Origin of the sequence: Marinobacter sp. bablab_jr008 (genome assembly GCF_016464145.1) — a bacterium.
Taxonomy (GTDB): domain Bacteria; phylum Pseudomonadota; class Gammaproteobacteria; order Pseudomonadales; family Oleiphilaceae; genus Marinobacter; species Marinobacter nauticus.
In genome coordinates this window covers 1-46,445 of sequence record NZ_JACDWW010000088.1, presented here as the reverse complement: position 1 = coordinate 46,445, position 46,445 = coordinate 1, and the positions used below count along the sequence as shown (strand labels likewise).

Sequence of the window (46,445 nt, the reverse complement as noted above, 5' to 3'; positions counted from 1 at the left end):
TACCACCAAACCCTTGATTACCAAACGCCCGATGAGGTGTACTACGGGCAACCCATATCTCTGGCAGCCTGAGCCAGGGAAACAACCGGATCATAGCTTAGGGACACCATCAGGTTGTCCAACTGAATGGGTCCATCTCAAAGTGCCATGTCTTTGCCAAACATTTCATACTGTTCCAGCGAGAGCAGGCTCTGTTTGGTCTGACGATAGTGTTTGTCGTTGCGGATGCCTTGCAGGATTTCCAGAAATATGAGGTCGCCGATAGCGACGGATCCTTGGACTATTGAGGCATCCAACAGGTCAGTCTGCGGGTTCTTGACTCCGTTGAAATAGTCGATCCAGACGCTGGTATCCACCAGTATCATCCGGCGCTCCGCATTTCATCCAGGTCGCCTTCCCACTTAATTTTGCCACGCAGCTTTCGAATTTCCTGCTGCTTGCTAAGCTGGACCAGAAGTTTCAGGCCTTGCTCAACGGCTTCTTTTTTGGTTTTGTAGCCGGAGGCTTTGAGGGCTTCGGCCATCAACTGATCGTCAATGACAATGTTCGTTCTCATGGTGCACCTATGTGTATGGTTTTCAATTTATATACACAATCTAGCACTTCAGGGAATACATAACAATCGGCTGCACAGCGACCGATTTTCCGCCGCTACACGGCTCCAAACCGGCGCGTGAGCCGGGCGTTACCCCTAGTCTGAATATTCGCTTCGCGAACGTCCGCATCCCCGGCAAGCCTCAACAAAAGCGAACACTCCCCCCGCTGCAATACCTGAGCCAATTTCCCACTGCTCTGAAAAACCTACGTCCAGTCTGTCTCGATATCAATGATTTGAGCCACACCCCAGATGTCGGCCATGAAATCGCAGATGCTGCTCGATAAAGCTCGAGATAAAGAAGTAGCTGTGGTCGTAGCCCTCCCGGAAATTGAGCTCCAGCGGGTAATTGCTGGTGCTGGCTGCGGCCTCAAGCGCCTCTGGCCGAAGTTGATCAGTCAGAAAGTTGTCCGCGTCCCCCTGGTCGACCAGTGCCGGTACGAACTGTGTTGCATCCCGCATCAGCAGGCTGGCGTCGTATTCGGCCCAACGCGAGCTGTCTTTGCCCAGGTAGGCAGTAAAGGCCTTTTTGCCCCATGGGCAGTTTACCGGGTTGCTGATCGGGCTGAAGGCCGACACGGACTGGTACCGCGCCGGGTTGCGCAGAGCCAGAACCAGGGCGCCATGACCACCCATTGAATGGCCCGCAATCGAGCGTTGATTCGTTACCGGGAAAACAGATTCGATCAGTGCAGGCAGCTCATTCAGAACATAGTCGTACATGCGGTAGTGGGGATGCCATGGGCTTTCGGTCGCGTTTACATAGAAGCCCGCCCCCTGGCCAAGATCGTAGCTTTCATCATCGGCAATGTCATCGCCGCGGGGGCTGGTGTCCGGTGCCACGATGGCCATGCCCAATTCCGCGGCCACACGATGGGCGCCGGCTTTCTGCATGAAGTTTTCGTCTGTGCAGGTGAGGCCGGAAAGCCAGTAAAGCACCGGCACTTTCTGTCCATTGGCAACCTGCGGTGGCAGGTAGACCGCAAAGCGCATGGTGCAGCCAAGGCTTTCAGACGGATGGCTGTACTGTTTGTGCCAGCCACCAAAACTTTTGTTACTGCTCAGGTTTTCAAGGGTCATTGGACACTCCGTTGCGGGGCGGCCCGCCGAAGTGGCGGGCCGCCCTCACCATCACTTATCGAAATGAATAACGCTGCGGATGCTCTTGCCTTCATGCATAAGCTCGAAGGCCTTGTTGATGTCATCAAGCCCCATGGTGTGGGTGATGAAATCATTAAGCTTGAATTCACCCTGCAGGTAACGCTCGACAATACCAGGCAGCTCGGAACGGCCTTTGACCCCTCCGAAGGCGGAGCCTTTCCAGACCCGACCGGTAACGAGCTGGAACGGACGGGTGGAAATTTCCTGGCCTGCCCCGGCAACGCCAATAATGACAGACTCGCCCCAGCCCTTGTGGCAGCATTCCAGTGCGGACCGCATGACATCGACGTTGCCGATGCATTCGAAGGAATAGTCCACGCCACCGTCGGTCAGTTCGACGATCACTTCCTGAATCGGCTTGTCGTAGTCCTTGGGATTGATGCAGTCGGTTGCGCCAAGCTGTCGTGCCAGGTCGAACTTGCTGTCATTGATATCGATGCCGATGATTCGACTCGCCTTGGCCATGGTTGCACCAATAATCGCGGAGAGGCCGATGCCGCCGAGACCGAAAATAGCCACCGTAGCGCCTTCTTCTACCTTGGCGGTGTTCATGACCGCGCCCATGCCGGTGGTTACGCCGCAGCCCAGCAGGCACACCTCTTCCAGCGGGGCTTCCTTATTGACCTTCGCCAGCGAAATCTCCGGCAGAACGGTGTACTCGGAGAAGGTCGAGCAGCCCATGTAGTGATAGATGGGCTGGCCGTCCTTGTAGAAGCGGCTGGTGCCATCGGGCATCAGCCCCTTGCCCTGGGTTTCGCGGATTTTCCCGCACAGGTTGGTTTTGCCGGACAGGCAGAATTTGCACTCGCCACATTCGGGGGTATACAGGGGAATAACGTGATCGCCGACGGCAACACTGGTAACGCCTTCACCAATCGCCTCTACAATGCCGCCGCCTTCATGGCCAAGGATGGCTGGAAAGTTGCCCTCGGGATCCTCACCCGAGAGGGTAAACGCATCGGTGTGGCATACACCGGTTGCGATCACTTTTATCCTTACTTCCCCTGCTTTCGGGGGCATCACGTCCACCTCTTCAACCGACAGTGGCTGACCGGGGCCCCAGGCAATTGCTGCTTTTGATTTGATCATCTCAGCCATAATGTTCTCCATTGGTCATTCAGGAAGGGCGGCGCGCCCAAACGAAGGCCATATTGTATTTATGGCTCTCTGAGTGATAATCGCTGTTTTTATCAAATCACCTTTACGTATGTGTAATAATCGGCTGACGCAAAGCAAAAAGGGATAATCATGTATCGCTGGGAAGGGGTAAACGAGTTTGTGGCGGTTGCCGAAACCGAGAGTTTCACGCGTGCCGCGAAGCGACTGGACGTGTCGACAGCACAGGTCAGCCGTCAGGTCAGTGCCCTGGAGGCCCGCTTATCGACGCGGTTGTTCTACCGCACCACACGCCGGGTGTCGGTAACCGAGGCCGGACAGATCTTTTACCAGCACTGCCGGCAGGTACTTGATGCCCTGGAGCAGGCGGAACGCTCTATTACCAACATGCAGCTGGTCCCGCGAGGCAGGCTGAGGCTGACTGCGCCGGTGACCTATGGAGAGAAATCCATTGCGCCGCTGGTCAATGACTTCGTTTTGCGATACCCCGAACTCGATGTGGACATGAAGCTTACCAACCAGACACTGGATCTGGTCGCTGAGGGGTACGATCTTGCCGTGCGCATGGGAAAGCTGCAGGATTCGACCTTGATGGCCCGGCGTCTCGCATCCCGAACCCTATACGTGTGTGCCTCGCCCGATTATCTCGCCACGCACGGCACGCCTCACTCGTTGTCCGAACTGGCGAACCACAACTGCCTGCTGGGAAACCTGGATTACTGGCGCTTCCAGGAATTGGGCCAGCCGCGCAACGTGCGGGTAACGGGGAACATCCGCTGCGACAGTGGCAGGGCCCTGCTTGATGCCGCCCTCAAGGGCATTGGCATTGTTCAGCTTCCGGATTACTACGTTCAGAGCGCACTGGATTCCAGGCTGTTGATTCCGGTGCTGACCCGTTATCAGGAAGACGATGACGGTATCTGGGCGGTGTATCCCCATAACCGTCATCTGTCGCCGAAGATAAGGCTGCTGCTGGATTTTCTTTCGGAATCCCTGAAACCTGGCGGTTCTCCGCCGGACGCAGCAAACGCGGATTATTAAGCAATGAACCGATGGGATTGTGTATTCAAAGAACGGCGCTTTGCGACCGTAGCTCCCGTCTGTACCTCCTCAAGCCAGCCTGAATTGCCAAGGGTGTCAGCAGCACCGACCAAGCTGTCGGCCACACCTCAGCGCCAACGGCCGGCCAAACTGTGGGTTCAAGAACACTTTTGTTATACTCGCCGGATTCGACAATAAACCGGGTCATGGAATGGGCCGAACACGATGATGACCAAAAAGGATCTTCCCCTCCGTCAGTTGCTGAAGCTGCGCAATTCCTGGATCGCCTGGGTGGTATTCCTGGTGTCTGTGGTTGCGACGGTATTGCTTTGGCAGGTCTCCATCCGGCTGGTTGACGATCGCACCGAGGCCCGATTCCGCACTCAGTCCCTGCAGCTTAAGACCGCGATTGAAGAACGCCTGCTCAATTACGAACAGGTTCTTGCCGGCAGTGCCGGTCTGTTTGCTGTCACCGGTAAAGTCACACGCGATCAGTGGAAAGAGTACGTCGACAACGTCGATATCAATCGTTATTACCCCGGTATTGAGGGTATCGGCTACGTTGAGCGTATTGGTGTCCGCGAAATGGCCGATCACATTGCCTCGGTTCGGGCGGAGGGGCTATACAATTATCTGGTCAAGCCGCTGGGTACCGGGCCCTACTACTATCCTATGGTTTATCTGGAGCCGGGCACCGAGCGTAATCGCAAGGCGCTGGGTTATGACGCTTTCAGTGACCCCATCCACCGTACTGCCATGGAACAGGCCAGGGATGACGCTATCCCGACGGTCACCGGCAAGGTTGTGCTGGTGCAGGAGTCTGTCGCCGAGGATCAGGCCGGTTTTCTGATGTACTACCCGGTGTTCCAGGGCGGCGAGATTCCGGAGATCCGGGCCGAGCGCCGCATGATGCTGGCCGGGTACGTGTTCAGCGCCTTCCGGATGAACAACCTGATCGACGGTATTGTTGGCCTGATATCGCCGTTTCTGGATGTGCGCATCTACGATAGCGGGTTGGTGGCACGAGATACGCTGATGTATGGCTCCAATCTCGGATCGCTGGACAACGAATTTAGCTTTGAAATGAGCCAGACCATCAGACACGGTGGCCGGGAATGGTTGCTGCAGACCCGTTCTACACCAGCCTTTGATTATCTCGCCGCCGACCCACGCCCCCCCATTGTTCTCGGCTCTGGCCTGGCCATCAGTTTGCTGCTCTGGCTGTTCGTGCTGGCCCTGATTCGCTCCCGTCTGATTGCCCAGGTCAGCGCCGGCCGTTATCGCGCCATCACTGAGGGCGCAGCGAACGTCACCCTGGTCATGGATCGTCGTGGGCGCCCGCTCTATGCCAGCCCTTCCAGTCGTGACATCCTGGGGTTCGATCCGGACAAGGTGGAAGCCCTGGAATTCGAGAAGCTGGTGCACATGGATGACTGGTCGCACCTGCAAAGAGGTTTTGAGGAGTCCATGGCCTCACCGGGCAAACAGATGCCGGTGGTGCGTGCCCGGGTGCGCGATGCCGATGGCCAGTGGCGGGATATGGAAGGCACCTTCACCGCGATGCTCTCGGTGCCTGGCGTCAACGGTGTGGTTCTGAGCCTTCGCGATCTTACCCAGCTCAAGGCAGCTCAGTCCGAACTGCACCGGCTGGCGTTCTACGATCCGCTGACCGGGCTCGCCAACCGGCAGCTGTTCCGGGATCGGTTGAATCACGTGGTTCGTCGCAGTCGCCGAAGTGGCGAGGCGGCAGCCCTGATGTTCCTTGATCTGGACGGTTTCAAGCGGATCAACGATACCCTGGGGCATGATGCCGGTGACGAACTTCTGCGTCAGGTCGCGCAATGGCTGGAAGGCTGTGTCCGTGAGGAAGATTCCGTGGCCCGGCTCGGTGGCGACGAATTTGTGGTGTTGTTGTCCCGGATCAGCGGCTCTGAAGCCGCCGGCAAAGTGGCGGAAAACATTTTGCGGCGCCTGTGCCAGCGTATTCGACTGAACGACCATGAGGTAGGTGTGACCGTCAGCATCGGGATCACCATGATCCCTCACGACAGTGAGGATGCAGGCGCGCTGATGAAATATGCCGACCTGGCTATGTATCGCGCCAAGGAATTGGGGCGCAATACCTATCAATTCTTCACGCCGGCCATGAACATTCAGGCCGCCCGTCGCTTGCTGCAGCAGGAAGAGCTGGCCACGGCACTCGATGGCGACCGGTTTGTTCTGCACTACCAGCCAAAAGTGGATCTGGCCACTCAGCGGGTGATCGGTGTGGAGGCTTTCCTGCGCTGGCATCATCCGGAAAAAGGCCTGGTCTCGGCCCAGCAGTTCATCACTCTGGCGGAAGAAACCGGGTTGATTATCCGCCTGGGCGAGCTGGCGCTGCGGCAAGCCTGTATCCAGGTCCAGGCACTTGAACGGGCCGGGTTCGAGTCGCTGAAGATGGCGGTGAACTTCTCGGTGCGGCAGCTGACGGACTCCGGCTTCCTGGACATGATCCGGCGGGTAATTACCGAGACGGGAGTATCTCCCGAGCGGCTGGAGCTGGAAATGCCGGCGGAGTTGCTCAATGAAGATCCGAGAATGCTGCGGGAACTGCTGGTGTCGCTGAACGACCTGGGCGTGTGCCTGATTCTGGATGATTTCGGTACTGGCTCCTGCTCACTGGTGGCGCTGCAGCAGTTGCCGCTGGATGTGATCAAGATTGATCATCGCTTCATTCGCGACATTCCCTACAACGTCAGTGCCACCGATGTGGCGTCGGCGGTGATCGCCCTGGCTCACAAACTGCACCTGACGGTGGTGGCGGAAGGGGTGGAAACGCTGCAGCAGCTGACGTTCCTGAAATCCGCCGGTTGCGCCCAGTGCCAGGGCAATCTGTTCAGCTATCCGCTGGACGAAGATGCCCTGATCGGATTCCTGATCCGGCAGTACGAGAAGCCGCTTATTTCCTGAACATGGCAATGGCGGCCTGTAACCGGTAAAATCACGCCGTTCCCGGATCCCGGTAGCGGCCCCTCCGGGCTCAATCCTACGTCTTATATGAGTAATCATTGTCTGTGACTGAACTGAGCCGAATCCGTAACTTTTCCATTATTGCCCACATCGACCACGGTAAATCCACGCTGGCGGATCGTTTTATCCAGATCTGCGGTGGCCTGACAGACCGTGAAATGGCCGAACAGGTCCTGGACTCCATGGATCTGGAGCGGGAACGCGGGATCACCATCAAGGCCCAGAGCGTCACGCTCAACTACAAGGCAAAGGATGGGGAAACCTACAAACTGAATTTCATCGATACCCCGGGCCACGTGGATTTCTCCTACGAGGTGTCCCGCTCACTGTACGCCTGTGAAGGGGCGCTGCTGGTGGTGGATGCCGGTCAGGGTGTGGAAGCCCAGTCGGTGGCCAACTGCTACACCGCTATCGAACAGGGCCTTGAGGTGGTGCCGGTCCTGAACAAGATGGATTTGCCCCAGGCCGAGCCCGAGCGGGTTGCGGCGGAGATTGAAGACATTATCGGCATTGACGCTTCCGATGCCGTGCGCTGCAGTGCCAAAAGCGGACTGGGTGTTGAGGATGTACTCGAGGATCTGATCAAAAAGATTCCGCCCCCCAAGGGTGATCGCAGCGCGCCGTTGCAGGCACTGATTATTGATTCCTGGTTTGATAACTACCTGGGCGTGGTGTCACTGGTTCGGGTGACCGAAGGTGTATTGCGTAAAGGCGACAAGATCGTTATCAAGTCCACCAAGAAAGCCTGGAACGCCGACAAGGTTGGTGTCTTCAATCCCAAGCCGACCGACACCGATGTGCTTGAAGCCGGTGACGTCGGTTTTGTTGTTGCGGGGATCAAAGACATCCACGGTGCGCCGGTGGGTGACACCATCGTGCACCAGAAGTTTGCGGAAGAAACCCCGATGCTGCCGGGGTTCAAGAAGGTGAAACCCCAGGTATACGCCGGTCTGTTCCCGGTCAGCGCCGACGATTATGACGATTTCCGGGACGCCCTGGAAAAGCTCACCCTCAACGACGCCTCGCTGTTCTTTGAGCCCGAGAACTCGGATGCTCTGGGCTTCGGTTTCCGCTGTGGTTTCCTGGGCATGCTGCACATGGAGATCATCCAGGAACGGCTGGAGAGAGAGTACGACCTGGATCTGATTACTACGGCGCCGACGGTAATCTATGAAGTGGTCACCAAGCAGGGTGAGACCCTGTCGGTGGACAACCCGTCAAGGCTTCCGGATATTGGTTCCATCGAAGAAATGCGTGAGCCCATTGTCGAGGCCAACATCCTGGTACCCCAGGAACACCTCGGTAATGTCATTGCCCTGTGTGAAGAAAAGCGCGGTGTGCAGAAGAACATGCACTTCATGTCCACACAGGTACAGCTCACCTACGAGCTGCCGATGGCGGAAGTGGTGATGGACTTCTTTGACCGGATCAAATCGGCCAGCCGTGGCTTTGCATCACTGGATTACCACTTTGTCCGTTTCCAGAGTGCCAACCTGGTTCGCCTGGATGTGCTGATCAACGGGGATCGTGTCGACGCCCTGGCGCTGATTGTGCACCGGGATCTGTCCCACCGCAAAGGGCGCCAGTTGATCGAGAAGATGAAAGAGCTGATCCCGCGTCAGATGTTTGATATTGCCATTCAGGCTGCCATTGGTACCCAGGTGGTCTCCCGGGTAACGGTCAAGGCCCTGCGCAAGAACGTAACGGCGAAGTGTTACGGTGGCGACGTCAGCCGTAAAAAGAAACTGCTTCAGAAGCAGAAGGAAGGTAAAAAACGCATGAAGCAGCTGGGTAATGTCGAGGTGCCTCAGGAAGCGTTTCTTGCTGTATTGAAAGTGGATAACTAAAAAGGCACCTGGATGGACATTGATTTTCCACTGGTACTGGTGGTTCTGACTTTCGTGACCGGAGCGGTCTGGCTGGCGGACATCGCGTTCCTGAGAAAGCGTCGGCTTGCCGGCGCAGAGCAGGGTGGCCAGGTAGACGAATCAGCCGATGAGTTCGAGGACCGGGAACCCTGGCTGGTGGATATCAGCCGCTCATTTTTCCCCGTGCTGGCGGTAGTCCTGGTGCTTCGGTCGTTCCTGATCGAGCCGTTCCAGATCCCCTCAGGCTCCATGTTGCCGACCCTCGAAGTGGGGGATTTTATCCTGGTCAACAAGTACGCCTATGGCCTGCGCCTGCCGGTGGCCGGTACCAAGATTGTTGAGATCGGCGATCCGGAGCGGGGTGATGTCATGGTCTTCCGCTATCCTGAGGATGGCACCACCAATTACATCAAGCGGGTTGTCGGCCTGCCGGGCGATCATATTCGTTACCGCAACAAGCAACTGTTCATCAATGATGAGCCGGTTCCCCGGGATTTCGTTGCGCGCTTGCCCCCCATGGAACGCTGGCGGGAACAGTTGGGTGAGGTTGAACATGATCTGTACCTGACCATGGGGCGGGTGAGCGGTTCCGGTGAGGGAGAATGGGTTGTTCCTGAAGGCCATTACTTTGTCATGGGCGATAACCGCGACAACAGTAACGACAGCCGTTTCTGGGGCACGGTGCCGGATGAGATGGTGGTGGGCAAGGCCTTTGCCATCTGGATGCACTGGAAATCACTGACAAGTCTGCCATCTTTTGATCGGGTGGGTGGCATCCAATAATTCTGATGGTTCCGGAGTAAAAAACGATGAGAAGACACTATCCCGCAGGCCTGAACACGCAGCAGGGCGGCGCTTTGACGATGATGATCATGGCCCTGTTCTTTGGTGGCCTGCTGACTCTGGCGATCAAGATCGGGCCGGCCTACCTGGATGACTTCACCATCCAGGAAGCGCTGGAAAGCCTGGATGGTACCGAAGGCCTGTCACAGATGGGCCCGGCGCAGGTGCGCAGCCTGATCAACAAGCGCCTGAGCGTGAACAATGTCGACGGTTTTGATCCCAAGAATATTTCCGTCGAAAAAAATGGCGAACTGGTGGTAATCAAGGTGGATTACGAGGTTCGCAACAACATCTTCCGGAACGTGGACACCGTTGTGCACTTCCAGCATGAGTATGAGTTTAAGGGCCAGTGAGTTCACAACCAGACCTAGACCAACTTCAGCGCCGCATTGGCTACCAGTTCAAGGAACCGGAGCGGCTTCTGCTGGCGCTGACCCATCGCAGTTTTGGCAACCAGAATAACGAACGTCTTGAATTTCTGGGCGATTCTATCGTGAACATGGTGATCGCCGAGTATCTGTATCTTCATTTCGAGAAGGCCCGGGAAGGGCAGTTGAGCCGGCTTCGAGCCCGTATGGTCAAGGGGGTTACCCTCGCGGAGATCGGTCGTGAATTTCAGTTGGGCCAGTATCTGAGGCTCGGTTCGGGAGAGCTGAAAAGTGGTGGCTTCCGCCGTGAGTCCATTCTCGCCGATGCCGTGGAATCCATTATCGGGGCCATTTATCTGGACAGCGACTTTCATACCTGTCGGGCTCAGGTGTTGCGCTGGTTTGAACAGCGCTTGGCAAACCTGGATATTCAGGACACCCAGAAAGATCCGAAAACCCGGTTGCAGGAGTACCTGCAGTCCAGGCAATTTCCGTTGCCGCGCTATGAAGTGATTTCCGTTGACGGCGAGGCCCACAACCAGACTTTCCATGTCTCCTGCGCCTTGCCCTCGCTGGACCGTCAAACCACCGGCACTGGCAGTAGTCGACGTGTTGCTGAACAGCAGGCCGCCCGAAATGCACTCAAGCAACTGGGTGTGGAGAATTCCTGATGACTGATATTACCCGCCCGGAAAACCCGGAAAGCCGCTGTGGTTTCGTCGCCATTGTCGGCCGGCCGAATGTGGGCAAGTCTACACTGCTCAATCACATTCTTGGCCAGAAGCTGAGCATCACCTCACGGAAGCCACAGACCACCAGGCATCAGGTGCTCGGTATCAAGACAGAGGGCCCGGTACAGGCCATTTATGTCGATACACCGGGCATGCATGAGGATGAGCCCCGTGCCCTGAACCGCTATATGAACAAGGCGGCCGCGTCCGCCCTTATCGACGTGGATGTGGTGGTCTTCGTGGTGGATCAGCTGGCGTGGACCAGCGCCGATGAGATGGTGCTGGAGAAGCTCAAGCGGGTGAAGTGCCCGGTTATTCTGGCGGTCAACAAAGTCGACAAGCTGGAGAAGCGGGAGCTGTTGTTGCCCCATCTGGAGGCTCTGTCCAAAAAGCGGGACTTTGCCGAGATCATTCCTCTTTCGGCACTGAAAGAGACCAACCTGGAACCGCTGGAATCGGCTGTTGGCCGCTTTCTGCCCCAGAGTGTCCACTTTTACCCGGATGATCAGATTACCGATCGCAGTGAACGCTTTATGGCGGCCGAAATGGTGCGAGAGAAAATCACTCGCCAACTGGGCGCTGAATTGCCGTATTCCGTGGCGGTGGAGATTGAAGAGTTCAAGCACCAGGGCAAAACCCTGCATGTTTCGGCACTGATTCTGGTCGAACGGGAAGGCCAGAAGAAAATCATCATTGGCGATAAGGGTGACCGCCTGCGCAGTATCGGTCAGGAAGCCCGGGTCGATATGGAGCGGATGTTCGGATCCAAGGTGATGCTCCGGCTCTGGGTCAAGGTCAAGCGAGGCTGGGCTGACAGCGACAGAGCTCTGAAGAGCCTGGGCATGAGCGATTTCTGAGGCCGCCATGAAGGGCGCGGTGCAGCAAGAGCCCGCTTATGTGGTCCATCGGCGACCCTGGCGCGAAACCGCCTTGCTGGTGGATCTGTTTACTCTGAATCACGGCCGCATGAGTGTGGTTGCCCGCGGTGCCAACAGCACCAGGAGCCCGCTCAAGGCCCAGCTTCAGCCATTCCAGCCGTTATTAGTGGACTGGACCGGCAAAAGTGAGCTGAAAACCCTGGTGCAGCTGGAAGTGCGCAGTGCGCCAGCGGTCAGCCAACCCCGCGCGTTGTACAGTGGTTTCTACATTAATGAACTGGTTCAGCGGGTGTTACCGGTGGCCGATCCCTCCCCCGCGTTGTTTGCCAGCTACATTGAAACGCTGCAGGCCCTGGCGGATCTGTCTTCACAGGATGATGTGGAGCCGTTACTGAGGCGTTTTGAGCGCGCGTTTGCCGCCTCGCTGGGCTACGATTTTGCCTGGGACGAAACCACGGATACCGGTATGCCTGTACAGGCAGGCGAGTTCTATGGCTACGATCCGGGCCAGGGCATCGTTTCTAATCTCGCGCCGGAGTTGCCATTGCGCCAATTGCCGGGTGAGGCATTGCTGGCACTGGCGGCCGGCGATTTCATGAGTGAAGCACCCCGTAAAACCGCCAAGCGCGTCATGCGGGTGCTGGTGGATTACCTTTTGCAGGGCAGGCCGCTGCACAGCCGTTCCCTGTTCAGTCATTCGAATCCGTCATCTGGGAGAGAATCATGAATACCCGAGTCCTGCTTGGAGTGAATATTGATCATGTGGCCACCTTGCGTCAGGCCCGGGGCACCCGTTACCCGGACCCCGTGCAGGCGGCGTTGGTGGCGGAAGAGGCCGGTGCCGATGGCATCACCATTCACCCCCGGGAGGATCGCCGGCATATCCAGGACCGGGATGTGCTGCTGTTGCGGGAGGTGCTGCAAACCAAAATGAATCTGGAAATGGCGGTGACCGACGCCATGCTGGCGTTCGCCGAGCAGGTTCGCCCGGAATGTGTCTGCCTGGTGCCGGAAAAACGTGAAGAGCTCACCACCGAAGGTGGCCTGGATGTGGATGGCCAGGAAGAGCGGGTGGCCAAGGCCTGCGATCGTCTGGCAAAAATCGGCGCCGAGGTTTCCTTGTTTATCGATCCGGACCCGGTGCAGATCGACGCGGCGGTGCGCTGCGGTGCGCCGGTGGTGGAGTTGCACACCGGTGAATATGCCGAGGCCAAGGAACCCGAAGCGGTGGAAGCCTCATTCAAAGTGCTTGCCGATGCTGTGGCCTATGCCCGCAAGAAGGGGCTGATTGTGAATGCCGGCCATGGTCTGCATTACCACAACACCGAGCGGGTGGCCGCGATCCCCGGTATCAATGAACTGAACATCGGCCATGCCATCATCGCCCGTGCCGTTTTTACCGGCCTGAAAGACGCCGTACGGGACATGAAGGCGATTCTTGACCGGGCTAGGGCCTGATCAGGAATCAGGTGGTTTCCGGCTGGCGCTGCTGTTCCCGGAACAGTTGCTGCCAGTCGGTCTGCTCACTCCAGATCTGCAGCCGCTCCATGGCGGCAATCAATTGATCTTTCAACAGCTCACGATCCGGTGCCTCGCACTTCAGGGCAGTCTCGAACCGGTTGGCGGCTGTGCGCAGCTCGGGAACGCCACAGTACCGGGTCGCCCCGTGAAGCTTATGCACACATTCAAGCAGAGGCTCGGTGTCACCGGTCTGCCAGAGCGCCTGAACCCGGTCGATATCGGTGTGCAACTGCTCCAGCAACATACTGAACAGCTCCTCCGCCAAATCGGCCTTGCCCGCCGCCAGTTGAATGCTCTCTTCTACACTGACGCAGTCCTGTTGCATCCGGCGGTTTGACGGCCGCAGTGTCCGGCGGGTATCCCGTACCTCGGAGACCCGGAAGCGGTCGGCGCTATTGGTGCAGTCGTACCCGGTGTATTCGCGAATCAGTTCCACCAGCTGGCTGCTGCTGATCGGCTTGGGCATATAGCCGTCGAAGCCTTGTTGCGCCAGCCGTTCCTGTTCGTCCGCCAGAGCGTGGGCGGTCAGGGCAATAATGGGGGTGTGATGTGAGCCGCTGTCCAGATCACGGATGCGGGCCGTGGTTTCCACGCCGTCCATCCCCGGCATCTGCAGGTCCATGAACACCAGGTCAAACGCCTTCTGACGCACCTTGGTCAATGCCTCGAACCCGCTGGAGGCGCCTTCGGCTTCCAGGCGGCAGTCATTGAGCAAGGTCATAACCAGTTTCAGGTTGGCTTCGTTATCGTCCACCGCGAGAATGCGGGGCGTGCCGGAACCACTGTCCTGCCGCAGTGGCAGCGCGGCTTCCGGCGTGCTTCGGTTGCCCGACTGAATGCCATGGATGAGCAGCAGCAGTTCATCGTAGAGGGCATCCCGGCAGACCGGTTTGGTCAGGTGACCACTGGCCAGGCCCGACAGTGGCGTGTCGTGGGTTTCCAGGGTGGGCGTCAGCAGCAGGGTCCGACAGTCGCGTTCCACTTCCAGGGAACGCACCAGGTTGCAATACTGGCTGGAGTTCAGCAAGTGACGGGTAATGCCAATGATGGCGCCGGCGTAGCCCTCCTGCCGCCGTTGCGCCTCCTCTACCTGTTCCTGCAGCGCCCCGGGCGAGGCAACCCGTTCAACGGTCACGCCCCAGTCCCGTAACAGGTGCTCCACCGCCAGTCCGGTTGTTTTCTGGTGTTCGAGATAGATGATCTTTTCGCCCCGGAGCGCCTCTTTGGGGCTGGAGCTGTCGCCGGTTGAGGACAGTTCCGGCGTCAGGGTAAACCAGAACGTGGAACCTTTGCCCAGCTCACTTTCCAGGCCGATCTTGCCGCCCATTTCTTCAACCAGCCGTTTGGAAATCGCCAGCCCCAGACCGGTACCGCCATACTGGCGGGCAGTGGAGGCATCGGCCTGGCTGAAGGCGTTAAACAGTGACTGCTGCTGGGCACGTGAAAGACCAACGCCGGAATCGGTGATGCTCAGGCGCAGAGTAACCCGGTTATGCTCGGCATCCTCGTCTTCCAGACTCGCCCGTAATACCACTTCGCCGGTCTGGGTGAACTTGATGGCATTGTTCACCAGGTTGGTGATCACCTGCTTGACTCGCAGCGGATCCCCCATGATGTTGTCCGGTACATCGTTGTAGACCAGTGGCACCAGGTCCAGGTTTTTAGCGTGGGCAGCCGGTGCCAGCATGACCATCACTTCCTCAACGATATCCCGGAGCTGGAACGGCACGCGGTCCAGTATCAGTTTGCCGGCTTCGATCTTGGAGAAATCCAGAATGTCGTTAATGATGGTCAGCAGGATTTCCGAGGATTTGCGGATGGTGTTCAGGTGGTCGCGCTGTTGGCGGGGCAGTGGGCTTTTCAGCAACAGCTCGGTGAAGCCGATGATGCCGTTCAGCGGCGTCCGGATTTCATGGGACATGTTGGCCAGGAACTCGGATTTGATCCGGCTCGCTTCCAGTGCTTCCTTGCGGGCAAAGTCCAGCTCGATATTCTGGATTTCAATGGTCTCCAGGGTCTCCCGCAGGTCTTCGGTGGCCTGGTCAATGTTCTGTTGCATTTCGGCCTGGGCCTTACTCAATTCCGAGGCCATATCATTGAGCCCCGACTCCAGCTGTTCGAACTCCGGGCCGGCACTGGTGTAAACCCGGGTGTCGAGCTTGCCTTCCTTGAGTTTGGCTACGGCTTCGTTGAGCTGGAATACCGGGTCGGTAAAGGCGCGGCTCAGCCGTAGCGCAATGGCCAGGCTGAGCAGGACGCCGCCGATCACCAGCAGCAACGAGATCAGCAAGGCCTTGTAGGTTTCCTTTTCGGTACGGACGTGGGACATCTCTACGGCAACCCAGCCCAGCGGGGCCTGGCGCTTCGCCGCAGACTGGCGGGCGTCCGGGTCCAGCATGGTCTCGATCATCAGATCCTGAAGGTGAACCGGCGTGACAAAACGAGTGCTGCTGTCGTGGGTCACCCGGATCGGCTGGTTGGGTTCCAGCGGTGCCATCGCCACGGTTTCAGCGCTGCCCGGGCCAGTATGAAGCATGCGCTGGCCATCGCTGCCATAGAAGGTGATGGAGCGAACATCCTGTTCTTCAAGAAGGGCGTTGGAGAGGCTGCTCAGCAGGCTGCGATTGGCCGTGAACAGGCCGTATTCAGAGCCTGCGGCAAGCTGTCGGGACAGGGACTCACCGCGATCCTTCAGCAGGTTCTCAATGTTGTTCACCCAGCTGTAGGTAAAGAATAGCCCTAACAACAGCGTGGTGAGCAGGGTGGGAACCAGAGTTACCACCAGTACTTTCTTGCGAATGCCCCAACGTCGCATACCGTGTTCCTGTAAAATTACCTTGTCCGCCTGCAGGGAGCGCCTGCTGGTGGATACTTCCTTGTCAGCATAGCTGAACGGCAATGATATAACCGTGGCCGTTATCCCGGAAACAGACAGTTATAGCCGCAGGTCATGGATATAGCGACAAGCTGTATTGGGACAAGGCGGCCATAACGCGTATGATTCGAATCCGAAAGTGTATCACAGGGTATCAATATGATTTTCCCCACCATTGAAGATTATGTCGGCCATACACCCCTGGTGCGTCTGCAGCGTCTGCCGGGAGACACCAGTAACGTCATCCTGGCAAAACTGGAGGGGAACAACCCGGCAGGTTCGGTGAAAGACCGGCCGGCTTTGAGCATGATCCAGGAGGCTGAGCGCCGGGGCGAGATCAAGCCCGGAGACACCCTGATTGAAGCCACCTCAGGCAATACCGGTATTGCCCTGGCCATGGCCGCGGCCATCAAGGGCTATCGGATGGTGCTGATCATGCCCGACAACCTGAGCGAGGAGCGCCGCGCATCCATGCGCGCGTACGGCGCCGAGGTGGTGAACGTTACCCGTGAACAGGGCATGGAAGGCGCCCGGGATCTGGCCATTCGAATGGAGGCCGAGGGCAAGGGCAAGGTTCTGGACCAGTTCAGCAATGCCGATAACCCTTCGGCCCACTATCACACCACGGGCCCGGAAATCTGGGAGCAGACCGCCGGGCGGGTTACGCACTTTGTCAGCTCCATGGGCACCACCGGCACCATCATGGGCGTGTCCCGTTACCTGAAAGAGCGCAATCCCGATATCCGTATTATCGGCCTGCAGCCAGAGGATGGGGCGTCAATTCCGGGTATTCGCCGCTGGCCGGAGGCTTACCTGCCGAAAATCTACGATGCCAGCCGGGTTGACCAGGTTCTGGATATTGGCCAGCAGGAAGCCGAGGAAACCATGCGGGCACTGGCCGAGCGAGAGGGCATTTTCTGTGGTGTGTCCTCCGGCGGAGCCATTGCAGCGGCCCTGAAATTGTCCCGTGAGGTTGAAAACGCCGTGATCGTGGCCATTATCTGTGACCGCGGAGACCGTTACCTCTCCACCGGTGTGTTTCCCGGCGCCTGAGTGGCCCCCAATCAAGAGAATTCTATATGAGTAAGCGTCGCCGCAAGGTTCTGCCCAAGGAGCCCGTGCGTTGTGAAATCGAGACCCTGAGCCACGATGGCCGGGGCATTGCCCGCGCTGATGGCAAAACCCAGTTTGTTGACGGAGCCCTGCCGGGCGAAACCGTGATGGCCAAAATGGTCAGCACCCGCAGCCGGTTTGATGAGCTGCGCACAACCGAAGTGCTGGAAGCAGCCCCTGACCGCCAGCAGCCACCCTGTGAGTTTGCCGATCTTTGCGGTGGTTGCAGTCTTCAGCACATGAGCGCCGATGCCCAGGTACGGTTCAAGGAAAATACTCTGCGCGAGCATTTTGCCCACTTTGGGGGCATTGAACCGGAGCAGTGGGTGGCTCCGATGCGTTCTCCGGATAGCCTCGGCTATCGTCGCAAGGCGCGGCTGGGCGTACGTTATGTGAAGGCCCGGGAGTCGGTGCTGGTTGGTTTCCGGGAGAAGCGCAATAGCTTTCTGACCGATATTGACCGCTGCGTGGTACTGGATCCCCGGATCGGTGAGCGAATCGAGCCTCTTCGGGAGTTGCTGCATGGCATGGCGGCATTTGACCGGATTGCCCAGGTAGAAGTGGCCTGTGGCGATGATACGGCTGCCATGGTGTTCCGGAACATGGATGACCTGGTGCCGGACGACCGGGAAAAGCTGATCGCCTTTGGTCAGGCCCATGACTTGCATATCTATCTGCAGCCCAAGGGCCCGGACACCGTGCACCGGATCTGGCCGGAATCCGGCGGGCGGGACGATGAACGCCTGACCTATCGTATGGATGAGTTTGACCTCACCATGGCCTTCCATCCTATGGACTTTACCCAGGTGAACGCCGGCATCAACCGCAATATGGTACACCGTGCGGTCGAGTGGCTGGACGTCCAGCCCGGAGAGCGGGTACTGGATCTGTTCTGCGGCCTGGGCAACTTTACGCTGCCACTGGCCCGCAAGGGCGGGCAGGTTGTGGGTGTGGAAGGCGACGATGCCATGGTGGTTCGCGGCCGTGAAAACGCCCGCCTGAACGATCTCTCCAATGTGGAATTCCACGGGGCAGATCTGCACGGGGATTTCACCGGGCAATCCTGGGCAAAAGAGGGTTTTGACAAGATTCTGATCGATCCACCCCGTTCGGGCGCGGAGGAGATCTGTAAGTATCTGACTGCTTTCGGTGCCAACCGCATTGTTTACGTGTCCTGCAACCCCGCTACCCTGGCGCGGGATGCCGGGGTGATGGTGCGCAACGGTTATCGGCTGGTACAGGCCGGTGTGATGGATATGTTCCCCCATACCACCCACGTTGAGTCCATTGCGTTGTTTGAGCGTAGCGCAGACTGACCGGGTTTAGGGGGTATGCAACGGAACGGCCAGGATGGCCGTGAGAATAACCGAAAAACAAATGGGTAAAGCTCTGCCATGGTAAAAGTTCGGGAAGACTATTCGATCAGCGGTGATGGCGAGGTCGATATAGACCGCTGCGTGCAGCACATCGCTGAACAGACTCATCTCGAGGATCCGGATCAGCTTCGGCGGGCTTGTGAGAAAGCCGCCCAGATTGCCGTTCAGGCGTTCCGGGAAGACCGTTTGTGGGCGCCCGGAGCCAGCAGTTTCCGGACCGGTCTGGAAATGGCGCAGGTTTTGGCAGAGCTGCATCTTGATCAGGCCAGCCTGGTTGCCGCCGTGCTCTATCGGGCGGTGCGTGAAGAACGGGTGCCGCTTGAAGAGGTTCGCAAGGAATTCGGCGATGAAGTGGCGGGGCTGATTAACGGCGTGCAGCAGATGGCTGCGATTTCGTCCATCCATCATCCGCTCAAGGGCAATGTCCTGGGGCAGAGCGAAGGCCAGTTGGACAATGTCCGCAAGATGCTGGTCACCATGATTGATGACGTTCGGGTGGCGCTCATCAAACTGGCAGAGCGCACCTGCGCTATCCGCGCAGTGAAAGATGCGCCGGAAGAAAAACGCATGCGCGTGGCCCGGGAAGTCTTCGACATCTATGCCCCGTTGGCTCACAGGCTTGGTATCGGCCACATCAAGTGGGAGCTGGAAGATCTCTCGTTCCGCTACCTGCATGGTTCTGCGTACAAGAAAATCGCCAAGTTGCTGGATGAGAAACGGCTGGACCGTGAAAGCTACATCCGCCGGGTGATTGATACCCTGCAAACCGAGCTCAAGGCTTCCGGTATCAAGGCCGAGCTCAGCGGGCGGGCCAAGCACATCTACAGTATCTGGCGGAAGATGCGTCGTAAGGGAATCGATTTTTCCCAGGTTTACGATGTCCGTGCCGTGCGCATTCTGGTGCCGGAAGTGCGTGATTGCTATGGCGCGCTGGGGATTGTTCACACCCTGTGGCGCCACATTCCCAACGAGTTTGATGACTACATTGCCAACCCCAAGGAGAACGGTTACCAGTCGCTGCACACGGCTGTGATCGGCCCGGAAGGCAAGGTCATGGAGGTGCAGATTCGTACCCATGCCATGCATGAAGAAGCGGAGCTGGGTGTGTGTGCCCACTGGCTGTACAAGGGCACCGATACCAGGAACAAATCCACCGGCTACGACGCCAAGATCAACTGGTTGCGCCAGGTTCTGGAATGGCAGGAGGAGCTGGGTGACATTTCCGGACTGGCGGATCACCTGAAATCCGACGTGGCCTCAGACCGGGTGTATGTGTTTACGCCGGAAGGCCATGTGGTAGACCTGCCCCAGGGCGCCACGCCGGTGGATTTTGCCTACCGGGTGCATACCGAAATTGGTCATGCCTGCCGAGGTGCCAGGGTGAACAGCCGCATCGTTCCGCTGACCTACCCGCTCAAGACCGGGGATCAGGTATTTATTCTGACTTCCAATAATCCGGCTCCCAGCAGGGACTGGCTCAACCCGAGCCTGGGCTATATTCAGACGTCCAGGGCCCGAGCGAAGGTTACACACTGGTTCAAACAGCAGAACCGTGACCGCAATGTCATTGACGGCCGCGCTATTCTGGAAGATGAGTTCAAGCGCCTGTCGCTGTTTGATGTGGAGCTGGAACAACTGGCGGCCAAGGTCAACTACCACAGCATTGATGATATGTTTGCCGCCATCGGGGCGGGAGACCTGCGGCCTACTCATGTGGCCAATGTGGCTCAGCAACTGTTGGAGCCCCGGTCCGAACAGCTGGATCTTAAGCTGACCCCGAACCGGAAAAAGCCCTACGACACTGAATCCGATATCCAGATACTTGGTGTTGGCAAGCTGAAAACTCAGGTGGCCAAGTGCTGCAAGCCGCTGCCCGGCGACCCGATCGGAGGCTATATCACCGTGGGCCGCGGCGTGACCGTGCATCGCCAGGACTGCCTCACGTTCCTGAACCTGCGGGAATTTGAACCGAACCGCATCATTGAAGTGAACTGGGGCGGGCAGCCCGCGGCGGTCTATCCGGTGGATATCGAAATCGAGGCCTACGATCGATCCGGTCTGCTGCGTGATATCACCCAGGTGCTGTCTTCGTCCCGCAGTGATGTGTTGTCTCTCAACACCGTGACCAACAAAGACGAAAACACGGCCACTATGCGGGTGACGGTGGAAATCTCCAGCCTGGAGCAGTTGGCGCGGCTGCTGGCCCAGATTCGGAACCTGCCGAACATCATCGACGTAAGGCGGAAACGCGGATGAGTTACAGCATCGAAGATCTGAAACACCTGATGGCCCGGCTCCGGGATCCGGACACCGGTTGCCCCTGGGACACCAAACAGACCTTTGCCAGCATCGTGCCCCACACGATTGAAGAAGCTTACGAAGTCGCTGATGCCATCGAGCAGGAGGATTTCCCACATCTGAAAGACGAACTGGGAGATCTTCTTTTCCAGGTCATCTTCTATGCCCGCATGGGAGAAGAAGCCGGACACTTTGAGTTTGATGGTATTGTTGACCATTTGGTTCGCAAGCTGGTTCGGCGCCATCCCCACGTGTTTCCGGGGGGCACGCTGGAGAGCCGTATCGATCCGGATAATCGACCCGACGAAGCCTGGATCAAGGAAAGCTGGGAGCGCATCAAGGCCGAGGAGCGTGCTGAGAAACCGGTGGCGAATACTCCGGCCAGCCGTCTGGACGGTATTGCCCGCACCCTGCCGGCCATGGCCCGGGCGGAAAAACTGCAACGGCGTGCGGCCCGGCATGGCTTCGACTGGCCGGATATCGGCCCGGTGTTCGACAAACTTCACGAAGAGATCGATGAGCTGAAGGAAGCCTGGCAAATGGCCGAGGCCGGTACCGGAGATCTGGATGCGGTTGAGGACGAGCTGGGTGACCTGCTGTTTGTTTGCGTAAATCTGGCACGTTTCCTGAAAGTAAATCCCGAGCAGGCCCTGAAGCGAACCAATCACAAGTTTGATGCCCGGTTCCGTGCCATTGAGCGGGTGCTGGAAAAAGAAGGTCGTAATCTGGATGAAGAAACCCTGGAAGCGCTGGATGCCGTGTGGCAGAGCGTGAAAGGGGTGGAAAAGGAGTAGGGAAGCGGAACTGGAAACCGTCACCGATAGGTACAATCCGTTACCAATTTTCCGTCACCGGCCTGTCATTCTTCGTCTACACTTCCGGGAACAGTCGCACTGAAAAAGTGCGTTGTGCCATCAAACAAGATGCAGGAGTGAAGGCACCATGAAGATCAAAGATCTGGTCAAGCACTGGGATAAACACGGCCGTGGAAGACTGACCCGGGATGCCGCCTATCTGTCTTTGGCTGACCAGCATCATGACCGTTTGCAGAAGCTTGCGGCACTGTATCCGATGAAGTCCACTCAGGATCTGATGCGGGATCTGATCTCCGCCGCTCTCGACGAGCTGGAAACCAGTTTCCCCTACGTTCAGGGTGAGAAGGTTGTGGCTTACGACGAGGATGGCTTTGAAATCTATGAGGACAAAGGCCTGACGCCGCAATTCGTTGCCCTGAGCCAGAAACACATCAAGCGCCTCAAGGCCCGCCAGTTGGAGTCGGTTGCCTGACGGTTGCCAACACCCATTGCCATAGATTCTGTAACAACAACGCCGGGCTCAGCCCGGCGTTGTTGTTTGTATTACGACTTCTTCTGTTCTGCCAATCGGTCTTTCAGCGGGCCCTGGCTGATCAGGTCGTCCAGAGCGGCGGCAATCATGTCGTTCAGGATCTCACTTTCGCTCCGGTCCGGGTAGAGTTCCGCCAGGGCCGCAATCCGTGCGGCATCTTCCAGAGGCAGGCGCAGGTTGTATTCATGGCTGCGCTCCTGGGCCTGTTTTTCCTTTTCCCAATGCTGGGGCAGATCGGTCACTTTCATGTCAGCTCCTGAGCGAAGTGGTTGAATCGTCAATAGACTTTCTGCGTTGCTCCCTAGTATCGTAAGTTTAGATTGTTTCCGTCAATTCAGAAGGAACCTGCCGTGACCGAACTGCACCCGGATCTTCGAGAAAACGTACGTTTGCTGGGCGATCTGCTTGGCCAGAGCATACTCCGATTCCCCGGACAGGACTGCTACGACCGCATTGAAGAAATCCGCGCCGCCGCCAAGGCTGACCGGCGCCAGGAAAGCGGTTCCGGACAACGCCTGGTGAAGCTCCTGGGCCAGCTCAGCGATGATGAGCTGTTACCGGTGACCCGAGCCTTTAACCAGTTCCTTAATCTTGCCAACCTGGCTGAGCAGTACCATGGAATTCGTCGCAAGCAGGGGCATCCGTCAGATCTGATGGTGGAATCCCTGGGGGACGTGTTTGATCGGCTGAAGTCCGGGGGGATAGACCCGCAAGAGTTGCATCGGAAGGTTGCAGATTTACGCATAGAGTTTGTGCTCACCGCGCACCCCACCGAAGTGGCCCGGCGTACATTGATCCTCAAGTACGATGAAATGTCCGATTGCCTGTCGAGGCTGGATCATGACGACCTGATGCCCGGTGAACGGGAGGAAATTGTTGACCGGTTGTCGCTGTTGATTGCCGAGGCCTGGCATACCGACGAGATTCGGCATGAAAGGCCGACCGCCGTGGACGAGGCCAAGTGGGGCTTCGCCGTTATCGAGAACAGTCTCTGGCAGGCGCTGCCGAAATTTCTCCGTAGCCTGGACACCTCGCTGTCGGAGGCGACCGGTCAGGGGCTTCCGTTGCAGGTGTCGCCGATCCGAATTGCCTCGTGGATGGGGGGAGACCGTGATGGCAACCCCAATGTCACCCACGAAGTGACCCGGGAAGTGTTTCTGCTTGGTCGCTGGATGGCCGCAGATCTCTATCTGCGCGATATCCAGGCGCTGAGAGCAGAGCTTTCCATGTGGCAGGCAAGCGATGAATTGCGGGCCGAGGTGGGAGATTCCCGGGAGCCGTATCGCCAGGTGCTGGCCCAGTTGAGGGAACGCCTGATCAAGACCCGGGACTGGGCCGAAGCCAGCGTCAAGGGCGAGCCGGCAGACGATTCGGGCATTCTGTTCGAGAATGAGGATCTCACCGGGCCGTTGGAATTGTGCTATCGCTCCCTGATGGAGTGCGGGCTGGAAGCCATTGCCAATGGTCCGCTGCTGGATACCATTCGCCGGGCGCACACCTTCGGCCTGCCACTGATCCGACTGGATATCCGCCAGGAGGCCTCACGCCACGCCGAGGCGGTGGCAGAGATGGTGAACTACCTGGGGTTGGGTGACTATCTGTCCTGGTCGGAACAGGAGCGCCAGGCGTTTCTGGTCAAGGAACTGAAGGGGCGGCGCCCCCTGGTGCCCCGGAATTGGCAACCCTCCGAGCCGGTGCGCGAGGTGCTGGCAACCTGCGAGGTGGTCGCTGGCCAGACACCGGAAGCCCTGGGTTCCTATGTGATTTCCATGGCCAGCAAGCCCTCGGACGTTTTAAACGTGATTTTGCTGCTGCGGGAAGCGGGGATGACTTTCCCCATGCGCGTTGTGCCGCTGTTCGAAACGTTGGATGATCTCAAGGGGGCTCCCGACAGTATGGCGGCCCTGTACGAGGTGGACTGGTATCGGGAATACTGCAGCGGGCGCCAGGAAGTGATGATCGGCTATTCAGACTCCTCGAAGGATGCCGGCCAGTTGATGGCGGCCTGGGCCCAGTACCAGGCCCAGGAGAAGCTGACCGAAGTGGCCAATCGGTATGGAGTGCATCTGACTCTGTTTCATGGCCGCGGCGGCACCGTAGGCCGGGGCGGTGGTCCGGCGAATCGGGCGATTCTGTCCCAGCCGCCGGGCTCGGTGAACGGCAGCTTCCGGATTACCGAGCAGGGCGAGATGATCCGCTTTAAATTTGGTCTGCCGAGGCTGGCGGTGCAGAGTCTGACCTTGTACACCACCGCGGTGATTGAGGCGACCCTGGCGCCACCACCTGTGCCAAAGGATGAGTGGCGCGAGGTGATGGACTGGCTGACCGAGCGTTCGCTGCGGTCCTACCGTGAGGTGGTCCGTGAGAATCCGGATTTTGTGCCTTACTTCCGCCAGGTCACACCGGAAACGGCTTTGGGTAAACTTGCCCTTGGCAGCCGGCCGGCCCGGCGCAAGGCCACAGGGGGCGTTGAAAGCCTGAGAGCCATTCCGTGGATTTTTGCCTGGACCCAGATGCGGTTGATGCTGCCCAGCTGGCTGGGCAGTGATGTTGCCCTCGAAGAGGCGGCCCAGGCGGACCGCCTGTCCGAGCTGCGGGAGATGATGCAGGGCTGGCCGTTCTTCCGCACCTACGTGGATATGCTGGAAATGGTCCTCGCCAAGGCAGATTTGCGTATTGCCAGCTATTACGAGCAGACCCTGGTTGAGGACGAGCACTTGCTGGCGCTTGGCCAGAGCCTGAGGCAGCGTTTGCAGGGCTGCATTGAGCGTCTGCTGGAGCTCAAACAGCAACAGACTCTGCTGGAGCAGGAGCCGGTGTTTGCCCATTCAATGAAAGTTCGGAATCCCTACACTGATCCGCTGCACTATTTGCAGGCAGAATTGCTCAGGCGTGACCGGGAAAGCGAGGGGGCAGGAAAGGTGCCGGAAATGGTCGAGAGGGCGCTGAAGGTGACCATGGCCGGAATTTCTGCCGGTATGCGAAATACCGGTTAAGGTGCATAATAAGGCCGGGGCCGGACAGCCCCGGCCCATTTGCTTTAAGGAGTTACCCCCGTTGGCATTGTCGGAGAGGCTTTCGCGTTTTCTGGCCCGCAAGGGCATTACCTACCAGCCACTGGAAACGGAGCCCGTTGCGAATCTGGACGCGGCGGTGCTTGCTTCGGGTAAACCCCAGCATGACTTTATCAAGGCGACCCTGCTGATCGATATCAATGGGGTGGTTATGGTGGTACACCGTTTTGACAGCACGCTTGATATGGATGCCGTGCACCAGTTCACCGGTCGGCGCATGCAGCCGCTGACGGCGCGCCAGACTTCCCGGTTGTTCGGAGACTGTGACGCCGGATTCGTACCTCCGATCGGAGCCGCCTGGGAGCTGCCGGTTCTGGTGGATGAAGATGTAGTGACAGCCGAAAGTGTGATCTTCTCCGGCGGCACGGACCACAGCCTGGTTGAAATGGACGGCCGGGCCTTCCGCCTGGCTCAGGCTGGCGCCCGGCAGGGGCATCTGGTTATTCGTGGTCAGGGCGTGGAAGATCGCGAAGCCCTGACTCTGGAAGACGTGGCAGACAAACTGCAAAAGCTTTATCGGCTGCCGCCAATGCCGGCTCTGGCATTGCGAATCCTGCGGCTGACCGCCAACACAGAAGCGACGGCCAAAGAGCTGGCCGAGTTGATTGAATTTGACCCCAGTATGACCGCGCAGATCATGCGCTATGCCCGATCAGCGCTGTTCAACTACCCCGGCCAGATAAACTCTGTACAGGAAGCGGTCACCCGGGTCCTCGGCTTTGACCGGGTTGCCCACATTGCCCTGGGTATTGCCTCGGTGCGGGCGTTTGATGTGCCCCGCGGAGGCATGCTCGGCATGGATAATTTCTGGCGCCACTCGCTTTATTGCGCGTTCCTGTGCCAGAACCTCGCCGCCTATTCCGGCCGCGACAAAGGGCTCGCCTATCTGTGCGGATTGCTGCACAACTTCGGCCTGCTGCTGGTGGGCCATCTGTTTCCATCGGAGTTTGAAGAGCTCAATGCTCTGCGGGAAATCAACCCGGAGGCAAGCATGCACTCGCTCGAGCAGGAAGTGTTTGGCCACAGTGAGCGCCAGGATATTCTGGCTGTTGGTCATGGTGCCATTGGCGGTATTCTGCACCGGCTGTGGCAGTTGCCGGAAGCCGTGATCAAAGCCGCCGGCATGCACCAGCACATCGGATACCATGGCGAGCACGAGGAATATGTCCAGATGGTGCAGCTGGCCAATGCCATACTCAAAGAGCGTGGTATCGGTGACGAACTCAATCCTGACGACCTGCCGGCACTGGTTGAGAGCCTTGGGCTCCGGGCGGATGTGCTGGAGCGGGTTCAGAGCGACATGGACCAGGTGGCTTCCGATCTGGACGTGCTGGCGTCTTCCCTCGCTTCCTGATTATTCCCAGCCCTGCACCGGCCGTTGAGGCAGCTGACAGCCCGGCTTTCGGACAATGATACGGAGGTCGACTTTCTCTGCCGGGTGTGAGTTCGTATAATGCTGCCTCGTTTTTGTGCGTGTGCGCCGGATACACGGTCCGGAGCCGTCGAGAGGTTGTCGCAAAGGCAGAGGTCTTTGCCATAACTTTTCAAACGATAATATAAAGCAATGGGAGCACAACGTTATGCGAATCATTATGTTAGGCGCGCCAGGCGCAGGTAAGGGCACCCAGGCCCAGTTTATTACCGAGCGTTTCGAGATCCCCCAGATCTCCACGGGTGATATGCTCCGCGCTGCGGTCAAAGCCGAATCGGAGCTGGGCCTGCAGGTTAAAGAGGTTATGGCGTCTGGTGGCCTGGTGTCTGATGACATCATCATTGCCCTGATTGAAGAGCGTATCCAGCAGCCAGATTGCAAGAACGGCTTCCTGCTGGATGGCTTCCCGCGCACCATTCCCCAGGCTGAGGCCCTGAAAGACCAGGGTATCGCCATCGACTACGTGGTCGAAATCTCGGTTGAAGACGAAGAAATCGTCAGCCGCCTGTCTGGCCGTCGTGTACACGAGGGCAGTGGCCGTATCTACCACGTTAAATACGATCCGCCCAAGGTAGAAGGCAAAGACGATGAGACCGGCGAAGCGCTGATCCAGCGTGAAGACGACAAGGAAGAGACCGTTCGCAAGCGCCTCAAAATCTATCATGAGCAGACAGCGCCGCTGGTGGGCTTCTACCAGAGCTGGGCAGAGAAAGCCCCGGCCGATGCGCCCAGGTATGTGCGCGTTGAAGGTGTTGGCAGCCTCGACAGTATTCGCGATCAGATTCTGTCCCAACTGAAGTGATCGAAACCGGCTCAGCCCCGGAGGCGTGATTCTGTGAAACTTCTGGCACTGGATACCTCATCCGAGGGCTGTTCCGCGGCACTCTGGCTGGATGGCCGGGTGACCGAGCGATTCGAGGTGGCCCCACGGGGGCACACCCGCCTGTTGATGCCCATGGTTCGCGAATTGTGCGCGGAGCAGGGCTTGTCCCCCTCCGATCTCGATGCACTGGCGTTCGCCCGGGGCCCTGGCTCTTTCACCGGTCTGCGGATCGCAACCGGTGTGGTACAGGGGCTGGCCTGGGGGCTGGATATCCCCGTGGTTCCGGTGTCGTCCCTGGCGGCGGTGGCGCTCGCGGCGATCGAAACCCATGCCCTCCAAGAGGGCGACAGCGTTGCGGTGGCCTTTGACGCCCGCATGGGGGAGGTGTACTGGGGCGCGTTCCGCTGTGAGGCGGGGCTTCCAGTGTTGCTGAGCGAGGAGCGGGTCTGCCCGCCTGATGCGGTGACTCTGCCAACGGATGCCGGTGGCAACTGGTACGGCGCCGGTCAGGGCTGGACCCTGAAAGACCAGATGCCCGGTGAGCTCGTTGAACGCCTCTCAGCCATTGACGATACGTTGTTGCCGGCAGCGGCCCAGGTGGCGAAGCTGGCCGAACAGGGAATGTCGAACGGGCAGGCGGTGCCAGCAGAGCAGGCACAACCGGTGTATATCCGGGACGAAGTGGCCTGGAAGAAGTTGCCCGGTCGGGAGTGAACCCCGCTCCAACCGCCGTCTTTGCATTCTGCACCAGATCCTCCATAATGCGATGACGACTCTGAATCCTCACCCCGGTGGTGCGTTATGATTGGCGGCATCAATCCCTCAAATCCTTCATTGTACCAGGCGGGTAATAACTCCCCGGCCCGGGAACGCACGGATGTATCCCGCACCCCGGCGGCGGCCCCCCAGGCACTTGCCACGGGTGATGTTCGCAACCAGCTCAATACCGCCCGTCAGGATCGGGATGCCGCCCCCGGTAATCCGGCACAGCCCGGTGGTACCGGGCCGGAACTGGACAGCCGGCGTGTCGAAGCCCGGCGCGCGGCAGAAGATGCCCGGCTTGAACGCTTCCGCGCAGACGAATTACCGCTTCCTGCCGCCCGCGCGCTGTCGGCTTTTGCCGGCGTTGCCGCTGCCGGGCAGGAATTTGAGAGCGGCAGCGTGCTGAGCGGAATTGATATTCTGGTCTGATGCCGTCGTCTTCCTCTCACACCGAGCTTCCGGATTCCTCGTCTCTCCGTCACATCCTGGCCGTTGCTCATAGCCCCTTGGCTGAACCGGGCGTAGCCCGTGCGCTTGCCACCGAGCTGGGGCTTGACTGGCTGGGCGTGGTCGCCCCCAAACAGGTTCGGAACTACGGTCTTCTATTGTTCATGGACGAGCATGGGCTGGCGTTACAACAAACCGGTAAGGGGGCGCCCGGGCCGGTCAGGGCGGAATTTGTCAGTGGCAAGATGGGCTACCGGCGGGAGCACGGTGGTGGCGCCGGCCAGCTGGTGGCGCGCGCCGTAGGGTTGCAGAAAACCCGGGCTCCGCTGCAGGTACTGGATGCCACCGCCGGTCTTGGTCAGGATGCTTTCGTGCTGGCCTCCCTGGGTTGTCAGATGACACTGTTTGAGCGTAATCCGGTCATCCATGCGCTGCTGGCGGATGGTCTGTATCGGGCGGCCCTGAATGAGACTTGTGCGCCAATCGCGGCGCGAATGACGCTGCACGCAGGCAGTTCTCTGGACTGGATGAACCAGGCAGGACCCGAGGCCGTCGATGTGGTCTATCTGGACCCGATGTTTCCGCATCGGGACAAGTCTGCGCTGGTCAAGAAGGAAATGCAGGTGTTCCGGCAGGTGGTGGGTGATGACGACGACGCCAGCCAGTTGCTGGAAGCCGCGCTCGCCTGTGCCCGCTATCGGGTGGTGGTCAAGCGCCCCCGCAAGGCACCCGCGATCGCCGGACCGGAACCGGCTGCGCGGGTTGAGGGTAAAAGCAGCCGCTACGACATCTATCCGATCCGGGCGCTGCCGGCCTGACAGTGTCGCAACGATCTGTCAGGCGTCGAGCATGGTGACCTGCTGGATAGCCTGGCGCTTCTCCACGCTCAGAACCAGACGGGCATCTTCAGCCACTTCATCCAGACCCTCGCCGTAGCATAGCCGGCCGTCTTCATCGGTTGTGAGCACGCCGTTTTTCTGCATATTGGCGATGAAGTTCCGGAACAGGGTCTTGTCGAAGAACTCCGGTGCGTTCAGGCCGAACAGGATCGACATCCTTTCCGCCAGCAAGGTGCTCTGTTCTTCCAGCTCCGCCGCCGTCAGGTTGCCGGAGCCATATTTTCTGAGTATGCCCAGGGTGATGTGATAGCGTTCCAGGGTCTGGATGATGAAGCGGGACAGAATCCGCGACCGCAGCATCGCTTCGGTACCTTCTTCGGGCCGTCCCAGCCGCTCATCCTCAAGCCTGATCAGCAGGCCCTGGTCCACCAGCACATCAATCCACTGGTTGATCACCGCGTCTACCTGTTCCTGATCATACTGCAGGAACAGCTCTGACTGCAGGTAGGGATAGGCGACACTGGTGAGGAAAACGATCTTTTCCCGACTCAGGCTGGCCTTGTTCTCGAACAGGCTGGCAATGAGCGCTGGTAGAGCAAACAGATGCTGGATGTTGTTGCGGTAGTAAGTCATCAGGATGGCGTTCGAGCCTTCCAGGGCAATAATGTCGCCCAGTTTCTGGGGCTGACGGGTAATCAGTCCCATGTTCTCGCAATAGGCAATCCAGTCCCGGCCGGTACCTTCCGGCAGGGTAATGGTTTCGGCATAGGGATAGGCGCGCAGCAGGTCGGCATACTTGTCCAGCAAGCGGATCAGCTGGCCCTCGTCCATCGCCAGCCGCTCGGTACCCAGCAGAACGGTGGCCGTCATGCCAATCGGGTTCACGGCCACTGAGGCGTTGATGTTGCTGGCCACACGCTGGGACAGATTATCAACGGCCTGGTTCAGCCAGGACGGGCGATACTCGGCGTCATAGGCTTCGTGGCGCCAGCTTTCGTGAACATCGTCCAGCACCTTGTCCAGGTGGATCGGATCACCGAAGTTGACGGCAACGCGGCCAAACGAGTTGGTCAGTTTGCGAGCGGTCTTGGCGAGACCGAAAATGCTTTCTTTCTGTTTCTTTTTCCCGCGCAGCTCGCCGAGGTAGGAGCGCCCTTCCATGACCTTCTCGTAGCCGATGTACACCGGTACAAAAACGATGGGCTTGCGGTGATCCCGCAGGAAGCTGCGCACGGTCATCGACAGCATGCCCGGGCGTGGCGGCAGCATGCGGCCGGTCCGGGAGCGGCCACCCTCGACGAAATACTCCACCGAGTAGCCCCGGGTGAACATCACATGCATGTACTCGTTGAACACGGTGGCGTAAAGCGGGTTGTCCTTGAAGCTGCGGCGCATGAAAAACGCGCCGCCACGGCGCAGGATTGGCCCCACGATGGGCATGTTCAGGTTGATGCCTGCCGCGATGTGGGGCGGCATCAGGCCGTTTTTGTAGAGCACATAGGACAGCAGCAGGTAATCGATGTGGGATCGGTGGCAGGGTACGTAGACCACAGCGTTGTCCTGTGCCGCTTCCTTGGCTACCCCAATGTTGTGGATGGCAATGCCGTTGTAGATCCGGTTCCAGAGCCAGGCCAATACCAGCTCCAGGAAGCGAATAGTGACAATCGACATGCTCGCGGCGATCTCGTCGGCGTATTTGTATGCTTTGGCGCGGACCTTCTCCGGCGGGATGTCGTCCTTCGCTGCAGTCTCACGGATAGCTTCCTTGACCGCCTGGGTGCGTACCAGCCCCTCCACCAGGGTGCGTCGATGCGACAAATCCGGCCCCAGCACCGCCTGGCGTACACGACGGAAGTGGGTTCGCAGAATTCGCGCCAGCTTGCGGTTGGCCTTCTGTTCGTTGTCGCGATACTCGTCCACCACCTGCCTGAGTGACAGCGGCTGGTTGAACTGCACGTAGGTGTTGCGGCCATGCACAAGAATAATCAGAAATTTCTGCAGGCGGCCCGCGACCGACCAGGTGTCTGAGAGCAGCAGCTTGACCAGGGACTTTTCCTTGTCGGGTGAGCGGCCCCAGAACAGGGATACGGGCACAATCTGGACATCCTGTTCCGGGTGTTCCAGCCCGAAGTGAACCAGATCGGTAAACTCCCGGGTAGGCACCGGCTTGTGCCGGCCGCCCCGGAACAGGCCGCCAATGCGTTTGTAGAGGAAGAAAAACGAATGCGAGGGCCCATTCTTCACCGGCAAGGTGTCGGTGGCGCCGGGCAACCGTGCCCGGATGACTTCCTGCTCCAGCACCAGGCGGCTCGACAGCGAGCTGTACTGAAGCACGTAACAGACGGGCTTGTCCGGGTCCAGCCCGAGGGCTTCCAGGGTATTGCCACTGACATCAGTCCTGACCCATAAAAACAGGATCTTTCGGAAAAGAGACAGGATCAGGCTGCGAATGCCCTGATAAAGTCGCATAAATGTTTACTCCGGTCCTGGAAACAGGCGCCAAGTTTAACGGGTTGGGGCGGTAGCGGAAAGTCGCGCACCAATTCTTGGTGATGAATGTGATGTGGTACATTTCGGAACTGGCATTCAGGTAGCAGGAAAGGCAGGGCATGGCAGACAACAAGGCACAGTGGACACCCGGGTGGAGTGAGGCTTTGCCGAAGCAGGGCGATCTGCTGCTGGCGTTCTCAGGCAACAGTATCCTGAAGCCGGCTGATGGCTGGTTCCTTCGCTGGGGTGGCCCGGAAATGGGTGGAAGCCGACCGGAGGCGCTGTCCCTGGGCACCTGGGAGGGGCGCCCTCTGTATGTCACCATGCTGCCGGACACGGGTGTGCCGGGCATGCAGACTCTATCCCTGCGTGAGGCCATGCTGGTTACGCCCGAGGCGCCGGCGGATCTGCTCAGCACAGGTTATCAGGTCTGGCAGTGGTGGCAGGACCATCGTTACTGCGGCCGCTGTGGAGAGAAAACCGGACCCCATCCCCGCGAACGGGCACGCTGGTGCAACCGGTGCGGCATCCCCTGGTACCCGCGCATTGCCCCTTGCATCATTACCGTCATTCGCCGGGACGACCGCCTCCTGCTGGCAAAATCCGCGCGGGTTACCCGTAACTTCTACAGTCTGATCGCCGGTTTTGTCGAGCCGGGCGAGAATCTGGAGCAGGCGGTAGCCCGGGAGGTGATGGAGGAAACCGGTTTGGCGGTGACCAATATCCGCTACCAGGGCTCGCAGCCCTGGCCATTTCCTCATCAGTTGATGCTGGGCTTCTTTGCCGACTACGAGAGCGGCGAATTGCGGTTGCAGGAAGACGAACTGGCGCATGCTGGCTGGTTTACGGTGGATGAACATCCTCCGGTTCCGCCAGAAACCACCATAGCAGGGCGATTGATCAATGCCCTGAAAGCAGAGATTGCTGCCGGTAATGGTGGTAGCCACCATGACTGACCGTCGCCCGAGGGTGCTGGTGTTTGATTCCGGGGTCGGTGGCCTGAGTGTCGCCGCCTGTATTCACCAGACGTTGCCCGGTGTGGAGCTGGTTTACCTGGCAGATAATGCCGGCTTTCCCTATGGCGACAAGCCCGAACAGGTGGTGATCGAGCGCTGTTGCGCGCTTATACGGCAATGTCTGGCTGAGTTTCCGTGCGATGTGGTGGTGGTGGCCTGTAATACCGCCAGTACCGTTGTCTTGCCCGAGCTCAGGGCCACTATTGCTGTGCCGGTGGTCGGGGTGGTGCCGGCGGTCAAACCGGCGGCGGCCTGCTCCACCAATCGCCGCATTGGCCTTTTGGCGACACCGGCGACCGTCAAACGCCCGTATCTGGATGATCTGATTCAGGAGTTTGCCCGGGATTGCGAGGTGGTCCGCCTTGGTCATCCGGCCCTGGTGCGCTGGGCAGAGGAATTGGTCGGCGGCTCTGCGCCGGATCAGGTGGAGGTGGATGAGGCCATGGCGCCGCTGCGGGATGCCGGTGTCGACACGGTGGTTCTGGGTTGCACCCATTACCCGTTACTGTTGCCCTGGTTGCGCAAGGCGTTACCGGAGGTGATGCACTGGGTGGAGTCTGGCGAGGCGATTGCCCGCCGCGTGGCCTGGTGGCTCGATCAGGCGGGGCAGTTGGCCGGTGCGCAGACGCCACCGGACCACTCCGGGCCGGTGGTGATCAGTGCCTGCTTTTCCGGTGATGCGCCGGAAGACCTGGGCCCGTTCATGTCGGAAATGGGCATCCCGGTGGGGCTGGTGGCCGGCCACTGGCCCGGCGTTACAGTAACCGGGTCAGTTTGAACATGGCGAGGAATTCCAGAGCCGGAATAGCCCGCTTGTGGCAGCAGTAGGTCTTGAAGCCATCGCCGCGGAAGCGTGATTTGGTGAACTCCAGCCCCTTGAAGTTATACAGGAAGTTTCCTTTCTCATAGATGCCGTGGAGCATCTTCTTGAGCAGCCGGCTTTCCTGGTGCTCCGTGGCTTTGTCCAGGGACAGAGGTATCAGGCCCAGGTCCAGAAACGGCACACCCTCGGCCTTGAATACGTCCATGGCGTGGGCCATCAGGGTATAGAAAATGCCCTGCCGGAAATCCGCGTTGGCCCGGGAGATGTTGGGCACATAACTGATGATTTCGTTGTTGCGATAGATCGGGTCGAAGTAGATAAAGCCGACGGCTTTGCCATCCTGATAGGCGTAGAAATGCCGTTCGTTTTCCCGATAATCCATTTCCATCGGGCGAATCAGGAAACGGATTTCGTTGCTCTTGCATTTTCGGGTGCGAATCCAGGCTTCCGAGATTTCCCGCGTGTGGTCATCACTGAAGCGCTCTTTCACGGTGATCCCGTTCTTTTCGGCCTGGTTCAGGGCGGTTCTCAGAATCTGCTTTTTCTTGCCGCTGAGGGACCATTTGCGCAGATCGATGCGGGATTCGCTGCCAAACTGGGTGCCGTAGAGCCCGAAGCGTAAATGCAGGAAATCCACCACCGGTTTGGAGACCTGGATGTAGCAGGCATTCGGGAACTTCTGGTGAAAACGTTCCAGAATCACCGGGAAGTTCTCGGGTGCGCAAACCGGGTCTGACAGCACAAAGGTGCCGCCCCATTTGCGCATGTAGGCCACGTAGCCCATCCCCTCAACATCGAAGTACTGCATGCCCGGCTGCAGAGTCGAGAAGGATTGTGAGTGCACGCCGAACTGCTTGAGGTAGTTCACCCGCTCTGAAAACGTAAACTGTCCGTCGGTGAGTCCGTGGGTACGGTCCAGTGCAAGAATCTGGTCTGACATGATGACGCTCCCGATAACCTGTTGTTATTTTTGGTGTCAGGGGTTCAGGCCTGTTTTCGGCCGAGGATGGACCAGTAGCAGTCCATGTTCAGAAGCTTGAAGTGCTTCTTCTCGGTTACCTGCAGGCCCAGGCGCTGCATGTGCTCGGGGTAGTTGTAGATCTTGTGGAAGGCGTTGTTGGCAAACAGCCAGAAAATGAACACCGCCATGTACCAGTAGAGTTTCTTGAACATGCGGGACAGGATGTTGCCCGTCGGGTAGCAGAAGTCTCCGACAACCACTCTGGCATCGGCCTTGCCCAGGCGAATCAGGTGCTCCAACACTTTAACCATCATGTCTTCGTCAAACACGTTGAGGAAGAAGTTGGCGACCACCATGTCGTACTGCTCGAACTCATCCACCTTCATGATGTCGCTGTGGATGCGGCGAATGGTCAGATGAGGCGCTTCCTTATGTTGGGCATCGGCGAATTTGCGCAGCATGGTCTCGGACAGATCGACCACGGTTACCTCGGCGCCCAGCTCTGCGGCCCGGATAGCGTCCCGGCCGTGGCCGACACCGGCAAAGAGAATGCGGTCGCCGGGTTTTACCGTTTCCACATCCAGCATGGCGGTCTTGCAGCGATGGATGTTCTTGCCACTGTAGAGGTTGCTGAGAAAATCGTAGACGGGGCCAATATACTTGTACTTGTCGCGCATGATGACTGCTGCCTTCTTCTTGTTCCCTGGTTATCCGCCACCGTTATTGTGATTGTTGCTCCGACAGCCTGTCGGACATTCCGGTGATCGGTTACTGATAAACCGAGCTTAGAGAAGGGGTGGGTTGAAAGATGTGCAGTACTGCGCATTTCCGGATACACAAAGTAACGTTAGGATACACTTTGCAAACCGGGTCAATGTTTCGAATCAGAGTGTCAGACAATCAATAATCGTTTTAGCCGGTATGTGCGAAGGCCAGCCCATCTTTGGCCAGCAACCGGGTGATGTCGGCGGCGGGCCGGGCCGGGCCATAGAAGAAGCCCTGAACCTGGTGGCAGCCGAGGCTTTTCAGGTAGGCGAGCTGGTCGTCGGTTTCCACACCTTCGGCCACAATCTCAAGTTTCAGGCCGTGAGCCATGGCGACAATGGCGTTGACGATGCAGGCTCCGTCTTCCCCGCTGCGTATGGCTTTAACAAAGGACTGATCCACTTTCAGAGTGTGAATCGGCAGGCGGTGCAGGTAATTGAGCGAGGAATAGCCGGTACCGAAATCGTCAATGGCGATCCGTACGCCGGTGGCGGCCAATTCCTTGAGCTTGCGGCTGATCTGCTCGAGATCATTCATGATCACGTTTTCTGTGATCTCGATTTCCAGGTTATCGGCGGGGAAGTTGTGGGCGGCCACCCGGTTCATCAGGGTTTCGACGAATCTGGGGTGCTCCACCTGGCTGGGGGAGAGGTTAACCGCCAGGCGCAGGTCGGAATGTCCACTGCTGATCCAGCGGCCCACGTCGCGGCAGGCCTGATCGATAACCTGTTCACTGAGTTTGCCAACCAGCCGGGTTTCTTCTGCCAGGGGCAGGAAATCCCCGGGGTAGAGCAGTCCCCGTTCCGGGTGCTGCCAGCGCACCAGGGCCTCCAGGCCCACCACCCGGTTCGAACGGGAGCATACCTGAGGCTGGTAAAACACCCGGAGCTCGTTGCGTTCCAGTGCCAGGCGAAGATCCCGCTCCAGGCTCAGCCGGTTGGCGGTGTTGAGGCTCATGCTGTCGGAATAGAAGCGATAGCCATCCTTACCCCGCGCTTTCACGTGGTACATGGCAATATCGGCGTTCTGTATCAGCAGATCCATGGTCTCGCCGGCTTCCGGGAACACTGAAATCCCGATGCTGACCCCCACAAAGACCTCGTGGTCCCCCAGTTGGAACGGCGCTTTCAGAGCGTGGATCAGTTTACGGGCAATGTTCCTTGCGTCGTCATGGCCGTGAATGCTCGGCAATAACAGGGTGAATTCATCGCCCCCGAATCGGGACAAGGTGTCTCCGCGGCGCAGGCACTTTTCCAGTCGATGCGTGACCGCCTGCAACAGGCGATCTCCCATGGCGTGTCCGAGCGTGTCGTTAACCACCTTGAAGCGGTCCAGGTCCAGAAACATCACGGCCAGTTTCTGCTGGCTGCGCCGCGCGTGGGTGATGGCCAGTTCAAGCCGGTCTTTGAACAGAGCCCGGTTCGGCAGCCGGGTCAGCAGGTCGTGGTAAGCCTGGAAATTGATGAAGGCCTCGGCCTCCTTACGCTCGGTGACATCGCGGGCGATACCATAATACCGCGCAGGCTGACCGGTGCAGCCGCCCTGGGTTTTGCCGGTCTGGGGCCAGGTTTGCGGGTCTACCGGAAAGGCGGTGATCTCGAAATGCCGGGTGGCCTTGCGGCTGCCCCGGGTTTTCAGGCGGACCTCCAGCACCCGGGGATTATCGGCAGAGATATTAGGGCCCTGCAGAGCATAGGTGCCACGGGCCACGTCCCGGTCATCCAGTAGATGGCGGAAATGCTGCCCGCAGAGCTCTGAGGGCTGATAGCCGAGCAGGCTTTCGACCTTGTTGTTGATGAAGCAGATATGCCCGGTTTCATCGAGCATAAACACGATGTCCGGCGAGCTGTTGACGATATAGCGGTGCAGGGCCTCGGATTTCTCCAGCCGGGACTGAACCATCTCATGGGCACGAATAAGCGACTGCTTGCCCAGAACCCCTTCCACAGTCGCCAGCAATTCTTCCGGGTCAAAGGGTTTACGGATGTAATCCAGTGCGCCTCGGCGCAGGGCCCGACTGACGGTGCTGAAAGACGACTCTCCGCTGACCACAACGACACCGCAATCCGGCTGCAGCCGGCCGGTTTCTGCCATTACCTGGAAACCGTCCAACTCTGGCATGTTCAAATCCAGCAGGGCCAGATCAAAGGCTTGCCGGTGAAGTTGTTCACAGGCCTGTCGCCCACCGTGGGCTTCTGACACCTCAAAACCCCGGCTCCGGAGGAGGTCGGCCAGGGTTTTGAGCAGGCGTGGCTCGTCGTCTGCCACCAGGATACTGGGGCGTCGTGAAAGGCTGGAGGACTCTGTGGTCTGTTCGCTTGCCATGGCTGTGTGTCCGTGGTTTCGTCGTCAGTCGGTGTCGTTATCGTTATGACTTGCCGCCGGCAGCAGTATCCGGAAGGCCGTGCCCTCCTGGCCGGTGTGGCAAGCAATGATGCCCTCCATGTCATCAATCAGTTGTTTAACAATGCTCAGCCCCAGGCCGCTATGGCCATCTCCCTTGGTGCTGTTGACCGGTTCAAACAGTCGGCGTTGCAATGGCTCCGGAATGCCGGGACCGTTATCGGTGACCTGCAACTCAACCCAGCGTCGCCGGTTCTGAAACAGGGGTGCCGTGGTTTTCAGCGTGACGGTTCCGGGCCGCTCTCCAAAGCCCTCAACTGCGTTTCTGACCAGATTAAGGACGATCTGGCGGACCGCAGAGGGGGCTGCCTGTACTTGAGTGTCCGCTTTGCAGAGGTGCAGGTGAAGCTCCCGGTGATCGTCATGGAACAGGCTATCCCGAAGGATTCTGCCCAGACCGGTCAGTTCTTCGTTCAGATCGGTGTCGGAGCCTGTTGCTTCGGCCGCGTGCTGGCTGATCTGCAACAACAGGTTGCCGGCACGCTCTAGTTCTTCCTGAATGATATTCAGCTCATCCTGAACATCTGGATCCTCGAGCCTGCTGCGCAGCTGGAACAGGTACTGGCGGATAATGGTGAGCGGGTTACTGACCTCATGTACCTGTCGGCGCAGACGGTCGTTCACCATTTGCTGGTCCGAGCCAAGGCGATCGGCAGATGACAGCTTGAGAACCGCCGAGAGTTCCCGGGTGAACAACTCTCCGAGGTTGCGCGCACCCGCCACTGTCTGGTCGTCAATGCCAATCACGAACACACTGTCCCCGGTGGCAACGGGGAGCGCCAGCAGTGAGGGTGCGGCCAGCAGGGAGCACAGCTGTTGATCAAGCACGGTGGGTTCGGCCTGATCCATGGTTGTGGTGGTGCCGGTTCTCAGAGCAGTGGTTAGCGCACTGTCGCCGTAGGCTGGATTAACAGACATCTCGGGCAGTTGCCGGCAGGTGCCTGAACGCAGCGTAAGATCCTCACCCTCCCGGCTGAAGCAGAGCACGGGCAGACCGGTGATCAGTGCCAGGCTGCTGGCGGCTTCCGACACCAGTGTGGAGAGGTTTTCCGGGCCAGAGGCTGGCAACGCCAGCGCGGTTCGCACCATGGTGTGTTCCAGCAGCCGCTGGTTCAGCTGACGTCTGGCCTCGCGGGCATCGTAGTCAGTATCCAGAGGGATACCTAGGGATGCGGCCACGCTGGCAACCTCTTCGCCGATCTTCTTGTTGATCTCACGGGTCAGATCTTCCTGCAATCCGAAGATGGTGGCCGCTGCCCCTACGCCTACGGCATCAGACAGAGCGAGCCGGGTAGAGAGACTGACCACCTTGACCAGGTGCCCGGCATCCCTCAGTTGTCCTGGCAGGGCCTGTTGATAGCGCATGGCATCGACAGCCATTGTGCCCAGCCCCCAGGAGGACACAAGCCCGGCGGCGATGTCGTTCTGCTGGTTCAGTATCTGTTGCTTGCGTTCGGGGCAAGGTGTTTTGATCGCAATGAGCTCGCCAATGTTATGCATCATCCCCAGAAGAAAGGCTTCTTCCGGTTCCGGGTAGCGGGTCAGCGTAGCCAGCGTCTTGGCCGTCAGTGCGGTGGTCAGGGAGTGCCGCCAGAAGTCCCTCAGTTGTTGCCACTCGTCGCCTCCAAGTTCAAACATCAGCTGTCGCAGCGCGGACGTCAGTAGCAGCGTCTGGAATTTTCGGGTCCCCAGTCTCAACAAGGCCTGTTCAACAGAATGGCTGGGAGCTCCCCGATGGTATAGCGCGGAACTGGTGAGGGCGAGTAACCGGGTAACGAGGGCGGTGTCGGCAGAAACGATACGACTGATTTCGCGATAGCTTTGACCGGAATGGCAGGCGTCCAGAGCGCGCAGGATAACCTCCGGAAGGCTCGGCAGCTGTAGATCTGACGCAATATCCGTCGCTGTAGTCATGGCACGCCCCTTTGGTCCTGCGCGGTCCGCTAATGGCCGTGCGCAAGCTTCCCTGTTCTGTATTGAAATAATATGACAGGGTGTTCATTCTTCTTGTTGGTCCCTGAGCTTAGACAATAATCCGTCACTATTAAATACTTATTGGTGCTTTTTTAAGCAATCTATCATCCGGTCTGTGATATGTGTACCCTTTTTACAGGTTAAAATGTCGCTTATAGTGACAAGTTTAAGCGTCCAGGCTGTTTTTCATGGAAGTCCCCAAGCAGACACAAAGCCAGAACCCAGCGCAAAAATCGCGCCAGACCCGAACCATCGCCATTACGGGCGGAAAGGGCGGTGTTGGCAAGACCACGGTGGCGCTGAACCTGGCCATTGCCCTGTCCGAGCAGGGTCAGAAGGTGCTTCTGCTGGATGGCGATACCGACCTTGCTAACGTCAGCATTATGGTAGGTGCCTACCCTCAGCGCACGCTTGCCGATGTGGTGGCGGGGCGATGCGCCATGCAGGATATTATCATGACCACATACGGCGGGCTGGATCTGATCCCCGGTGCATCCGGTGTGCAGAGCTGTATGGAGATGTCGGAGCAGGGCGGTCTGGCCGTTCTGCGGGCCCTGCATGAGCTTGAGAACCGCTACGACACCGTTATTATTGATACGGCGTCGGGTTTACAGTCGGTGGGCTTGCATATGATTGCTGCTGCCGAACTGGCCTGTCTGGTTGTCACGCCTGATCCGGCCTCACTAACCGACGCTTTTTCTCTGATGAAGGTACTCAAACGCCGCGGCTACCGCCGGACTCCGGCAGTGATCGTTAATATGGCGCAGGGGGCCAGTCAGGCGCGCTCTGTGTTTCAGCGTTTTAATGGTGCCTGTCAGCGCCATCTGCAATGGTCGCTGCATTATCTGGGCGGGCTATGGCGTGATGAAACTCTGCGTCAGTCAGTGCTGGACCAGATGCCGGTGACGGTGCTGCCGGCTTCGGACCCCTCCTGTCGGCAGTTTCACTCCCTGGCGGAGATGCTGAACGTTCATGTTGGCCGACTGCCCCCAAGAAAGGCGGGGATCGCCGCTTATTGGTACCGGGCCGCCAAACGCGCCACTGAGGCGGACGCAGGTAATGGTCAGAACAGCGGGGCGGATAAAAGCCGCCGGCAGCATTGTCTGGATCTGATCGCGCAATTAGAAAAGGCCATGATATCGGTACCCGACGATGTCATGCTCAGATATGAAGCATTTACCCGGCTGTTTGCACTGTTGGGGCGCAGTCCCGATGCCGACACGGTGGAGATCATTCAGACCAGTCTCGCCGCCATGAACTGGGATAAGCTGCCGACTCGCGATCGCGCCAGTCTTGCTCGTCATTTGCGGCATTTGTCAGATGAGTTGGCACCACTGCCGAGTGACCAGGCCCCCTCTCAGGCGGTTCATCACAGCCTGGAGGGCCCTCTGTATGATCGGGTCAGTTTCGGTGAGCAGGAGCAACTGGTACGCGCCCTGCGGGAAAAACCGGCCAATGTCTCACTGGACGACCTGCTGCGGGCGCTGGCGGGCAAAGACCGAACGGGCTCATGAGGCAGCCGTTTCCGGGTCGATCCATGTGCCTTTTTAATTGTCATTTTATTAGCGTTTTTTGTGTCGTAATTTTGCAGTCTGTCACCGTGCTGTCACGTTCATTGTGTGAGAATTGACCGATATCGTGGCTCGTGGCCCGCAATATGCAGGCACTCTGACAGGCGGTTGCAACAGGGAATCAGTGACGACGGGGAAAGGGATGTGCCCCGCCCGCACAGTACTGGCCGGCGTCAGATCGGCATTAGTGATCTCAGAGAAGGAGTTCTATCATGGCAATACAGCAGGTACATCACGCTGACACTTCATCATCAAAGGTGCTCGGGCAGCTCCGCGGCAAGCGGGTTCTGATCACCGGTACCACCGGCTTTCTGGGCAAGGTGGTCCTCGAAAAGCTGATTCGGGCGGTGCCTGATATCGGCGCTATTTACCTGCTGATCCGGGGCAATAAACGGCACCCGGATGCTCGTTCCCGTTTCCTTGAAGAAATTGCCACGTCCTCGGTGTTTGACCGTCTTCGCGAGGCCGATTCAGAGGCATTTGACGCCTTTCTGGAAGAGCGCATTCACTGCGTGACCGGTGAGGTGACCGAAGCGGGTTTCGGGATAGGGCAGGAAGACTATCGCAATCTCGCCACCGAACTGGATGCGGTGATCAACTCCGCTGCAAGCGTGAATTTCCGTGAAGAGCTCGACAAGGCGCTGGCCATCAACACCCTGTGCCTTCGGAATATTGCCGGCCTGGTGGATTTGAATCCGAAGCTTGCGGTCCTGCAGGTCTCCACCTGCTATGTCAATGGCATGAACTCGGGGCAGGTAACCGAATCGGTGATCAAGCCGGCAGGCGAGGCCGTGCCGCGTTCCCCGGACGGCTTCTATGAGATAGAAGAGCTCGTTCGCCTGCTTCAGGATAAAATTGAAGACGTTCAGGCCCGTTATTCCGGCAAAGTGCTGGAGAAGAAGCTGGTGGACCTGGGAATTCGGGAAGCCAACCGCTATGGCTGGAGCGATACCTACACCTTTACCAAGTGGCTGGGCGAACAGTTGCTGATGAAGGCGTTAAACGGGCGCACCCTGACCATTCTGCGTCCTTCGATTATCGAAAGTGCCCTGGAGGAGCCGGCGGCCGGCTGGATTGAGGGGGTGAAGGTGGCAGATGCCATCATCCTGGCTTACGCACGGGAAAAAGTGACCCTGTTCCCGGGCAAACGCTCCGGTATCATCGATGTGATTCCAGTGGACCTGGTGGCCAACTCCATCATCCTTTCCCTGGCGGAAGCTCTTGGAGAACCCGGTCGGCGACGCATCTATCAATGTTGCAGCGGGGGCGGCAATCCAATCTCCCTGGGTGAGTTCATCGACCATCTCATGGCGGAATCAAAAGCCAATTACGCTGCCTACGATCACCTGTTCTACCGGCAGCCCAGCAAGCCGTTTCTGGCGGTTAACCGGGCGCTGTTTGATTTGGTGATCAGTGGTGTTCGCTTACCGCTCTCCCTGACGGATCGTGTGCTCAAATTACTGGGAAATTCCCGGGACCTGAAAATGCTCAGGAACCTGGATACCACCCAGTCGCTGGCAACCATTTTTGGTTTCTACACCGCGCCGGATTATATCTTCCGCAACGATGAGCTGATGGCGCTGGCGAACCGGATGGGTGAGGTCGATAAAGGGCTGTTCCCGGTGGATGCCCGCCTCATTGACTGGGAACTCTACCTGCGCAAGATTCACCTGGCCGGGCTCAATCGCTATGCCCTGAAAGAACGAAAGGTGTACAGCCTGAAAACCGCGCGCCAGCGTAAAAAAGCAGCCTGAAAATCTTCTCCGGGGCAGGAAAGCGTTTCTGCCCCGGATTCTTCCTTCTGTTTTGGCCATTTCCTGCGGGCCAACTATCCTTAAGAGTGTTACCTGGTAGTGGCCCGTCCCTGCCCTTATCGCTGCATTTCTGAGCAGGTTGCCCCTAATTGCCGGGCATCTTAGGACGTTAGTCTAATTCATTGTGCGGTGGCACACATGTTGAACTACAGGCATCTGTCTTGCGGGCGAAAAACGCCCGACCACCCTGAATTTAAAAACCGACAATGACAACAGACTCAGATCAAGGGGGAGCACAATGACTGACAAGCAGGTATATCCGGTAAGTCCGGAGGTCGCCGAGCGCGCACTGGTCAGCAAATCGCAATATGAGGAAATGTATCGCCAGTCCGTAGAGGACCCGAATACCTTCTGGGGCGAGCATGGCAAGCGTATTGACTGGATCAAGCCGTTCACCAAGGTCAAGAACAGTACCTACGATTACAATAACTTATCCATCAAATGGTTCGAGGACGGTGTCCTGAACGCCTCGGCCAACTGCCTCGACCGTCACCTGGAACAGCGGGGCGATCAGACCGCGATCATCTTTGAGGGGGACGATCCCTCGGTATCCCGGAATGTCACCTACCGGGAGCTCTACGAAGAGACCTGCAAGTTTGCCAACGTGCTCAAGGATCAGGGCGTCAAGAAGGGTGATGTGGTTACCATCTACATGCCCATGATTGTTGAAACTGCCGTTGCCATGCTGGCCTGCGCACGTATTGGTGCGATCCACTCTGTGGTGTTTGGTGGCTTCTCTCCGGAAGCTCTGGCCGCACGGATTGTGAACGGCAAATCCCGTTTCGTGATTACCGCAGATGAAGGTCTGCGTGGTGGCCGTGCCATCCCGCTGAAGAAGAACGTGGATTCCGCCCTCAAGCATGAGGACGACGCCAAGGTCGACAAGGTGATCGTGGTGTCTCGCACCGGTAACGATCAGGTGCCCTGGACCGAAGGGCGCGACCTGCGTTACGAAGACCTGATGAAGAGCGCCTTGGCCGAATGCCAGCCAGAGCCAATGAATGCGGAAGACCCGCTGTTCATGCTGTACACCTCGGGCTCTACCGGTGCGCCAAAAGGCGTTCTGCACACCACCGGTGGCTACATGGTCTATGCCTCCATGACCCACCAGTACGTGTTTGACTATCACGATGGTGATGTTTACTGGTGTACCGCTGACTTCGGTTGGGTAACCGGCCACAGCTACATTCTCTATGGCCCGCTGGCAAACGGCGCCATCACCCTGCTGTTCGAGGGCGTGCCCAACTATCCGGACAGTTCCCGTATGGGGCAGGTGGTCGACAAGCACAAGGTCAACATCCTGTATACTGCGCCGACCGCTATCCGCGCACTGATGGCGCAGGGTGAGTCCTGCATGGACGGCACCACCCGCGGCAGCCTGAAACTGTTGGGCTCTGTGGGTGAGCCGATCAACCCGGAAGCCTGGGAGTGGTATCACCGCGTTATCGGTAACAGCAAGTGCCCGATCGTAGACACCTGGTGGCAGACCGAGACCGGCGGCATCCTGATTTCTCCGCTGCCTGGCGCGGTGGACCTGAAGCCGGGTTCCGCGACTCTGCCGTTCTTCGGCGTTCAGCCGGCACTGGTGGATAACGAAGGCAACATCCTGGAAGGCAAGACCGAAGGCAACCTGGTGATCCTCGACAGCTGGCCGGGCCAGATGCGCACCATCTACGGTGATCACGAGCGTTTCGTTCAGACTTACTTCAGCACCTACAAGGGTATGTACTTCACCGGTGACGGTGCCCGTCGGGACGAGGACGGTTACTACTGGATTACCGGTCGGGTGGACGACGTTCTGAACGTCTCTGGCCATCGACTGGGCACTGCGGAAGTTGAGAGTGCGCTGGTTGCCCACGACAAGGTGGCTGAAGCTGCGGTGGTGGGTTACCCGCATGACATCAAGGGGCAGGGCATCTACGTGTACGTAACCCTGGTGCAGGGCGAGGAGCCCAGCGACGAGCTCAAGAAAGAGCTGGTACAGTGGGTGCGCAAGGAAATCGGTCCGATTGCCTCGCCGGATGTGATTCAGTGGGCACCTGGACTGCCCAAGACCCGGTCTGGCAAGATTATGCGCAGGATTTTGCGTAAAATTGCCGCTAATGAGCACGATCAGCTTGGAGATACATCCACTCTGGCTGATCCGGGCGTAGTGGATGAGCTGATCAGCAGTCGGGCGTTCAAGTAACGCCTCGCTGCTGGCACTAACTTGTGAGGAATCTGTTGAATGACACAAACAATTATCGTCGCTGATGATCACCCGCTGTTTCGGGCAGCACTGAAACAGGCGGTCAATCAGGCGGTGCCGGATGCCGAGACGGTGGAGGTCGACAGCATCAAGGCGCTGCAGGCGGCGGTAGAGTCGCACCCGGACGCGGACCTGATCCTGCTGGATCTGAACATGCCGGGTGCCCATGGCTTTTCGGGTCTGGTGTTCATGCGAGGCCAGTACCCGGGTTTGCCGGTGGTGGTTGTGTCCGGTTCAGAGGATCTGCAGGTGATGCGCCGTTCGATTGATTACGGTGCTTCCGGCTTTATTCCCAAATCGGCACCTTTGCCGACCATTACCGAGGCGATACAGGCGGTGCTGGAAGGGGATGTCTGGCTGCCGGAGGGAGTCGCCGACAAGATTGAGCGGATGCAGGCTGAGACCACGGATTTCTCTGAGCGTCTGGCGTCGCTGACACCGCAGCAGTTCCGGGTGTTGGGGATGCTGGCTGAGGGGCTTCTGAACAAGCAGATCGCTTACGATCTGGATGTTTCGGAGGCGACGATCAAAGCTCACATCACGGCGGTGTTCCGCAAGCTTGGGGTTCGTAACCGGACTCAGGCGGTGATTGCCATTCAGCAGATGGAGCTGGATCCTTCGGAGCAGTCGCTTTCGGGGAGTTGAGGTTTTAGCTTTTCAGTTTGTTTCAAAACGGGAGCCTTTGGGCTCCCGTTTTTTTTGCCCGCAAGTTTGGTGCTGTGCCACGGGTGAGGAAACCCTCCCTGAGACCGCTACGAGCACCCGCAAGCGGGTCCAGCCAGCAATCATAGATTGCCGTCGTTCTGCTGCGCATGAAGCTTTGCTTCATAATCGCTTGCCTCACCCATGTGCGCTTTGCT

The 46,445-nt window shown here is 58.4% G+C and carries 37 protein-coding genes; 26 read left to right on the top strand and 11 right to left on the bottom strand.

Features of this window, described 5'->3' with window-relative positions:
• Window positions 1-137 precede the first annotated feature (137 nt).
• The 4 genes from JIF53_RS17995 to JIF53_RS17980 form a co-directional block, all read right to left on the bottom strand.
• Entirely contained in the window at window positions 138-356 is a 219-nt protein-coding gene (locus tag JIF53_RS17995; RefSeq protein WP_228285620.1) for a hypothetical protein, read from the bottom strand.
• A gap of 5 nt (window positions 357-361) precedes the next feature.
• Entirely contained in the window at window positions 362-556 is a 195-nt protein-coding gene (locus JIF53_RS17990) for a type II toxin-antitoxin system VapB family antitoxin (protein WP_153741212.1), read from the bottom strand.
• A gap of 267 nt (window positions 557-823) precedes the next feature.
• The gene (gene fghA, locus JIF53_RS17985; protein ID WP_153741213.1) at window positions 824-1,675 is read right to left on the bottom strand and encodes an S-formylglutathione hydrolase; all 852 of its coding nucleotides are present in this window, start codon (window positions 1,673-1,675) and stop codon (window positions 824-826) included.
• 51 nt (window positions 1,676-1,726) lie between these two features.
• Window positions 1,727-2,845 (bottom strand): S-(hydroxymethyl)glutathione dehydrogenase/class III alcohol dehydrogenase, encoded by a 1,119-nt coding sequence (locus tag JIF53_RS17980; protein WP_227548943.1) that lies wholly within the window; start codon window positions 2,843-2,845, stop codon window positions 1,727-1,729.
• Between the two features lie 159 nt (window positions 2,846-3,004).
• Between JIF53_RS17980 and JIF53_RS17975 the strand changes: the two genes are divergently transcribed.
• The 9 genes from JIF53_RS17975 to pdxJ all read left to right on the top strand — a co-directional run bounded on the left by JIF53_RS17975 (window position 3,005) and on the right by pdxJ (window position 13,071).
• Entirely contained in the window at window positions 3,005-3,913 is a 909-nt protein-coding gene (locus tag JIF53_RS17975; RefSeq protein WP_121208436.1) for a LysR substrate-binding domain-containing protein, read from the top strand.
• A 225-nt stretch (window positions 3,914-4,138) separates the two neighbouring features.
• Window positions 4,139-6,865 (top strand): EAL domain-containing protein, encoded by a 2,727-nt coding sequence (locus JIF53_RS17970; RefSeq protein ID WP_153741215.1) that lies wholly within the window; start codon window positions 4,139-4,141, stop codon window positions 6,863-6,865.
• 104 nt (window positions 6,866-6,969) lie between these two features.
• Window positions 6,970-8,772: a translation elongation factor 4 gene (lepA, locus tag JIF53_RS17965; protein ID WP_011785715.1), complete on the top strand. Its 1,803-nt coding sequence runs from the start codon at window positions 6,970-6,972 to the stop codon at window positions 8,770-8,772.
• Window positions 8,773-8,784: 12 nt separating this feature from the next.
• Window positions 8,785-9,576, top strand: a complete 792-nt coding sequence (gene lepB, locus JIF53_RS17960) for a signal peptidase I (protein WP_023007924.1) — start codon at window positions 8,785-8,787, stop codon at window positions 9,574-9,576.
• Between the two features lie 26 nt (window positions 9,577-9,602).
• Window positions 9,603-9,989, top strand: coding sequence for a DUF4845 domain-containing protein (locus tag JIF53_RS17955; protein WP_199453821.1), 387 nt, complete (start codon window positions 9,603-9,605; stop codon window positions 9,987-9,989).
• The gene (gene rnc, locus JIF53_RS17950) at window positions 9,986-10,675 is read left to right on the top strand and encodes a ribonuclease III (RefSeq protein ID WP_199453819.1); all 690 of its coding nucleotides are present in this window, start codon (window positions 9,986-9,988) and stop codon (window positions 10,673-10,675) included. The genes JIF53_RS17955 and rnc overlap by 4 nt, the downstream gene beginning before the upstream one ends.
• Window positions 10,675-11,592, top strand: coding sequence for a GTPase Era (gene era, locus JIF53_RS17945; RefSeq protein ID WP_199453818.1), 918 nt, complete (start codon window positions 10,675-10,677; stop codon window positions 11,590-11,592). The genes rnc and era overlap by 1 nt, the downstream gene beginning before the upstream one ends.
• A 7-nt stretch (window positions 11,593-11,599) precedes the next feature.
• Window positions 11,600-12,340 (top strand): DNA repair protein RecO, encoded by a 741-nt coding sequence (gene recO, locus JIF53_RS17940; RefSeq protein ID WP_199453816.1) that lies wholly within the window; start codon window positions 11,600-11,602, stop codon window positions 12,338-12,340.
• On the top strand, window positions 12,337-13,071 hold the full coding sequence (gene pdxJ / locus JIF53_RS17935; RefSeq protein WP_199453814.1) for a pyridoxine 5'-phosphate synthase: 735 nt from the start codon (window positions 12,337-12,339) through the stop codon (window positions 13,069-13,071). Before recO ends, pdxJ begins: the two co-directional genes overlap by 4 nt.
• A gap of 7 nt (window positions 13,072-13,078) precedes the next feature.
• Here pdxJ and JIF53_RS17930 read toward each other — a convergent pair whose 3' ends face one another.
• Window positions 13,079-15,949, bottom strand: coding sequence for an ATP-binding protein (locus tag JIF53_RS17930; protein WP_199453812.1), 2,871 nt, complete (start codon window positions 15,947-15,949; stop codon window positions 13,079-13,081).
• 219 nt (window positions 15,950-16,168) lie between these two features.
• Here JIF53_RS17930 and cysM point away from each other — a divergent pair, with 219 nt between their 5' ends.
• The 5 genes from cysM (at window position 16,169) to JIF53_RS17905 (ending at window position 22,083) form a co-directional block, all read left to right on the top strand.
• Window positions 16,169-17,062: a cysteine synthase CysM gene (gene cysM, locus JIF53_RS17925; protein WP_199453810.1), complete on the top strand. Its 894-nt coding sequence runs from the start codon at window positions 16,169-16,171 to the stop codon at window positions 17,060-17,062.
• Window positions 17,063-17,088: 26 nt separating this feature from the next.
• Window positions 17,089-18,438 carry a 23S rRNA (uracil(1939)-C(5))-methyltransferase RlmD gene (gene rlmD / locus JIF53_RS17920; protein ID WP_199453803.1) on the top strand — a complete coding sequence of 450 codons (1,350 nt, stop codon included), beginning with the start codon at window positions 17,089-17,091 and terminating at the stop codon, window positions 18,436-18,438.
• A gap of 78 nt (window positions 18,439-18,516) precedes the next feature.
• On the top strand, window positions 18,517-20,754 hold the full coding sequence (gene relA / locus JIF53_RS17915; protein WP_114433638.1) for a GTP diphosphokinase: 2,238 nt from the start codon (window positions 18,517-18,519) through the stop codon (window positions 20,752-20,754).
• Window positions 20,751-21,590 (top strand): nucleoside triphosphate pyrophosphohydrolase, encoded by an 840-nt coding sequence (mazG, locus tag JIF53_RS17910; protein ID WP_121208441.1) that lies wholly within the window; start codon window positions 20,751-20,753, stop codon window positions 21,588-21,590. The genes relA and mazG overlap by 4 nt, the downstream gene beginning before the upstream one ends.
• A gap of 148 nt (window positions 21,591-21,738) precedes the next feature.
• Window positions 21,739-22,083: a hypothetical protein gene (locus JIF53_RS17905; RefSeq protein WP_011785703.1), complete on the top strand. Its 345-nt coding sequence runs from the start codon at window positions 21,739-21,741 to the stop codon at window positions 22,081-22,083.
• Window positions 22,084-22,154: 71 nt separating this feature from the next.
• On the opposite strand, the gene JIF53_RS17900 is transcribed toward JIF53_RS17905, so the two are convergent.
• Complete coding sequence (locus JIF53_RS17900) at window positions 22,155-22,391, bottom strand: hypothetical protein (protein WP_199453796.1); 237 nt, start codon at window positions 22,389-22,391, stop codon at window positions 22,155-22,157.
• A 102-nt stretch (window positions 22,392-22,493) separates the two neighbouring features.
• On the opposite strand from JIF53_RS17900, the gene ppc reads away from it, so the two are divergent.
• The 6 genes from ppc (at window position 22,494) to JIF53_RS17870 (ending at window position 29,499) form a co-directional block, all read left to right on the top strand.
• Window positions 22,494-25,139 (top strand): phosphoenolpyruvate carboxylase, encoded by a 2,646-nt coding sequence (gene ppc / locus JIF53_RS17895; protein WP_153741221.1) that lies wholly within the window; start codon window positions 22,494-22,496, stop codon window positions 25,137-25,139.
• 61 nt (window positions 25,140-25,200) lie between these two features.
• Entirely contained in the window at window positions 25,201-26,571 is a 1,371-nt protein-coding gene (locus tag JIF53_RS17890; RefSeq protein ID WP_199453794.1) for an HDOD domain-containing protein, read from the top strand.
• Window positions 26,572-26,797: 226 nt separating this feature from the next.
• Window positions 26,798-27,451, top strand: coding sequence for an adenylate kinase (adk, locus tag JIF53_RS17885; protein ID WP_011785699.1), 654 nt, complete (start codon window positions 26,798-26,800; stop codon window positions 27,449-27,451).
• Window positions 27,452-27,484: 33 nt separating this feature from the next.
• The gene (gene tsaB / locus JIF53_RS17880; RefSeq protein WP_199453792.1) at window positions 27,485-28,186 is read left to right on the top strand and encodes a tRNA (adenosine(37)-N6)-threonylcarbamoyltransferase complex dimerization subunit type 1 TsaB; all 702 of its coding nucleotides are present in this window, start codon (window positions 27,485-27,487) and stop codon (window positions 28,184-28,186) included.
• A gap of 87 nt (window positions 28,187-28,273) precedes the next feature.
• A complete protein-coding gene (locus JIF53_RS17875) occupies window positions 28,274-28,663 on the top strand; it encodes a UDP pyrophosphate phosphatase (RefSeq protein WP_199453789.1) in 390 nt (129 codons plus the stop codon).
• Entirely contained in the window at window positions 28,663-29,499 is an 837-nt protein-coding gene (locus JIF53_RS17870) for a class I SAM-dependent methyltransferase (RefSeq protein WP_199453787.1), read from the top strand. The genes JIF53_RS17875 and JIF53_RS17870 overlap by 1 nt, the downstream gene beginning before the upstream one ends.
• A gap of 18 nt (window positions 29,500-29,517) precedes the next feature.
• Here JIF53_RS17870 and plsB read toward each other — a convergent pair whose 3' ends face one another.
• The gene (gene plsB, locus JIF53_RS17865) at window positions 29,518-31,989 is read right to left on the bottom strand and encodes a glycerol-3-phosphate 1-O-acyltransferase PlsB (RefSeq protein WP_199453785.1); all 2,472 of its coding nucleotides are present in this window, start codon (window positions 31,987-31,989) and stop codon (window positions 29,518-29,520) included.
• A gap of 140 nt (window positions 31,990-32,129) precedes the next feature.
• On the opposite strand from plsB, the gene nudC reads away from it, so the two are divergent.
• Window positions 32,130-32,966, top strand: a complete 837-nt coding sequence (gene nudC / locus JIF53_RS17860) for an NAD(+) diphosphatase (RefSeq protein WP_228285619.1) — start codon at window positions 32,130-32,132, stop codon at window positions 32,964-32,966.
• A complete protein-coding gene (murI, locus tag JIF53_RS17855; protein WP_199453778.1) occupies window positions 32,959-33,804 on the top strand; it encodes a glutamate racemase in 846 nt (281 codons plus the stop codon). The genes nudC and murI overlap by 8 nt, the downstream gene beginning before the upstream one ends.
• On the opposite strand, the gene JIF53_RS17850 is transcribed toward murI, so the two are convergent.
• The 4 genes from JIF53_RS17850 to JIF53_RS17835 form a co-directional block, all read right to left on the bottom strand.
• Complete coding sequence (locus JIF53_RS17850) at window positions 33,782-34,789, bottom strand: DUF2156 domain-containing protein (RefSeq protein ID WP_199453776.1); 1,008 nt, start codon at window positions 34,787-34,789, stop codon at window positions 33,782-33,784. The two genes, murI and JIF53_RS17850, sit on opposite strands and share 23 nt — an antisense overlap.
• Before the next feature lie 44 nt (window positions 34,790-34,833).
• Window positions 34,834-35,487: a class I SAM-dependent methyltransferase gene (locus tag JIF53_RS17845; RefSeq protein WP_011785691.1), complete on the bottom strand. Its 654-nt coding sequence runs from the start codon at window positions 35,485-35,487 to the stop codon at window positions 34,834-34,836.
• 235 nt (window positions 35,488-35,722) lie between these two features.
• Entirely contained in the window at window positions 35,723-37,900 is a 2,178-nt protein-coding gene (locus JIF53_RS17840) for a putative bifunctional diguanylate cyclase/phosphodiesterase (RefSeq protein WP_199453774.1), read from the bottom strand.
• 24 nt (window positions 37,901-37,924) lie between these two features.
• Window positions 37,925-39,892, bottom strand: a complete 1,968-nt coding sequence (locus JIF53_RS17835) for an HDOD domain-containing protein (protein WP_199453772.1) — start codon at window positions 39,890-39,892, stop codon at window positions 37,925-37,927.
• Window positions 39,893-40,140: 248 nt separating this feature from the next.
• On the opposite strand from JIF53_RS17835, the gene JIF53_RS17830 reads away from it, so the two are divergent.
• The 4 genes from JIF53_RS17830 to JIF53_RS17815 all read left to right on the top strand — a co-directional run bounded on the left by JIF53_RS17830 (window position 40,141) and on the right by JIF53_RS17815 (window position 46,230).
• Entirely contained in the window at window positions 40,141-41,466 is a 1,326-nt protein-coding gene (locus JIF53_RS17830; protein ID WP_183581128.1) for a MinD/ParA family ATP-binding protein, read from the top strand.
• Window positions 41,467-41,735: 269 nt separating this feature from the next.
• Window positions 41,736-43,277 carry a fatty acyl-CoA reductase gene (locus JIF53_RS17825; RefSeq protein ID WP_199453770.1) on the top strand — a complete coding sequence of 514 codons (1,542 nt, stop codon included), beginning with the start codon at window positions 41,736-41,738 and terminating at the stop codon, window positions 43,275-43,277.
• Between the two features lie 298 nt (window positions 43,278-43,575).
• Window positions 43,576-45,525 carry an acetate--CoA ligase gene (gene acs, locus JIF53_RS17820; protein ID WP_199453768.1) on the top strand — a complete coding sequence of 650 codons (1,950 nt, stop codon included), beginning with the start codon at window positions 43,576-43,578 and terminating at the stop codon, window positions 45,523-45,525.
• 39 nt (window positions 45,526-45,564) lie between these two features.
• Entirely contained in the window at window positions 45,565-46,230 is a 666-nt protein-coding gene (locus tag JIF53_RS17815) for a response regulator (RefSeq protein WP_011785685.1), read from the top strand.
• Window positions 46,231-46,445 lie beyond the last annotated feature (215 nt).

What these genes read in the sequence shown, in the direction of transcription:
- JIF53_RS17990 (WP_153741212.1), bottom strand. Translation starts at nt 556, where the DNA reads ATGAGAACGAACATTGTCATTGACGATCAGTTGATGGCCGAAGCCCTC.
- fghA (WP_153741213.1), bottom strand. Translation starts at nt 1,675, where the DNA reads ATGACCCTTGAAAACCTGAGCAGTAACAAAAGTTTTGGTGGCTGGCAC.
- JIF53_RS17980 (WP_227548943.1), bottom strand. Translation starts at nt 2,845, where the DNA reads ATGATCAAATCAAAAGCAGCAATTGCCTGGGGCCCCGGTCAGCCACTG.
- JIF53_RS17975 (WP_121208436.1), top strand. Translation starts at nt 3,005, where the DNA reads ATGTATCGCTGGGAAGGGGTAAACGAGTTTGTGGCGGTTGCCGAAACC.
- JIF53_RS17970 (WP_153741215.1), top strand. Translation starts at nt 4,139, where the DNA reads ATGATGACCAAAAAGGATCTTCCCCTCCGTCAGTTGCTGAAGCTGCGC.
- lepB (WP_023007924.1), top strand. Translation starts at nt 8,785, where the DNA reads ATGGACATTGATTTTCCACTGGTACTGGTGGTTCTGACTTTCGTGACC.
- JIF53_RS17955 (WP_199453821.1), top strand. Translation starts at nt 9,603, where the DNA reads ATGAGAAGACACTATCCCGCAGGCCTGAACACGCAGCAGGGCGGCGCT.
- era (WP_199453818.1), top strand. Translation starts at nt 10,675, where the DNA reads ATGACTGATATTACCCGCCCGGAAAACCCGGAAAGCCGCTGTGGTTTC.
- recO (WP_199453816.1), top strand. Translation starts at nt 11,600, where the DNA reads ATGAAGGGCGCGGTGCAGCAAGAGCCCGCTTATGTGGTCCATCGGCGA.
- pdxJ (WP_199453814.1), top strand. Translation starts at nt 12,337, where the DNA reads ATGAATACCCGAGTCCTGCTTGGAGTGAATATTGATCATGTGGCCACC.
- JIF53_RS17930 (WP_199453812.1), bottom strand. Translation starts at nt 15,949, where the DNA reads ATGCGACGTTGGGGCATTCGCAAGAAAGTACTGGTGGTAACTCTGGTT.
- cysM (WP_199453810.1), top strand. Translation starts at nt 16,169, where the DNA reads ATGATTTTCCCCACCATTGAAGATTATGTCGGCCATACACCCCTGGTG.
- rlmD (WP_199453803.1), top strand. Translation starts at nt 17,089, where the DNA reads ATGAGTAAGCGTCGCCGCAAGGTTCTGCCCAAGGAGCCCGTGCGTTGT.
- relA (WP_114433638.1), top strand. Translation starts at nt 18,517, where the DNA reads ATGGTAAAAGTTCGGGAAGACTATTCGATCAGCGGTGATGGCGAGGTC.
- mazG (WP_121208441.1), top strand. Translation starts at nt 20,751, where the DNA reads ATGAGTTACAGCATCGAAGATCTGAAACACCTGATGGCCCGGCTCCGG.
- JIF53_RS17905 (WP_011785703.1), top strand. Translation starts at nt 21,739, where the DNA reads ATGAAGATCAAAGATCTGGTCAAGCACTGGGATAAACACGGCCGTGGA.
- JIF53_RS17900 (WP_199453796.1), bottom strand. Translation starts at nt 22,391, where the DNA reads ATGAAAGTGACCGATCTGCCCCAGCATTGGGAAAAGGAAAAACAGGCC.
- adk (WP_011785699.1), top strand. Translation starts at nt 26,798, where the DNA reads ATGCGAATCATTATGTTAGGCGCGCCAGGCGCAGGTAAGGGCACCCAG.
- JIF53_RS17875 (WP_199453789.1), top strand. Translation starts at nt 28,274, where the DNA reads ATGATTGGCGGCATCAATCCCTCAAATCCTTCATTGTACCAGGCGGGT.
- JIF53_RS17870 (WP_199453787.1), top strand. Translation starts at nt 28,663, where the DNA reads ATGCCGTCGTCTTCCTCTCACACCGAGCTTCCGGATTCCTCGTCTCTC.
- plsB (WP_199453785.1), bottom strand. Translation starts at nt 31,989, where the DNA reads ATGCGACTTTATCAGGGCATTCGCAGCCTGATCCTGTCTCTTTTCCGA.
- nudC (WP_228285619.1), top strand. Translation starts at nt 32,130, where the DNA reads ATGGCAGACAACAAGGCACAGTGGACACCCGGGTGGAGTGAGGCTTTG.
- murI (WP_199453778.1), top strand. Translation starts at nt 32,959, where the DNA reads ATGACTGACCGTCGCCCGAGGGTGCTGGTGTTTGATTCCGGGGTCGGT.
- JIF53_RS17850 (WP_199453776.1), bottom strand. Translation starts at nt 34,789, where the DNA reads ATGTCAGACCAGATTCTTGCACTGGACCGTACCCACGGACTCACCGAC.
- JIF53_RS17845 (WP_011785691.1), bottom strand. Translation starts at nt 35,487, where the DNA reads ATGCGCGACAAGTACAAGTATATTGGCCCCGTCTACGATTTTCTCAGC.
- JIF53_RS17840 (WP_199453774.1), bottom strand. Translation starts at nt 37,900, where the DNA reads ATGGCAAGCGAACAGACCACAGAGTCCTCCAGCCTTTCACGACGCCCC.
- JIF53_RS17835 (WP_199453772.1), bottom strand. Translation starts at nt 39,892, where the DNA reads ATGACTACAGCGACGGATATTGCGTCAGATCTACAGCTGCCGAGCCTT.
- JIF53_RS17830 (WP_183581128.1), top strand. Translation starts at nt 40,141, where the DNA reads ATGGAAGTCCCCAAGCAGACACAAAGCCAGAACCCAGCGCAAAAATCG.
- JIF53_RS17825 (WP_199453770.1), top strand. Translation starts at nt 41,736, where the DNA reads ATGGCAATACAGCAGGTACATCACGCTGACACTTCATCATCAAAGGTG.
- acs (WP_199453768.1), top strand. Translation starts at nt 43,576, where the DNA reads ATGACTGACAAGCAGGTATATCCGGTAAGTCCGGAGGTCGCCGAGCGC.
- JIF53_RS17815 (WP_011785685.1), top strand. Translation starts at nt 45,565, where the DNA reads ATGACACAAACAATTATCGTCGCTGATGATCACCCGCTGTTTCGGGCA.